The following is a 57,671-nucleotide window of genomic DNA, read 5'->3' as shown; positions in this document are numbered from 1 at the left end:
GGCAAAGAGGTCCACCCCGTCGTAGCCCCAGTTGCGCACGCCCGGGAAGCTGGCCAGCGGCATCAGCTCCAGCGTGGTGACGCCCAGCGCCTTGAAGGAGCGCAGCCGGGGGATGAGCGCCTCGAAGGTGCCCTCGGGCGTGGCCGTGCCCACGTGCACCTCATAGATGACCTGGGCCTCCGGGTCCGGCCCCTTCCACCCGGCATCCGTCCAGGCAAAGTCCGGCACCACCACCTCGGAGGGGCCGTGAACACCGTCCGGCTGTGAACGGCTCCACGGGTCCGGGAAGGGCCCCTCGCCGTCCACCCGCAGCTTGTAGCGCACGCCCGCACCCGCTCCGGCGAGGGTCGCGAAGAAGAAACCGCCTCCCTCGTCGGTCATGGGCAGCGAGGCGCCCGGCTGGCCGTCCCTTCCATACAGCACCACCTCCACCCGCCGGTGCTGGGGAGCCCAGACGCGCCACCGCACGCCCGCTCCCGGCTCCACCCAGGCACCCAGGCGAGGCACCTGCCCTCGCGACACCGCTGCTCGTTCCATGTCCACCTACTTATCCACCCTCGCGCCAAGGGGGATGCATCACGTGGGTCAAGGGGATTGAGAGATGTTCACTGGTGGCCCCCTTCGAGGCGTTGTACGCCCCCTCCGAGAGCGGGCGGGCACTGGCGCGAACAGCAGGCAACGCTTGTCCCGTGCCGTCCCGAACCGGAAAGATGACGTCCAACTTCATGAGCCTACGTCCCGACCACCTGCAGGCCCTCCCCTTCGAGCGCGGCGACTCCGTTCGCGAGCGCGTCGCCGCGTTGGAGGTGCTCTCCCCCCGTGAGATCGATCAACGCCTCTCCGAGCTGGGCTACAGGGGCCAGCAAGAGGCCCGGCGCGCGGCGTCGGTGCTCGCCTACCGCCACCTGCAGCGGCTGCGGCGCATCCACCTGGAGGGGCTCGCCCCCGAGCCAGGAACGCGCGAGAACTGCCTCTTCCTGGGGCCCACCGGCAGCGGGAAGACGTTCCTGGTGGAGCTGCTCTTCAAGGAGATTCTCGGGGTGCCCACCGTCATCGTGGACGCCACCCAGTTCTCCGAGACGGGCTACGTGGGCGACGACGTGACGACGATGCTCTCGCGCCTGTACGAGTCGGCGGGCGGAGACGTGGCGTGGGCGGCCTGTGGGGCCATCTGCATGGACGAGTTCGACAAGCTCGCCACCAGCCGCTCCGATGCCCGCTTCGCCGGACAGCAGACCACCAAGGACGTGAGCGGCTTTGGCGTACAGCGCAGCCTGCTCAACCTGCTGAGCGCGCCGAGGGCGGACTTCCCACCGGACTTCGGCTTCACCAGCCGCACGCCGCCCATGCCGCTGGAGCTGTCGGCGCTCACCTTCATCGCCTGCGGAGCCTTCAGCGGGCTGAAGAGCACGGCGGAGGAGCTGGGTGGCCACAAGGAGCGGATGGGCTTTGGGCGCGAGGCGGGCAAGCGCGAGACGGCCATCGCGGAGAAGGTGACGGACGAGCAGCTCGAGCAGACGACGGCCTTCGCGCGCTACGGCTTCATTCCGGAGCTGATTGGCCGCTTCAACCGCATCCTCTCCTTCGCGCCGCTGGACGCGAAGACGCTGGGCGACATCCTCGAGGACAACGTGCTGCGCGCCTACGAGCGCGAGTTCGCCCACGAGGGCTTGACGTTGGTGGTGGAGCCGGCGGTGCGCGAGTGGGTGGTGGCGAGGGCGCTCAAGCGCGAGACGGGAGCCCGCGGCCTGCGTGCCGCCCTGGTGCCACAGCTGGAGCGCGCCGCGTACGACCACTTCGGTGAGCCGCAGGTGTCCACCGTGCGCCTGGTGCTCGAGGGCGAGCAGGTGCGCGCCGTCACCGGCTGAGCACGGGCTCCAGGACTGCTCGAGGAAACTTCGCAGCCTGCGAAGCGGGCACCGGCGCAGGGGTCACCCATTCCGCCTATACTCCGCGCCCCCGCTTTCCAGGAGAAACCAGTGAAACGCCTTTCCGCAGTCTTCGCCGCCGCGAGCCTCGCACTCGGCGGCATGACCCCCGCGTTGGCCGCCGAGCCGCCTCCGGAGTTCGGTACCGATTGGGATGACCCCCGCACCGCGGCCCCCGCCGTGGAGAAGCCGGCGACGAGCTCGTGCACCGTGAAGATCGTCGACGAGAAGTTCGATGACTTCACGCCCTACACCAGCACCTTCACCCCGCCAGCGGACTGCCCCGGTCCCTGGAACAAGGTGGTGCTGCGCATGGAAGGCAAGGTCCAGGGCGTCCAGTACGACCGGCTCGGGCACCTGGAGGTGGGCGGTGTGACGATCTTCAAGACGTCCACGCCCGAGCCTTCCCGTGAGGGCATCGCCTGGTCGGTGGAGAAAGACGTCACTGCCTACGCGCCGCTGCTGAGCCGGCCGCAGCCCGTCTGGATGCTGATTGGCAACGTGGTCAACGACACCTACACCGGTGTGCTGGACGTGCAGGTCTACCTGACCTTCTACAAGGCGGAGGGCCGGTACAAGCCGGCCGACACCGCCAGCGACGTGATTCCCCTGGCCAACCCGCGCCGCGAGGGCAGCGCGCTCCTGGGAGAGGTGACGGTCCCCCGGAACACCGAGCGGCTCATGGCAGAGGTGTACGCGACCGGCTCGGGCGGTGGCTGCGAGGAGTTCTGGTACTTCACCGTCCCGGCGACGGTGCCCTACTCCTGCCCCGCAGACGCGGGCCCGTACCGCGAGGTGCAGATCGAAGTGGACGGCAAGGTGGCCGGCATCGCCATGCCCTTCCCGCATGTCTACACGGGCGGCTGGGCCAACCCGTTCCTGTGGTACGTGCTGCCGGCGCCGCGCGCCTTCGACATCCGCCCCATCCGCTTTGACCTCACCCCGTTCGCCGGTCTGCTGACCGACGGCAAGCCGCACCAGCTCGCGGTGCGGGTGCTGGGTGTCCCCGAGGGACGCCCGGGTTGGGAGCTGCCGACCCAGGTGTTCGCCTGGAGGGATCCGCACGGCTCGCGAGTCCTGGGCGGTCTGATCGAGCACCGGATCGGAACCCTGGCCAATGACTCGACAGTCGCGCTGGTGGATGGCTGGAACCAACTGGATACGCAGGGCAGCCATCACCTGAGGATCTCCGGCGCGCTGTGGACCTCGCACGGGTGGGTGGTGACGACCGTCGAGCAGTCGGTGTCCAACTCGAGCATGCACCGCTGGATGGGAGACGCGGAGAACCCGGATGGAATCACCGCGACCTGGAAGGACACCAGCACCGTGACGGTTGGCGGGCTCGGTCACTTCCCGACCGTGAGCCGCTCCGAGAAGCGCTTCACGCTCGATGGGCTCATCAGCGTATCGCCGCAGAACCGGCTCACCACGACCATCACCCTCCACGACGAGGCGGATGAGCGCACCACCCGGGGTCCGCGCACGCTGGAGCACCGGGAGCTCAGCGACCTCTACACCGGCGAGGCCGCCTATACATTGGGCGTACCGCGCGCGCAGCGCAACGCGGTGGGAACCTCCACCCAGCGCTACCAGCTGACCGGGGACCATCACACCTGCTACGACCGCGCCATCTCCACCCGTAACGGGTTCGTCATCGAGGACACCCAGCGCTGCGACTGAGCAGAGGCGGTGGAGCCGCCGTGGCGAGTCCTGGGCGCCGCACGGCCCCTCGCCACGGCCGACGCGCTCTTCGCGTCCTGGTCTACGTGGAGTCGGCCGCGGCGAAATGAGCGATCTGGTCGGCGTGGGCCTTCACGAACGCGGGCCGCGCCGTCGCGCGCTTCAGGTAGTCACGCGTCGCGGGATGCGCCGCGAGCCCTTCGAAGCGATCGACGAGGCGCAGCACGTCCGCCATGAGGATGTCGGAGACGGAGAAGGAGCCCGCGAGCCACTCGCGCTTCGCGACCACCGGCTCGAGGCGATCGAGGCGCAGCTTCAGGAAGTCGTCGAAGCGCTTCTCGCTCTGCCCCGAGAACTTGAAGAGCGACCACGGGAGGCTCGCCATCTCGACGGAGTTGAGCGCGGCGAAGAGCCACTCGATCACCTCCGCGCGCCCCTTCGGATCGCGAGGCATCAGCGCCTCGCTTCGCTCGCCGAGGTGCAGCAGGATCGCACCGCTCTCGAAGATCGAGATGTCGCCGTCCGTCAGCCACGGCACCTGCCCGAACGGCTGGTGCGCAAGGTGCTCGGGGCCGCGTTCCTTGAACGACACGCTCTCGACGCGATACGGGAGCTTCGCCTCCTCCAATGCCCAGCGCACGCGGATGTCCCGCACGAACCCGCGCGGCGGCGGAGGAACCCAATCGTAGGTGGTGAGAACGAGATCGCCCATGCGTCGCGTCTACCAAGCCTGACCGACGCTTGCCAACGCCGCCGACGACGCGAGCGTCAATCGTCGACACTGAAGTCCATCCGCGCGACCTCGCTCTGTCACTGGCTGAGCACGAACCCCGATGACCTACTTGAGGAAGCGGCGCCACCAACGCTGAACTTCTTCCTGCGTGTAGCCCTTCCAAGAGTTGGCATAGGCGGGTGAGAACCCGTCCAGCCAGTACTCCAGCACTCGTGCGAGCTCACGATAGGCAGGGAGATCGCGGCCCTGTGCCAGATCTCCGGCCTCCGGCCACTGCCCCAGCGTCACCACGACACGCTCGGTACCCATCTCCTGCACTGTGGTCTCAGGAAAGTGCAACCGGGCGCGCAGGCTCGCCGCGCCGCCCAGCGCGTCCAGCACGGGTTGGCCCAGGAAGTTGAGCCAATGCACGCCGTCCACTCGCGTGCCCACGTGCGAGCGAAGCCCCCCGCGCGGAACGTCCAGTCCCGGGTAACGAAAGATCTCCTCACGGAGCTTGGGCAGGAGGCGGCTGCGCTCCCTCAGGAAATCGAGGGCGAGGCCGGCATGGCCGGTGGAGATGCGCAGATGCGAGGCCATTTCCATAGCCAACTCCCGTACCCTTCCCGGGCCATGCTCTTCGAGAAACTCCGTGGGCAGGGTGGCACTCAACACGCTCACGCTGCCATCCGGGGGCGAACGCCACGGCAGGCGAGCACAATACGTAAGGCCGTATCCGGCCGGTCTGGCGGGAGCCCCAGTGAGATGGATGAAGACGTCGCATCCGCTCTTGGTCTTGCTGCGGAAGAACTCCGTCTCTTCTCCGAGGTCATCAAGGAAGTAACGGGGCTCACGTGGACGCAGCCAGTCCCGCACAACTCGCCAGCCCTCCTCATCAAGGAGGGACTGGGGGGTCTCGTCATCGCCGAACCACGCCTGACAGAGGGTTTCAGCTCCTCCACCTACGGCACGGTGATACGCCTCGATGGCTCGCTCCACCCCCACGAGCAGGTCAAAGTGGTCGTACGGCATGAAGAAGGCGATGCGCACCACCTCCCGGAGCAGCAGTCTCTCTCCCTGCGGAGTGGGTCCGTCGCGGCGAATCCGGGGGTAGTGCTCACTCATGGCTGATTCCCAGCTGGGGCGTCACGATGCCCGATGGGCAATTGCCTCCCAGGCCGTCGTACTCCAAGAGTTGCTGACGTGCTTTGGAGCCGTCCGGACCGAGCGGGTTGCTCTTACTCGCGGACGTACAGGGAAACTTGAAGTCGTAGACGCATTGAACCTTGGTGGGATTGCGCGCGAAGTGCAGAACGATGTCGGGCCGGAGGGAGCCTGTCCAGCGGTTGGTCAACACGTACTGCCCTGATACAGGTCCAGGGGCGTAACGCGGTTCCACGGAGACGTTGTCCGGAAACTCCGTGAAAAGCCTGCGCTGGACACACGCGAAGGCGAGCTCATGCTTCATGTTTCCGAGCTCGATGGCTCGCTTCACTTCATTCCCCTCCTTGTCGCGGACCAGTCTGTCGCACTCCGCGTCATCCGGGTACTTGCCGGGACCGTACTCCCTCTCGTTGACCAGGAAGTCCGCCTCCTTGGCGCACTCGACAAGAATCGTCTCGATACGGCGCACCTCGGCCTCGTCGAGAAACTCCTTGAGGGTAACGAGGGTCCGAGCCGTTTGGAGGGCACGCGACAGCCAGGGAATGGTTGCCTCGTCGCCCGGCATGGAGGCAACACACGCAGGGTTGCGCAGGCAGCCATCCACTGCCGAGTTCATGCTCTGCGCGTAATGGGCCGGCGCAGGTGCAACCGTGGAGCATGCGGTCGGGAACAGCAGCAGTGACAGCACCATCACAGACCAAGGGCCAACACCGACAAGACGTGTGGACACACTGCCTCCCGCAAAGAAAAACGCGGTGCCGGTGTGGGTACCGGCACCGCGCGTCCATCCAGGTCCCGGGGAGCCTCCTCGAGTGCCCCCCTGGCTCGGCACGGCTCCGCTCAGCCGCGGTACTGGTGGATGGACATAATGGGGTAGTTCATCTGCGTCATCGAGATGCGCTGCGAGCCATCCGCGTTCACAAACTCAGAGAAATTCTCGGGATCAGGGAGGGGAAAGTTGCGTCTACCGGCCTAGAATTCTCGCCAGCACCTCCACCCCGCGCAGCACCACCTCGGGCGGCGAGCAGGTGAAGCACAGCCGGATGTGGTGGGGGAAAGGCCCAAAGCTAGGTCCCGGGGCCACCAGCAGGTTGTGCTCGACGCACCGCTCCAAGAGCCCTGCCAGGCCCCCCGCGTCCAGGTGCGCGGAGACGTCCAGGAAGAGGAAGGTGCTGCCCTCTGGAGGCGGAACGCCCAGGCGCGCGGCTGCCTTCGTCCCCGTGTCGCGGTACTGCGCGGAGGCCATGGCCACCCAGGCATCCCCCGGGCCCCGGAGCACGCGCTCCCCGGCCAGCTGCGCGGCGGTAGGGGCACTATAAAAGGAGTGCGTGCTCACCTTGCGCAGCTGCGCCACCGCCTCCTCGGGCCCCACCACGTAGCCGCACCGGTTGCCCGCCATGCCGTAGGCCTTGCTGAAGGAGTACGAGGAGAGCGTCCGCTCCGGCGCCAGCGCACGCGCATAGGTGTGCTCGCCCTCGTACACATAGTCCTCGTACACCTCGTCCGAGAGCAGCCACAGCCCCTCGCGGCGCGCCAGCTCCGCCAGCGCCTCCACCCAGGAGCGCGGGAGCACCCGCCCCGACGGGTTGTTGGGCGTATTGAGGTAGAGCGCCACGCTGCGCTCCGTGAGGCGCTCGCGCACCGCCTCCACCAGCGCCTCCGGGCCATCGCAGTCCAGGAAGGGCACTGGCACCGGCTTGCCATGGAACGCGGTGACGATGCCCGCGATGAGCGGCCAGTAGGGCGCGAGGATGAGCACCTCCTCACCCGGCGACACCAGCCCTCCGATGATCGCCCCCAGCGCCCCCGTGGCTCCCGTCGTCACCAGCACCTGGGAGCGCTCCGTGGGCACACCCGTCTTCGCGCGCACCCGCTCCACCACGGCGCCCAGCAGCCCCGGCATCCCCTGCACCGGCGCGTAGCGATGCATCCCGGGGTACTCCGCCACCCGGAAGTCCTCCATGCGGCAGCCCTCGGGCGGCTCCATCCACGTGTCCCCCACGTGCAGCGGGTACACCTCACCGGCTCTGCTCGCGAGCCGCTCCGCGAGCGCCGAGTACAGCGAGCTCGACATCCCCGAGACCGAAGGGGCGTAGCTGGGATGGCGTGGCATGGAGGCTCCTCATTTCATGAGAAATTCTTGAAGTTCAATCATTCCGTGTGATACCTGGAAAACAGGTTCTTCACACCATGCAACGAACTTCCACCAAGGTCGCCGTTCTCTTCGGCGCACTGTTACTCATTGTCCTCGGGGCGGCGCTGCTGTCACGCCGCTCTGATCTGGCCGGAGAGGGGTCCTCGGACTCCACGGCCTCCGCGGAAGGCTCGACCGGGAAGGCCCGGGGCACCACGGGGTCCTCCAACGCCGCGGGCTCCGCCCAACCCGAGGAGGCCACGCCGAAGGAGGACGTGCTGCCCATGCCGGGGTGCTGGGAGGGCATCGCGGCGTTCGACAAGGACACCTCGCTGGACAAGTTCCGCCAGGCCCTGTCCGCCGCCGTGGGCGCGGGAGACCGGGAGCTGGCGCAGTACCTCCAGGAGCGGCTCACGGAGCTCGTCGGAGGGGACGCCAGCCGCGCGCTCCAGGTGCTCGAGTGGGCGGAGAAGTCCGGCCAGCCGGAGCTGGGCGTGTACATGGAGGCGCTCAAGGACGCCGCCGCCGTGCATGATCCCAAGGTGGTGGAGCGCCTGCTGAAGATGGGCGAGGACAAGGGCGCGCAGATCGTCAACCGGGCCGCGGCCTTCGACACGCTCGAGTCCCAGAAGCGCCTCTCCGCGGCCAACATGCAGCGGCTGAAGGCCGTGGCGATGGACCTGTCGTCGGACTCGGCGGGCTGGGTGGCCACGCGCACCCTGGGCCGGGTGATGAAGGAGGACTACGAGCGCACCGGCAACTTCGCTCCCTATTGGAAGGAGCTGATGGACATCGGCGAGAAGTCCGAGGACATGGCCGTGCGCCTGCTCGCGCTGGAGATGCCGTCCTACTCCAACCCCATCATCGGCGAGGACTCCATCGAGCGGCTCAGCGCCATCATGCGCAACGACAAGGAGCGCGACGTGCGCGAGATGGCGGCCTTCCGGCTGGCCGTCACCGAGACGCCGGAGAAGGCCCTGGAGGCCTACCGCACTGCCTTCCCAGCCGAGCAGGACGAGTGCGTGCGTTGGGCCATCTTCCGCTTCGCCGTGCGTGCCGGCGGGGCCCAGGCGCTGCCGCTGCTGGCGCAGATGGCGGCGCAGGATCCGCGCTTCCTGCAGGACTACCAGGACTTCCAGAAGCTCTACGCCGAGGGCACGGTGGACTTCGCCCGCATCTGGCTGGGCAAGGAAGAGCGCCACCAGTGCCTCGTCGAGGAAGGAGCGCCGCACTGATGAGCCCCCACTCCTTCGAAGGAATGAGTCGCATGAACCGCTCTCCCCGCTGGCGTGTGGCGCTGCTCGCCTCGGCGGCCTGGCTGCTGCCCGCCACCGCCTCCGCCGCCGGGAGCAACGAGCCTCCCCTCCAGCAGACGACGTGCTCCTTCAGCGGCATGGTGGACGAGCTGCGCGCGGCGCTGAAGACGGGCTCGCCCGCCTACCGCAAATACGTGAAGGAGCGACTGAAGATGGCCGCCCGCCTGATGCCGGCCGACCAGCTGCTCGCGGCCGTGCACCAGGAGAGAGACCCGGACGTGCTGGAGGCGCTGGGCGGGGCGCTGGCAGGCAAGGCCAGCTTCAGCGAGGACACCTCCCTCATCCAGCCACTGCTCACACGTGCGGCGAGCGACGCGGACCCGGCCCTGCGCGCCGCGGCGGTGCGCGGGCTGAAGGGGACGGGCTCGGTGGACGCCATGGGAAAGAACGGCAACGTGGTGACGTACGAGCAGCTCATCCGCGACAGCGCGCCCGAGGTGCGCCAGGCGGTGGTGGAGAACCTCGTCCACGAGAGCGCCAAGGTGTACTTCGGCCACGACAAGACGGTGTCCGAGACGGCTGTGGCCACGGCCCTGGCCTCCAAGGACCCCGAGGCGGCCGCGAAGCTGCTCTCCGAGGTCTCCATGGAGCGGGTGGGCCACGACACGGTGGAGCGGCTGCGTGGAAACCTGCGCACGGACCACCCGGGCCTGCGTGCAGCGTCGGCGACGGCGCTCGGTGGGGTGCCGGGGGCCGAGGCCACGAGCACGCGCCAGTCGCTCGTCGAGCTCTACCGCAACGAGAAGGACCCGGCCGTGCGCAAGGCCGCGCTGCAGGGCATCGCCCGGCTGGGCATGGGCAGCGCGCGGGCCACGCTCGAGTCGCTGCGCGGCGTGGCACCGGGGTTGGACCCGGAGATCGACGCCTGGCAGTCCGCGCTCGGCCTGGGCTTGCAGGAGTGGCACCTGCTGCTCCGCGAGAAGGAGCGCATCCGCAAGTAACGGGGGGAAGGCAGTTCCTCACGCAGTGAAGCACTCGGAGTGACGCACTCAGGAGGAAGTATGAACGCGAAGAAGATGATGTACGCCGCCGCGGCGCTCGTGGCGGGCTGGGCCGGGGTGGCCGTTTCCGCGACCGCCAAGGGCCCCATCTGTGACACCGCCGCGTACGTGAACTCGACCACGTACTACAGCTGCTCGGGCAGCAGCCACACCGCGCTCGATATCGGCAACGGCTCGTGCAACGAGTGGAACCACCGCGGCATGCTGGCCGGCAGCTACTACTACCAGTACTTCGGTGGCTGTGCGGGCGCCTGCTACGGCTCCACCTGTAACGGCGGCGCGGGCAACTACTACGTCGTCACCGGCGCCAACGGCTGGGACTTCCGCCAGCTCCACTTCTACGCCAACGTCAGCTCCGGCTCGAAGACGTGCGACGGCTGTGCGCTCGGCCTCGTGGGCGGCACCGGCCAGGCCACCGGCCCGCACGTGCACGCGGACAACCGCCAGTACGCCACCCGCAAGTCGGCCTGGTACACCAGCAAGGGCACCACCTGCGGCACCAACGCCTACTGCGGCAACATCATCGGCGCCCCCACGCTGTAATCCGCCGCCCCCACTGCCCCGCCCCTTCACCGGGCGGGGTGGTTCCCCGGGACGTGGTCCGCCCTCCTCACGAGGGCTCGAGGCCCGCCCGTGCGCCTGCCTCCCTGACAGGTGGGAAACCCGACTCTTCGCCCGCTTCCCCCGTGGCCGCGCCCGCTCCGGCTGCCCACCTTGGAACCAGTGCGGAGGGCGTCATGCATCACACGCGAGAGATTCCCCGTGAGGGGTGGGCCGACTACCTCCTCCTGCTGAGCACCATCGAGCGCGACCAGCAGGTCCGCATCCAGGCCGGCGGTCCGGAGCTCGGCGAGCAGACGGTGGCTCGGGACCTACCGCTGGTGGAGATCTCCATCGAAGAGAAGGGCAGCGACCAGGGCGCCATCGAGGTGACGGTGGGCCGGCCCGGCGAGGAGCTCACCCATCGGATTCTGCACCCGGAGCACGTCTGGGCCGAGGAGAGCGACAGTGGGGAGCTCGAGTGCCTCGACATCGAGGACACGGACCACGTGAAGACGCTCATCTACTTCGAGTCGCAGGAGGTGCACGAGGAGGCCTCGCCACCCCCGGCGTGAAAAACGACGAGGCCGGAGACGCCCCGCCCCACGTGGAGGCGTGCATCCCCGGCCCTGTCAGCTCAGACGAGCGGACGGATTACGGGTACAGCGCGCGGGCGCCCTGCTTGTCCAGGGTGGTCAGCACGAGGTCGCCCGTCTGGGTGCCGTTGCACTGGGGGTAGTGCATGACGGAGGAGCGGTCGTAGGTGGTGGTCAGCGCGCGCCACTGGCTGTCCTCGTAGCAACCCGAGGCGCTGGAGCGGGTGTGCTCGTGGCGGAAGCCGAGCACGTGGCCCAGCTCGTGGCGCAGGATGCCCGTCAGGGTCCAGGGCGAGATGCTGCCGAAGGAGCTGCTGTCCACGAGGACGTTGCGGGCCGAGCGGCTGGAGTTCGGGAAGAACGCGCGAGCCAGGTAGCTCTGGCCGCTCACCATGCGCACGTCGAAGAGCACGCCCGCCTGGGACGCGGTGCAGTTCGAGTCGTAGGTGGTGGAGTGGACAAAGTTCACGCTGGCCGTGGCCTCCCAGGCCGCGGTGGCGCTGTTCATCGCGCTCACCATGGTGCTGTAGCGGGTGCCGAAGGAGGAGGAGCTGATGCAGTAGGTGAGGTTCATCTTCTGCGTGCTGCTCCACTTGATGTCGCCGCCGATGTAGTACACGGCCAGGCCATCCTGGGTGGCGCCCACGTCGCCGTTGGCGACGAAGTTGTCGTAGTACGCCTGCAGGCCCTCGACGCCCTCAACGGCCTCGTCGCCGTTGACGACGTACACGTTGCCCTCGTCGTTGATGGCCGAGGCCTTGAACTCCTCGAACGAGGGGATACGGGTCTCGGAGGCCTCGGGGCCACCGCAACCAACGAGAGCAACACCGGCCAGCAGGGCCATGGAAAGCTTACGCATGGGGGTTTCTTCTTTCGGGGAACGACGTGGGGTTGGACGTGGCCGCCTGGGGTACCAGCCGCGACCTCGCGCCCCTTCCCTTGAGCAACCCCCGGGCCAACAGCCGGGCTCACCGGAAATCGAGGGCTTAGCGGAAATAACGCGAATAGCTGTGGAGTGTGGTCACTCCAGACCCTCCGTGCTTCCGCGTAAAGTGCTCTGACATTCCCGCCGGAAATCCCCTGTTATTCCAAGGGATTGGGCCAATAACATTTTGATCGTCCGGGAATCAGACGCCGCTGTTGCTGAATCGGACAGTGGGCACACGGCTCCCGTACCGGGTAGACCCTCCGGAAACGAGAGTGGCCACACACCTGCCCAACTACAGCTACAGCATCGAGTTACAGCCCTGCCGAGCCGGCAAAGCTCCCAGACAGCGCCATACTTTACCCTCAAACTTTATTGCCTTCAACATTTTGAAGGCAAACCACACACCCGGGAATCAGCCAGCGGGTGTCTTGGGGCCAGTCCTGGAGTGGGAGGCCCGCCCGACGCGGGGCGGCGCTCAGCCGTTGGCGGCCTCGGGCAGCTTGATGGGTGGAGAGGCGTCCTCGCCCTGGGCGAAGTAGATGCGCTCGAGCAGCTTGCGGTGATGGATGAGGGGCTTGTCGTACTTGCCCAGCCGCATGCCCTTCATGCTGTAGGGGGTGTGGGCCACCAGGGGGATGAAGCGGGCGTCGTCGCGGACCTCGTACCAGGCCAGGGCGAGCGCGGCCCGACGCACCACGGGCATCAGCGGGCGCAGGCGCTCGTCGTGGAGCAGGCCGAAGGAGAAGACGTGCAGGCGCGTAGTGGCCGCCGTCTCCGGCACGAAGAAGATGATGGCGCGGTTGGTGAAGGGGCGCTGCTCACCGGCGGGGCCCGTCCAGGTGATGGTGTAGTCGGTGCGCACGGGATCGAAGCGCGTCACCCAGTGGTTGTGGAAGAAGTCGCCGTTGCGCAGCAGCAGCAGGGGAATCAGGAAGGAGCGCCGCTGGGGAGCGCGGTAGCGAACCTCGGTGCGATCCTCGAAGTTGTGAGCCTCGAAGTCGATGTCCTTCGCCTGGAAGCGGTCCCACCCCAAGCGGGTGTGGACGAAGGGGGTGTGCTCGTCCTCGCTGAAGTTGTCGAGCGCCACGTGCAAGGGCGCGCGGAAGAGCATGGAGAACGAGCCGTTGAAGTCGTAGCCCTGGGGGGCGAAGTCGGGGAAGGCGGACAAGGGCGTGTCGCGTGCGGAGAGCCACAGGTAGCCGAAGCGCTCGACGAGCTGGAAGGAGCGCGCGTCACACTTCTTGAGGTCGGGCTGGCTGGGGCTGCGGCCGCGGCCATCGGCGTCGAAGAGCCAGCCATGGTAGGGGCACTCGAGCTGGCCCTCGCGGGTGATGCGGCCGGCGGACAGCGGGGCCATGCGGTGGGGGCAGGCGTCTGCGAGCGCGGCGGGGCGGCCCTGCGCGTCCCGGAAGAGAGCATAGGCGCGGCCGGCGAGCTCCACCCGCACCGGCTTGTCCTTCAGCTCGCGGGCGGAGAGGACGGGGTGGAAGAAGCGGGTGACGTCGGGCATGGGCGCGTTGGGCGGAAGCTCCATGGGGGAGCAGTATACGCCCTACCTCCAGAGTGGCTCTGAAGGATGCTGGACGGGGCCCCCTCCCCTGCCCGCTCCCGGGCCAGGAGCGTGCACATATTGTCTCCCGAGCCCGGCGAGTGGACCGGGTGGAGGGAGGATGAGGCTGGAATCGCTGTTCCTGGAGGTCTGGCCCCACGTGGCGGCGGCGCTCACGGTGGTGGCCAACCTGCTGGCCACTGGGCACGCGGTGCTGCGCAAGCGAGACGTACGCGCGGCGGTGGCCTGGGTGGGACTGGTGTGGTTGGTTCCGCTGGTGGGGGTGGTGCTGTACCTGCTGCTGGGCATCAACCGCATCCGCCGCCGAGCCCGCTCGCTGACGCTGCGCCAGGAGCACGGCCAGTTCCCCCCGAAGTCGGCCGTGGCCGCATGCACTCCGGAGCAACTGGCGGCGACAGTGCCTCCGGCAGCACACCTGGCCTCGCTGGCTCGCCTGGTGGACGAGGTAGTGCGCCACCGCCCCCTGCTGCCGGGCAACCAACTGGTGCCCCTGGAGGCCGGCACGGGCGCCTACCCGGCCATGTTGGAGGCCATCGACGCGGCGCGCACCTCCATCTCCCTGTGCAGCTACATCTTCGACAACGACGAGGCGGGCCGGCGCTTCGTGGATGCACTCCGGCGGGCGGTGGAGCGGGGGGTGCAGGTGCGGGTGCTCATCGATGCGCTGGGCGTGCGCTACGACTGGCCGCCCATCACCGGCCGCCTGCGCCGCGCCGGGGTGAAGGTGGCGCGCTTCCTGCCCACGCTGATGCCAGCGCGCCTGCCCTTCATGAACCTGCGCAACCACCGCAAGCTGCTGGTGGTGGACGGGCGAGTGGGCTTCACCGGGGGGATGAACATCCGCGAGCACTTCCTGCCCGGCCACGGCGACGCGAGGGACTTGCACTTCCGCGTGGAGGGCCCGGTGGTGGGGCAGCTGCAAGAGACCTTCGCCGAGGACTGGGCCTTCACCACGAAGGAGCGCCTGCACGGGGAGGCCTGGTTCCCCCCGCTGGAGCCCGCGGGGCCGGTGATGGCGCGAGGGATTCCAGATGGCCCGGACGAAGACTTCGAGACGCTGCGCCTGACGCTGCTGGGAGCGCTGGCCTGCGCGCGGAGCACGGTGCGCATCGTCACGCCGTACTTCATCCCGGACTCGGCGCTCGTCACCGCGCTGAACGTGGCGGCGCTGCGGGGCGTGCGGGTGGATCTGGTGCTGCCCGAGAAGCTCAACCTCCCGGTGGTGCAGTGGGCTTCTGTCGCGCAGCTCTGGCAGGTGATGCGTCCCAACAGCCGCGTCTTCCTCTCCGCGCCACCGTTCGACCACACCAAGCTGATGGTGGTGGACAGGGTGTGGTCGCTGGTGGGCTCGGCGAATTGGGATCCGCGCTCGCTGCGGCTCAACTTCGAGTTCGACGTGGAGTGCTACGACGCGCAGCTCGCCCAGCACCTGGACGCCCTCATCGAAGAGAGGCTGTCGCGCTCACGGCTGCTCACGCTGGAGGAGCTCAATGACCGGCCGCTGCCCATCCTCCTGCGGGACGGAGTCGCCCGACTGCTGTCGCCGTACCTGTAGGCCCGAGCCGCCTCAACCATTGACGACCTGGGCCTCGCGCCAGCGGATGTCGAAGGTGCAGGAGGTGCCATCGTAGGAGGCCACGTCCACGTGCACGTTGCGAGCACCGGAGAGCTGCTGGGCCCGGAGAATGAAGCCCGCCGCGAAGGAGGGCACGTCATCGAGGACGTCATTCATCCACAGCTCGAAGCGACGCGGGGAGTGCCCTACCAGGCTCACCTCGCTGAAGTTGTTGCCGCTGCGCAGGTCCTGCCCGATGCGCTCCAACATGCGCCGAGGGCCGAGCGCCGGCGCCAGCTCCGCCACCACGCGCCCCGTGAAGGTCTGCAGGTAGCCCTCCATGTAGTGGATGCCCATCCACCAGTGCGCCTCGACGGGAGACAGGTGCGGGTAGATGGCCTGGGAAGCGACATGCACGAACGTCTTCCACTCGTCCAACGGGTAGGAGACCTCGAGCGGCCTCTCCAGGTCCAACCCTGCCTCGCGCAGCCGTCTCCGGTCGAGGTCCGACAAGCTCGCCCCCAACTCGCGGACGAACAAGGCCTCGACGGCCGTGCCAAACACCACTTTCTCCGGCGACATGACGATCCCTTCGGCACCTCATCGGCGCGCTGCCAGGAAAGCGTTTCCGGCGGCAAGGCGCTGCCCTCGCCGGAAGACAGTGCTCACTTTCTCATAAAGAAAAATGCCTTCGCCACTCCCCTCTTGAATGGGATTCGCGGAGGTGCTGTAGGCCTCAGGACGACATGCGACCAACGAGCGAGAGGATGGCCTCCCCGTAGCGCTCGGCCAGCTTGGGGCCGACGCCGTGGATGCGCTGCAGAGCCGAGCCATCCCGAGGGCACGCGGTGGCAATGGCCCCGAGCACCTTGTCGGTGAGGATGCGGAAAGCGGGGACGCGCCGGCGGCGGGCCTCGGTGAGCCGCCAGGCCTTCAGCGCCTCCACGAGTTGGGGAGAGGGAGTGCCCACGCCCAAGGTGGCTCCACTGCGCCTGGAGCGATCCAGAGCTCGCGCCAAGGCCTCCCGGCCCCGCGGAGTCGCACTCGTCTCGTCCTGCGCCTCGTCGTACTCGTAGGCGACCTCGGCCGGCTCGGGAGCCTGGCGCTTCCTCCTACCCCCGGAGGCGGCCTGCTTTCGGCGCGAGGCCTTCTTACGGCTCCCCCCTGCCGAAGCACCCTTGGTCCGAGAACCGCGCCGCTTGCGTGCGGGGGCCTCCTCCGGACGCCCCGGCAACTGCACCTGCCCGGGAGAGGGCTCGCGCGTGCGCCGGCCCTCGGGCGTGAGCGTCACGCGCTGGAAGGTGATGCTCTGGCCGTCCTTCTCGAAGGCGTCCTCGGACAGATGCACGAGCCCGGCGCGCACCAACCCCCCGAGGAGCCGCTCGAAGTCGCGGCGGGGCAGCGCCTCGCCGAACAGCTCTCGGTGGAGCCGACCAGTGGCCTGGCCATCGCGCTCGTGGAGCGCCTCGAGAATGCGCCCGAGCGCGTGGAGCTCGGTGGAGGTGGGCTCGACGAAGCGCAGGGTGGCGCAGGAATCGGGGGCGCAGACGTCGCACAGGCCGCAGGGAGCGCCGGTGTCCTGCACGTCGCCGAAGTGCGCCACCAGGTGCCGCATCCGGCACCCGTGTGCCTCGGCGTAGCGGGCCATGTGCTCGAGCTGGGACTGCTTGTGCTCGCGCTGCGCCGCGTACGAGGCCGCCCAGCCCGTCCGCCCGCGACGCACCGACTCGTCCGGGCTCACCTCCACGCCACCGTGAATCCACAGCTGTTCGAGCGCCTTGTCGAAGGAGTCCACTGACACGCGTGCTCGGGCCGCTAGCGACTCCTTGGGCTCCGACTCGTCGCGAGCGGCGCGGTAGATGCGCTCGAGGACGGAGGGCTCGGGGTAGTCGCGCTCGTGGAAGAACTCGTGCGTGCGCCGGTCGATGAAGGAGTGCAGCAGCACCGCGCGCGAGGGCTTCCCATCCCGGCCCGCGCGGCCCAGCTCCTGGTAGTAGCCCTCCACGCTCGCCGGCAGCGCGGAATGCACCACGGTGCGCACGTCCGCCTTGTCGATGCCCATGCCGAAGGCCGTCGTCGCGACGATGACCTCCAGCCGGCCCCCGAGGAACGAGGACTGCACTTCGTCGCGCTCCGAGGCGCTCATGCCCGCGTGGTAGGTGCCCGCGCGGAAGTCCATGCCGAGCTCCTCCGCGTACCGCTCCGCATGCTTGCGCGTGGACGCATAGACGATGGCCGGACGGTTCGAGGGATCGGCGAGCAGCTCGCGGATGGCATCGGAGCGCTGGCTCGGGTTGAGCTCGCGCACCTCGATGGCGATATTGGTGCGCCGGAAGCCGTGGATGAAGGTACGCGCGGGAGCGCTTCCCGCGCCCTCGAGCCCGAGCTGCTGAACGATGTCACGCTGCACATCCGGGGTTGCGGTGGCGGTGAGCGCGATGACGGGCGAGGGACGCAGCATCGGCAGCCGGGCCCCCAGCAGCCGGTAGTCCGGACGGAAGTCGTGCCCCCACTGGGAGATGCAGTGGGCCTCGTCCACCGCCACCAGCGCGGGCGTGCGCCGGGCCAGCAGCTCCACGAAGCCCGGCACCCCGAGACGCTCGGGCGCGATGAAGAGGAAGTCCAGCCGCCCCTCCAAGTAGTCCGCGCACACCTGGCGGGAGGTGGCCCTGTCCCGCCCCGAGTGGATGCGCTCCGCCGCCAGCCCGAGCGACTGGAGCCGCGCCACCTGGTCCTCCATCAGCGCGATGAGTGGGCTGATGACCAGCGTCGTCCCCGCCCGCGCGAGCCCGGGAAGCTGGTAGCACAGCGACTTGCCCGCTCCCGTCGGCATCACCAGCAGCAGATCCTTGCCTTCCGTCGCCGCGCGGCACACCGCCTCCTGGTACGGCCGGAAGTCCGCGAAGCCGAAGACCTCCTTCAGTAGCCCGCGCAGCTCGGACGGCCTCGTGGGCTGGCGCGAAGTGCGCTCGGGCCTCACCGTGTTCGGGCTTGGGATTGAGCTCGGAGAGGTGAGGGTGAGCGCGGGACGCGCGGTGTTCTTGGGAGATGCGAGGGGCTCGGCGGATACCTGGTTGCGCCTCGGCTGGGACAGACCCTCACCCTGACCCTCTCCCAGAGGGAGAGGGGATTCACGCGGGGGCAACCTGGGACCCGTCGCACCCTCACCCCGTCCCTCTCCCGGTGGGCGAGGGGTATTTGGGGTATTTGTCTCTCTTGGGTGGGTGGGCGCTCTGGAAGTGGCTGCGCCTGTGGCCACATGGGGCATGAGGAGGTTGGGCGGCACCTTGCCCACCACTTCGATGATGTAGGCCTCGATTCCTCTCAGGAAGGACTCCAGGTCCCCACTTCCCTGCTCGATGCGCTGCAGCCATGCCTCCCACTGCCCCGTCATCGCTGGGCTCTTCACGTCCGGATGCACCACCCGGATGAGCCCGATTCCCTTCTCCGTCGCCTCGAAGGACTTGCCCCGCCTCACCAGGTAGCCGCGATCCAGCAGCGTCTCGATGATCGCCGCGCGCGTGGCCGGTGTGCCCAGCCCCGACTCTCGCATCGCGTCCGCCAGCTCCTTGTCGTCCAGCGCCCGCCCCGCCGACTCCATCGCCGTCAGCAGGCTCGCATCCGTGAGCCGAGGCGGCGGCCGCGTCCGCTTCGTCACCGGCTTCACGTCCCGCACCGCGCGCGCCTGCCCCTTCGCCAGCCCCGGTGGCAGCTCCTGCTCGTCCTCCGGCTCCTCCGCCTCGGCCTCGCTCCCCTTCTTCCCCGCCTCGCGTGGCTTCGGGGCCTTCTGCCCTCCTCCCACGTCCAGCACCTTCCAGCCCTCGCGCACCACCATCGTGCCCGCGCTGTGGAAGCGGTCCACCTCCGGCACGCCTTCGCCCACCACGGGCGAGGTGACGGCGGTGATGACGGTCGTCACCGACCAGACGAACTCCTCGTGCCAGGCCGCCAGCAGCCGCCGACAGACGAGCTCATAGATATGCCGCTCGTCTTGGGACAGCCTCGCGCTCTCCGGCGAGGTCGTCGTGGGGATGATGGCGTGGTGGTCCGTCACCTTCGCGTCGTCCACGAAGCGGCGCCCCAGCGGGCGGTCCCCGGTCCCTGGCGCGAGCAACGCCTCCCACGGCCCGCGGATGGCGCGCACCACGTCCGGCAGCGTCTCTGAGATTTGCTTGGAGAGGTGCCGGCTGGAGGTGCGCGGGTAGCTCAGCAGCTTGTGCTTCTCGTACAGCGCTTGCGCCAGCTCCAGGGTGCGCTGGGCGCTGAAGCCATACAACCGGTTGGCGTGGCGCTGCAGCTCCGTCAAATCATAGAGCAGCGGCGGCGCCATCCGCTTCGTCTCGGAGGTGACGGACTCCACGGCGGCGCGGCCCGCCTTCACGCGCTCGACGATGCGCCCGGCCTCTTTGCCATCCGCCGGCAGACGCCGCGCCTCGCGCGCGTCCCACTCCTTCTCCTTGCCCGGCTCCGCGGGACGGAACCAGGTCCCCTGGTAGCTCCCCGGCGGCCCCTCGCGACCCGCCGGACCGAAGGTGGCCAGAATCTCCAGGTAGTCCTTCGGGACGAAGTCGCGAATGGCCAGCTCTCGCTCCACCACCATGGCCAGCGTGGGCGTCTGCACCCGCCCCACCGACAGCATGTCCCCGCCGCACGCCAGCGTGTACAGGCGCGTCAGGTTCATCCCCACCAGCCAGTCCGCCCGGCTGCGCCCCTTCGCTGCGTCCGCCAGCGGCTCGTAGTCGCGCCCCGGCCGCAGCAACCGGAAGCCATCGCGGATGGCCCCCTCCGTCAGCGACGACACCCACAGCCGCTTCACCGGCTTGCGGCACCCGGCGGCCTCGTAGATGTAGCGGAAGATGAGCTCGCCCTCGCGCCCGGCGTCCGTGGCGCACACCACGATGTCCACCTCGGGCGCGTTCATCACCCGGCGCACCACCTTGAACTGGCTCGCCGTCTTCTCCTCCACCACCAGTGGCCAGTCCCCCGGCAGCATGGGCAACCGCTCCCGCTGCCAGCGCTTCCACTCGGGCCGCATCTCGTGCGGCTGGGCCAGGCCCACCAGGTGGCCAATCGCCCAGGTCACCACGTAGCCATTGCCGCGGTAGCACCCCTCGCCCTGCTCGCGAGCGCCCAGCGCTCGAGCGATGTCGCGCGCCATAGACGGCTTCTCCGCCACCACGGCCAGCACGCCCCGTCCTCCGTCACCCATGTTCATCCCACCTCATCGCATCCTCCCCTCCTCCATACCGCGCCGTCCCCACCCACCTGCAAGGCCGTTCAGCCCGACGCCTGCCTGCTCGGAGTGCGGGCGGGCTGGCACGGAGTGTCAGTCCGATCGCCCCACGGCCCTCCCGGGAGGCGCCTCGCGCATGGCTTGGCGCGCTTACGCAAGCGGTTGGCGTCTGCGAGGAAAACTCCTGAGCGCACTTTGGCCAATATCCCGCCTGTCACCGATCGCGCTCACGGGCGTGCCACGGGGGGAGCAGCCCATGCAACGCGAGCTGGAGAACAGCATGAAGGCGACGCGTCATCAGGTCCACGGAATGCGGCGGGGCGAAGGGAAGGCGGTCATGGTGCTGCACGTGGGGGGGGAGCAGAACGCGCCGGTGATGAAGACTCTGGCCCGGCCATCCAAGGCGGTCGGGCAGTTCGAGCGCGATGGGGGCAACCGGCTGGTGGTACCCCGACTGGCGTCTTTCGCGGGGGCGAACCGGACCCAGTTGGCGGTGCTATCAGAGGCCGGGGTGACGGATGGATTGCGCGAGGTAGTCACGGGGGTGACGTACCTCGCATCGGTCCGACCGATGTCTCCCCGGCTGGCGGTAGCCCCCATCGTGCTCGTCAGAGAGCAGGACTTCAGTCCGGGCCGTACCGCCCGCGGCGAGCTGATGGAACCGGCCCGCAGCCACGACCTCGACCTGGGCGTGGACGTGGGGGGCATCTACAGCTGGTAGGACTTTTGCATTAAGCCCCCCTGGTGCACCGGGGGGCCAGCCAGGGAGTCCCGCGGGGGTGGGACTCCGGGGCTGACGGCTCGGCGACTCCTGCCTGTCAGAGGGGGAAGGCAAAGAGGTCGCGGTCGGAGTGATGGGGGAGGCCTCGCATGAAACGAGGCGTCCCCCATATTTTTTGCCCTCGCTCTTGCCCTCGTCATGCCCTCAAGGGGCGCTGGCGGAACCGGCCTGCTGCTGGTGCCAGGCGGCGAGCACCTCGCGCTCGCGCTCCGGGGTGATGCCGCCGCGCTTCTGCAGCTCCGCCTGCCGCTCCGGGGGCAGCCCGTTGAACCAGGTGAGGGTGTCGCGCGCGGTGTCCACCGTGGGGCGGAACTTCAGTCCACGCGCCACCGCCCGGGCATTGCTGGCGGAAGTCATACCCGCCAACTCGCCCGTGGGCGTCACCCACACGGGCAGGTCCACCCAGGCCTTCACGTTGTGCTTCTCCAGGAAGGCGGTGTCGGCCCAGATGAAGGTGGCGTCGCTGTTGCTGGCCTGTTTGCAGGCCTCCAGCAGCTCCTTCATGGTGAGCTGCCTGGCCGGGCCGGTGGCGTTGAAGGTGCCGATGTCCCGGTTCTCGATGGTGAGAATCGTCCACTCGGCCAGGTCGCGCACGTCGATGAACTGCGCCAGGTCCGAGCCATTGCCAGGAGCGAGCACCTCGCCCCCCCGGGCCACGCGCACCGGCCAGTAGGTGAAGCGCTGGGTGGGGTCATCCGGGCCCACGATGAGACCGGGGCGGATGTTGGTGGTGCGCCCGGGGAAGGCCGCCTCGGCCGCCTTCTCACAGAGCGCCTTGAGGGCGCCGTAGTTCTCGCGGACGTTCTCGTTGGTGGGGTCCTCCACCGTGGCCAGCGGCGTGTCCTCGTCCATGCCCGGCCGGGGCATCTCCTTGTAGACGGAGATGGTGGAGATGAAGACGTAGTGGCCCACGTTGGGCGCCAGCAGCTCCGCCGAGGCGCGCACCACGCGGGGCACGTAGCCGGAGGTGTCGATGACGGCATCCCAGCTGCGGCCCTCGAGCACCTTCAGGCCATCGCCATTCTTCGGGTCTCTGTCCCCCTGCAGCTTCTCCACGTCCGGGAAGAGGTGGGGCCGCGTCTTGCCGCGGTTGAAGAGCGTGACGGTGTGGCCACGCGCACGAGCCGCCTCTACCAGCTGGGGCCCGAGGAAGCCCGTGCCTCCGAGGATGAGAATGCGCTTGCCGCCCCCCTTCGGCGCGGACGCCTTCGCCGCCTCACCGCCCTCCAGCTTGGTGGAGGCACACCCCGTGGCCCAGAGCGAACCCAGCGCGGTGGCCCCCTGCAACACTCGTCTGCGAGACAGCTTCATGCGAACTACCCCCTCCTTGAGTGAAACGGATGAACTCGTGCCGAGTCGCACACCGCGGTCAGCGGGTCGCGTCCGCGGTGCGAGCCAGCGGTGGAGGCTCGGCGGGAGCGGCGGGGCGCTGGTGCCGGGCGAGCCACACGGACACGGCAATCCACAGCGCCGCCATGGGCACCGCAGCCAGAGACAGCCCCACCATGCCCAGCCCCAGGCCCGCGAGCCCCGTGTTGAGCCAGGAGCTCACCGTGTCACTGGCGCGGTACACCACCGTGTCGATGAAGCTCTTGGACTTGTACTTGGCCTCGCGGTCCAGGCTGGTGAAGAGCACCTCGCGTCCGGGCCGCTCGAAGGCGTAGTGCGAAGCGCCCCGCAGCGCCTTGAAGCCGATGAGCACCCCGAGCGTGGGCAGCGCCGCCAGGCCCAGGAAGCCGAGCACGGTGAGCACCGGCACGATGGACAGCGTCGCCGCCAGCCCGAGCCGCGGCATGAGCCGCCCCGTCACGACCGTCTGCAATCCGAGCGTGAGGAGCTGCACCCACAAGTCGATGCGAGCGGAGATGGCGGTGTACTCGCTGAGACCATTGGCCGTGGCCTCTATCAGGCGGAGCTGCTGGAAATAGAGGAACGTGGAGGTGAGGGTATAGAGGACCGTCTGCAGCCCCAGGAGCAGCAGGAAGGGCGAGGTGGCCAGCAGCCGTAGCCCGGCGAAGATGCTGCCCCCCACTGGGGCCTCACCTGCCGCCGCCTGGGGTTGCACGACCGCGGCCCGACGGGAGAGCAGCCACACGCACCAGGCGCTGCCCTCCAGCAGCGCCACGGAGAGGAGCATCAGGTTGACGGGACCCAGCGGCCCCACCAGCGTGGTGGCCAGCAGGGGTCCGACGATCATCCCCGCCGTGCCTCCCGCGGCGATGAAGCCAAAAAGACGTCGGCCCTGCTCGGTCGAGAACAGGTCCGCCATGAAGCTCCAGAAGATGGAGACGACGAAGAGGTTGTAGACCCCCACCCAGACGAAGAAGGCCCGCGCCACCCACTCGCGCTCCACCACGCCCAGCTTCAGCAGCACGAAGAAGCCCAGGAGGTTGAACAAGAAGAAACGGTAGACGAGCGGAATGACGCGCCGCCTCGGCCAGCGAGACACCAGCGCGGAGAAGACCGGAACCGCGAGCAACATCACCCCGAAGCCGGCGGTGATGAGCCAGGGAACCTTCTTCACGCCCCCCTCAATGGCCATCGCATCTCGCAGCGGCTTGAGGATGGCGTAGCCGCACATCAGCGTGAAGAAGTAGAGGAAGGAGAGCAGGACCGACCCCACCTCCTCGTCCTTCACGTTCACGAATCTCTTGAGCATGGGTGCCGGTGCTGTCTGGGGGCTCTCGGGAAGGGGTTGGCCCCCCTCCGAGCGTGCCGCCTCCAACTACGGCACACAGGCACTATTCCCGAGCCTCCAGGCACATACCAGCCAAGACACAGGAACAGGGGCCCGGCGCGCTACCTGCCCACCACCTCGCGCAGCACCGCTTCCACCCTCGGTAGCGCTGCCTGGATCTCCTCCATGGACACGGCGCCCACCGACAGCCGGAACCAGCCCGTGTCCGTCTTCAACCCGAAGGCCTGGAAGGGCACCAGCGCGAAGCCCGCCTTGTCCAGCAGCAGCTTGCGGATGTCGTCGTTCGTCCGCAGCCCCGCCTTGCCAATGAGATCGAACTGCGCCGACAGATAGATGGCCCCCTGCGGCGCGATGGAGCGCACCGGCAACCCCGCCGCCTTCATCGCCGAGAAGCCCTGGTGCAGCGCCACCAGCCGCTCGTCCACCCGCCGCTTCATCGTCTCCAGGTAGCCCGTCACCGCCGGCACATCATCCAGGAAACGCGCCACCGCCACCTGCTCGGCCTTGGGCGCCCACGCCCCCACGTGCCCCAGCACATCCTTCATCCGCGAGATGATGGACGGCGGCCCCAGCGACCAGCCCACGCGCACGCCCGTGGCCGCGAACGCCTTCGAGATTCCATCCACGAACACCGTGTACGGCGCCAGCTCCGGCACCAGCTCCAGCGGCGTCACGTGCTTCGCCTGCCCGAACGTCAGCGTCCAGTAAATATGGTCGTACATCACGATGAGCGGCTTGCGCCCCTGCGCCTCGCGCTTGCGATTCTCCTCCACCACGCGCTGGCCAATGTCCCGCAGGGCCTCGGGGGAGATCATCGTTCCCGTGGGGTTGAGCGGGCTGCACAGGCATAGCAGCCGAGCCTCCGGCAGGTGCGGCGCAAGTTGCTCCACCGTGGGCATGAAGCCGTGCTCGGGGCTCGTCACCACCTCCACGGCCTTCGCCCCCACCATGTATGAGTAGTGGTTGTTGTTCCACGAGGGCACCGGGTAGATGACCGTCTCGCCCGGATCCACCACCGCGCGGAAGATGGCGTAGATGACTGGCCGCGCGCCGCCGGCGATGAGCACGCTCTCCAGCGGATACTTCAGGCCCAGCGCGCGCTCATAGAAGCGCACCACCGCCTGCCGCAGCGACAGCACACCGTCCGAGGGAGGGTAGTTCGTCTCGCCCGCATTCAGTGCCGTGGCGATGGCCTCGCCCAACGCGGCGGGAATGGGGAACTCGCGGGGGCTGAAGTCTCCCACGGTGAGATTGCACACCTGTTTCCCCTGTGACACCAGTTCGCGGATCTCCCCCGCGATGCGGAGGATTTCGCTGCCGATGAGGCCACGCACCATCGTACCGACGGTGTCGTCCCGTCGAGGGCCAAGCAGGGAAGAGAGATCGAGAGCCATGGCTGCATCACTCCGAGGGGGCTACGCGTCCGGCCGCACGATACACGCGGCAGGGTCCCTCGCCCCAAACAGTCGGTGGGATTTTCCGCGCCCCCTGTAAGAACAACCCCTGGCGCCTCCCCATCCTTGCAAGACCAAGAAACAAGGCCCCGGCAAGGAGGGGCCTGGACATAGAGTGCACGGTACCGGGCACTTCACTTCCTCCCTGGAGCAATCGTGGCGGGGAAGTCCTTTAGACATGTTGCCCGGCCGCTGGGCTCCAGGCCCACCCCGGGCCCCCATGAGCCCTGGCGGACAGACAGGAGACACTGATGCACATGCGTGACACGAAGCGCTGGGCGGTGTTGGCAGTCCTCGGAGCCGGGCTGCTGGGGATGACCGGCTGTGGAAAATCGTCCGTGTCCACCACCACGCTCAAGGGAGAGAACGAGGTCCCCCCGGTGACGACCACCGCGAGCGGCACGGCCAACGCCACGCTCGATGGAGATGAGCTCTCCGTCAACGGCACCTTCAGCGGGCTGTCGAGCGCCCTGCACGAGGTGTCCGGCAGCTCGGCCCATGTCCACAACGAAGCCGTGGGCGCGAACGGCCCCATCGTCTTCAACCTCACCGTCAACGCCAGCAACGGGAGCTTCAGCGGCACCAAGAAGCTCACCGACTCGGAGAAGGACGCCTTCGAGGCCGGGCGCTTCTACGTGAACATCCACACCATGAACCACAACGAAGGGGAGATCCGCGGCCAGTTCTCCTCCATCCTCGACGAGTAGTGACCCTTGGCCGGGCGGAGCCGGGCGCGTCGCGGCTCCGTCCTCCTTCATCACCGCCAATCGTGCTGGCACTCCGGCGCCGCTCGTGCCACATGGGGCGCCGCCCGGTCCGGACCCTCGGGCCGCCAGGAGGACGATGATGAAGGTGCTTGGACGCTGGATGCCGACGCTGGGGCTCGCCGCCTGTCTCACGATGGTGGGATGCAAGAAGGAGGAGGCAACCCCTCCCCCACCCGCGGAGCCTGCCGTGCCCGCGCAGCAGACTCCCGACACGCCCACCCCGCAGACCAATCCCACGCCTCCAGACTCGCAGGCTGGCTCGCAGACCGCCCAGCCCGAGGACCCGAAGACCCACGAGTGGGCCGCCGGAGTCGTGGAGGTCAAGCGCTCCACCCTCAAGCCGGTGACGCTGCGCGAGGTGCGCACGGCCCGCAACGAGGGCTTTGATCGCCTCGTGCTCCAGTTCGACGGCGACCAGGTGCCCGGCTACCACGTCGAGTACGTCGACAAGCCCGTCATCAAGTGCGGCTCCGGTGACCCGACGGAGCTCGCCGGCCAGGGCTGGCTGCAGGTGCGCGTCCAACCCGCCCAGGCCCACGAGGGCGCCCAGGTCACCGTGGCCGAGCGCAAGCGCAAGCCTGCCCTTCCCGTCTTCCAGGAGATGGAGCTCACCTGCGACTTCGAGGGCGAGGTCACCTGGGTGCTCGGCGTGAAGCACCCCAACAAGTACCGGGTGATGGAGCTGAAGGAGCCCACCCGCCTCGTGGTGGACGTGCAGCACTGAGCACGCCCCTCACCCCCGCTGCAGCTCCGCGGCCAGCCGCTCCAGCGCCGCGATGAGCTGCCCGTGCCGCGCGCGAGCCGCCTCTCCGCCCGCGCGCAGCGCCAGGGCCAGCGCCTTCGGCAGGTTGAGCGCCCCATCGCTCCCCAGCTTCTCCCCGTACTCTCGCCGGTAGCCGTTGGGCACGCGCAGGCTCCAGTTCTCCTCGCTCACCGTGCCGGGCGCGTTGTACGTCTCCTTCATCCCCAGCAGGTCCGCGAAGAACACCATCACGTTCTCCGCCCGGCTGGCGAAGAGGTCCGCGAACTTCGCCTGCACCAGCATCCCCGGCTCCTCCAGCAGCCGCCGCGTGAAGTCCTCGCGCCCCTCCTCCTCCGGGTGCAGCCGCCACGCCAGGTAGTCCGCGTGCGCCCGCGCCTCGCCCTCCTTCCGCCAGCGCTCCGCCAGGGCCCAGATGGGTTTGGTGTCGTGGTTGCCCACCATGATCCAATCCTGGGGCACGGCATTCTCGCTCCGGTACACGTCCCGCGGATTCGTCAGGTCCGCCTTCTGCGTCACGCGGAAGCGCCCCAGCCCGTACTGCTCCATCACCCGCTGCAGCGGATGGGGCATGGTGCTCAACACCTCGCACAGCAGGTCCGACACCTTGCGCCCATGCGCGTTCGCCGCGGCGATGATGGCATCGAAGAGCGCGCTGTAGCGGCGTACCTGCGCCTGGCTCAGCTCTCGCACCCAGCCATCCGCGTAGCGCGGCACCGAGCGCTCCAACTGCTCCGGCGCCACGATGGCCCAGCGCGCCAGCTCCGGATGTTCCGGCAGATCCGGCGAGGAGAACAGCCTCGCCCCACTCTGCACCGCGCGCAGCGCGTTCAGCTCTCCTGACCGGTACACCCATGGGCACACCAGGCCGTGCGGATGGTCGATGCGCAGCCCGTCGTACTCGGACAGCATCTTGTTCACCCGCGAGCTCATGAACCACAGCGCTGGCCCCGGCTGCCGCACTCCCGGGTACGGACCCGCGGCATCGGGTGGCCCGTGGTACTGCGCCGGGTCCAGCACCGGGTAGTTCCACGGCTGGCCCTCGGGGTTGGTGCGGCTGGGCGGTGCCCCCATCAGGTACGAGCCCAGGAACAGCCCCTGGTACGTCCACGCATCCCGCGGCGAATACCCAATCTGCAGATCTCCAAACAGCTTCAACCCCCACGCCGCCGTCCGCTCCCGCAGCGCCGCGTGCTGCGAGTGCACGAGGAACTGTCGGAAGGCATACGCCTCCACCTGCCCCGCGTACTTCGTCAGCAGCACCTGCCGACGCTTGGTGAACGCCGCTTCCTCCCCGGAGCGTGGGCTCCACAGCCGCCGGTCCCACTCGCTCGGCCACTCCTTCCAATAGGGGCGGCCATGCTCCGTGCAGAGCACGTCGTAGAGCGCGTCCCGCTCCATCCATTCCTGGTGCTCGCGCCGGAAGGTGTCGAAGTGCTCGGAGAGCCACGCGACGGCGCTCCCCGGCGCCGCTTGGAGCCGCTTGTACTGGAAGGCCTCCCACGCATCCTCCAGCGCCTCGTTCTGGGCACGGAAGGCGTAGCGGTGCTTCACCCTCCCTTCCCCGCCCGGCCGGGCCGAGACGAGGGCCTGCACCCGCTCGAGCCGCAGCAGCCCGCCCCAGGACTCCTCGTGCGTGAGCGACGCGAGCGCCACGTTCAGCACGTTGCGCGAAAAAAGCGTCCCATCATACGGCGAGGCGTTGTCCTCCGACGTCTGCCCCTGCGGGCCGAGCTGGATGCCGTTGAAGCCCAGCTCCCGCGCGAACTCGAGGAAGCCCATGCCCCCTTCCGAGTAGGGCGAGCCCCGGCCCAGGTCCTCTCCCGGAGCACTGGGGAAGCTTGGGTCGTGAATGCTCAGCACCAGATTGCGCACGTTCAACGCGGCCAGGGCCGCCGTCACGTGTCGCCGGTAGTCGTCGGGCAGGCTTCCTCGGGGCATCGGCACCAGTGGGGCGAGACTCCCACCCTAGGAGATAGCAGCGGGACCGTGAACCCCTTCCCGCCCGGCACGCCCGGCTCGTGCGCAGGTGCTGACAGAATGACAGCCGGACATGGGGCATCGCGGACAGGCTGGGCACGGACGCGAGAGACAGGCTCCTGAGAAGGAGCGCCTGCTTCGGGCGGGCGGGCGGTACGCGGTTTGAAAGGGCTCTGGCCACCATGACTCCCGCGCCGCCCGAACCTCATCCCAAGCTCACCTGGAAGGCCTTCCTGCGCGACTTCGGCCTCACCATCGCGACCTCCGTGGGGGCCGTCGTGGCCGGGGCGTCCGTGCTGTTCACCCTGCTCATGACCATCGGCAACGTGCACTTCGCCGCGGAGAGTCATGAGCAGGCATTGCTCGACCTCCAGAACCTCCAGTACGCCCTGAAACACTTCCACGCGAAGCACCAGCGCTATCCCTCCACCGAGGAGGGCCTCCAGATGCTCGTCGACAGCCGGTACCTGGAGCAGCTTCCACTGGACCCCTGGGGACAACACTATGGGTATGAGCTTCGGGAGGGACTACCCGTGCTGTGGAGCTACGGCGCCGATGGCGCACCCGGTGGCGAAGGCCCCGATGCGGACATCTTCAGCCGTACCAAGGGCGCACAAGCCGCCGGCGTCTGCGCCCCCGGCTCCCACCAGTGAACACTGGCCGGGCATGTGGATGGACGTTCCCGCGTTCCATTGGGAGCTTTCGGCTCCCACAGGGAGACGTCTTCTTCGACCTGGAGTTCGTGATGAGCATGGTGGCCCCTCCTCCCTCGCACCCTTCCCTACCGACGGTCCGTACCGGAGAGGGACTGGCGGCGGAGATGCTGGCTCAGCTCTTCGAGCACGCACGCCCGCTGGTGGATGCGCTCTTCGCGCAGGTGAACGAAGGTGTCACCGTGCAGGCCCAGGACTTGTCGCTGTGCTTCGCCAACCCCGCGGCGGCGCGCATCATGGGTGCCACCTCCCCGGAGGAATTGCTGAAAACGGGCGGCGCCAGGGTGTTCGAGCGCTACGAGATGTTCGATGTCTCGGGCCACCCGTTGAGACCTGAACAGCTTCCCGGCCGGCAGGTGATCGCCGGCGAGAGCGTCCCCGAGATGGTGCTGCGCTTCCGGGACAGGCGCACGGGCGAGGAGCGCTGGAACCGGGTGTCCGCGGCCCCCGTGCGCGACGCGCGGGGCCAGGTGGTGTACGCCGTCAACGTCTTCCGAGACGTCACCGAGATGATGCGCACCCAGGAGCGGCTGAGCCTGCTGGCCGAGGCCGGAGAGCTGCTCTCCGCCTCGCTCGACCTGGAGAGCACGTTGGCCGCCACCGCGCGCCTGCTGGTACCCCGGCTGGCGGACTGGTGCGCGGTACACCTGGCGTACGACACCACCCTTTCGCGGCAGGTGGCCTTCATCCACAGGGATCCGGCCAAGGAGGAGCTGGCGCGGCGGATAAGCGAGCTCTACCCGACGGACCCCCAGTCCCCACACGGCATCCACCACGTGCTGCGCACGGGCCTGCCGCAGCTGGCCTCCGACATCACCGACACGATGCTGGCGGCCGTCACGCAGAACGAGGAACACCTGCGCCTGCTGCGCGAGCTGGGCCTGTGCTCCCTCATGGTGGTGCCCCTCAACGCCCGGGGACGGACGCTGGGCACGCTCACCCTGGCCACCGCGGAGTCCTTCCGGAGGCTGGGGCCGGAGGAACTGCGACTGGTGGAGGAGCTGGCTCGCCGGGCCGCGCTCGCGGTGGACAACGCACGCCTCTACGCGGAGGCGAAGCGCGCCCAGGCCCGGCACGAGGTGGCGCTCGACGCTGGCCGCATGGGTGCCTGGGAATGGGACATCCAGGCCGAGCGCGTGACCTGGGCACCCGCGCTGGAACGCATCCATGGCATCCCCGAGGGCAGCTTCGGCGGCAGCTTCGAGGACTACCAGAGCGACATGCACCCCGAAGACAGCGAGCGCGTGCTCGCCAGCATCCAGAGCGTGGTGGACGAGCTCCAACCGGAGCACCACGTGCAGTACCGCATCGTCCTGCCAGACGGGCGGGTGCGTTGGCTGGAAGCACATGGGCGGCTCACGCTGGACGAGCAGGGCCGGCCCTCGCGGCTGACGGGCGTGTGCACCGATGTCACCGAGCGGCTCGCCCTGGAGGAGGATGCGCGCCGGCTGGTGCGCGAACAGGCAGCGCGCGCCGAGGCAGAGCGGGCCCGCCAGCACACCGCCGAGCTCCTGGCGAGCCTCGAGAAGGCCCAGGCAGAGCTCGCCCAGCGCGCCCAGGAGTTGTCGCGCTCCAACGCGGACCTGGAGCAGTTCGCCTACGTGGCCTCGCATGATCTCCAGGAGCCGCTGCGCATGGTGGCCAGCTACGTGCAACTCCTGTCGCGGCGCTACAAGGGCAAGCTGGACGCGGACGCCGACGAGTTCATCCGCTACGCGGTGGACGGCGCCACCCGCATGCAGGCACTCATCAATGACCTGCTGGCCTTCTCGCGCGTGGGCACACGGGGCAAGGAGCTGGTACCGGTGCCCTTGGAGCGCAGCGTGGAGCGCGCCCTCTCACACCTGCGCCTGGCCCTGCAGGAGTCCGGCGCGGAGGTGAAGGTGGAGCCGCTGCCGTGGGTGATGGGAGACGAGACGCAGCTCGCGCAGCTCCTACAGAACCTGGTGGGCAACGCGGTGAAGTTCCGCGGCGAACAGCCCCCGCGCATCCGCGTGTCCGCCACTCGCGAGGACGACACCATCACCGTGGCCGTGGAGGACAACGGCATCGGCATCGAGCCCCAGTACTACGAGCGCATCTTCGCCATCTTCCAGCGGCTGCACGGCAAGGAGGAGTACCCGGGCACGGGCATCGGCCTGTCCATCTGCAAGAAGATCGTCGAGCGCCACGGCGGACGCATCTGGGTGGAGTCCACCCCGGGGCAGGGCAGCACGTTCCGCTTCACGCTCGGCGAGGCTGCCACCTCCCAGGCCTGAGCAGCCTCAGGCGAGCTGTTGCTCGCGGCTGCGCACGTTCCACGACTCGCGCAGCGCCTCGGGGATGCGGAAGGGCGGGCGCTCGTGGCCCCGGCTCACCCAGACGATTCCCTCCAGCAGCTTGCGGCCGAACAGCTCGCTGAGCTTCGCGTTCACCACGTTCGCCTCGTCGCCCTCGTCCATCACCCAGCCCAGAATCTGCAGCGGCTTGATGAGCGCACGCGTCCAGTCGGCGGGAGGCACGGCGATCAGATCCGCCGTCTCGTCACTGATGAGGTGGCGGATGAGCGTGCTGCAGAACCCATCGAAGAGGTTGCCGGGGATGATGTGCTCCACCTGCTCGATGAGGGCGCGCGTCATCGCCTTGCCTTCCTCGCAGGAGCGGAACACGCGCGCGAAGATGGCGTCCGCCAGGCGCCCCCCCTCTTCGTACGTCTCCGGCAACAGCCGCTCGTCCACCCCCATCAGGTACCCCACCACCCGCCACGCGTGGTAGTAGGCCTGCTCCTCGCGCGGCTCCAGCGTGTAGCCCAGCTTCACCAGCGAGCGAATCGTCACCACCGAGAACGTCACCAGCGTGCCGGCCATGTCCTCCTGGTTGATGGGCTGGCCCCACTCGGCGTCCCACCGGCCACGCTGGCGGATGAGGTGGCGCACCGCCGCGTGCATCAGCCGCACCTTCTGCGCGTCCTTCAGGCCCCAGCCGTCCGGCTCCAGGCCTCCCGGGGACATGACGTCCACCACCATCTGCGCCGTCTCGATGATGCGGCGCTTGGTGTCCGTCTGCAGCCGCGCCGTCATGTGCAGCACCTGCACGCCCTCGGCTCCCGCGTAGCACGTGGGCAGCGACGCGCACACCAGCGCCACCACCGACAACGAGCCACAGCGGCTGAACGCCGCCTGCCCCTCGCGGATGAGCTCCTTGTCCGCCCACGAGGGCAGCTTCGCGCTCTGCTCGAAGTAGCCGCGCAGCGGCTCGGGAAGCTGCTCCGCCGTCACCGTCTCGTGGGCCACCAGCTGCTTCATCAGCTCATTGGCGGAGCCCACCAGCCCCTGCGCGAAGAGGCTCTGCACGGCCTCGTCCGCCGGCGGATCACACACCTCGCGCATGGAATCCAAGAACTCGTTCGTCCAGCGCACGTCCGTCATGGGAAGTACCCCCGAAAAGTCTTCGCCCTCCGCATTCACGCGAAGAGCGGGGCGCCAGTCTGGCACAGGCCCAAGGACTGTTCGATAAAGGATGCTCGCCCGCCTGCTCAGTGCACGGGGGGCTCGGGAGCCCGCTCCCGCTCCCGTTCGGACTTGGGGGCGAGCCGGGGCAGGGTGAAAGAGAAGGTGCTTCCCTGCCCCTGCTCGCTCTCCACCTCCAGGGAGCCCCCATGGGCCATCACGATGCCCCGGCTGATAGTGAGGCCCAGCCCCGTGCCCTTCTTGCCCGTCCCTTCTACCTGCCAGAAGGGCTCGAAAAGGTGGGGCAGCGCCTCGGCGGGGATGCCCGGGCCGGTGTCTCGCACCGAGAAGCGCATGAAGCCCTCCCCCGCCGCGCCCTCCACCGTCACCGACCCACCCTCGGGGGTGAACTTCAAGGCATTGCCCACCAGGTTGGACAGCACCTGGAAGAAGCGGTCCCGGTCGCACTCCACCCAGTAGCGCTCCCAGGGCAGATGCGTGCGCAGCGCCACCCGCTTCTCGATGGCCAGGGGCTCGAGCAGCACCAGGCCGTCGCGCACCAGGTCGTCCACCGCGTAGCGCCTCAGGTCCAGCTTGAGCTGGCCAGCCTGAATGCTGACCATGTCGAGCAGATCCCGAATGAGCCGGTCCATCCGCTCCACGGAGCGCTCGATGGTATGGGCATGCTTGCGGATCCGCTCGCCCTCTTCGCCCGCGGGGAGAAGCCGCCGCATCAACTGGGTGCTCAATGCGATGGAGCCCAGCGGGTTCTTCAGGTCATGGCTCACGATGGCCAGCACTTCCTCGCGGGTGCGGACGGCGCGCTGAGCCTCGCGCTCGGCGGCCTCGGCCCGAGAGCGCTCGCGCTGCTGGGCGGCGGCTTCGGCGCGCGCGGCTTGCTCCCGAGCCTCGAGCCGCACCCGCTCCTCCTCAACCCGCAGGCGCCGGGCCTCCACCCGGTCCAACGCGAAAGCGGCCACCCACACCAGCAAGGCGAAAGCGATGACATTGCCCGCGGCGATGAGCGCCAGCGCAAAGGGCAGCGCGTAGGCTCCGGCCCTGTAGCCCGCGAACACCAACCCTCCCAGGAGGATGGGCAGAACGAGCGCCGGCGGCAGCAACCAGCGCGCGAGCACACCGCCCAGTCCCGAGTGGGTGACGACCCGCATGAAACCGCGGTCCGGGCGGACGAAGAAGAGGCCGATGCCCATCAGCAAGAAGCACACCGTGGTGTGCACCGCCATCTGCGCGTAGCGGCTGATACCGGGAAACTCGGCCTGTCCGTACAGGTAGCCCACGAAGCCCACCAGCGCGATGATGGTCGCGAACGTGGCGAGGATCTGCGAGGGCCAGCCGATGATGCGCGTCTCCGTCTCGATACACAGGAGCGCGGCCCCGAGCAGGACGAAGCAGAGGGCCGTGTTGGGAGCCATGCGCCCCGGGTAGCCGAGCTCCAACCCCCGCGCAGTGTCCTTCACGAGGAGATGATCCACGCCAAGGTCCACGCCGAAGAGGTACTGGGCGAACGTCAGGACGCTGATAAGGATGACGAGCCCCGAGCACACCTGCGCAGCCCGCCGTATCAGGGAGCTGAAGTGGGGAAGGCCCTCCAGCACCAGCGTGGCGCCGCAGAGCATGAAGCACAGGGCCGTGTTGGCCTTCATCGTCGGCAGGCCCGGCCGCAAGCCCTTGAGGGAATCGATGCCGGCTAACCAGGCGACGAAGACCACCAGACCCACCACGAGGACGAGGCCGCCCTGAAGGATGGCGAGCCGCCGCAGGTCCCGGCAGAAACGCGTATGAGCCGTTACCTGGGCCAACCTCGTCCTCCCTCACGTTCCCGGGCGTGGCCGAGGTGGACCGTGCACCGGCTCCCGGTCCCCACGCCCCTTGGTGCGCCGCAGCTTACCCAGCATCCACGTGCGCCCGTCGTGGAGAATCTCGTACACGGTCGGAATCACCAGCAGTGTGAGCAGCGTGGAAGTGATGACGCCGCCGATGACGGCCCGCCCCAGCGGTGCGCGGAAGTCGCCACCCTCGCCCACGCCCAGCGCGACCGGCACCATGCCCGCGATGATGGCGAGCGTCGTCATCATGATGGGCCGCAGGCGGATGCGCCCCGCCTCGATGAGGGCCTCGCGCATCGGCTTGCCCCGCGTGTGCGCCCACTTGGCGAAGTCGATGAGCAGAATGGCGTTCTTGGCGACGATGCCCATCAGCAGGATGACGCCGATGAGGCTCATGATGTTGAGCGTGTCGCCCGTCACCAGCAGCGCCAGCACCACGCCGATGAGTGACAGCGGCAGCGAGATGAGGATGGCCAGGGGATCCAAGAACGAGCCGAACTGGATGACCAGGATGAGGTACATCAGCAGCAGCGCCACCCCGAGTGCGAGGAAGACGCGACCAAACACCTCGGCCTGGTCTCTCGCCTCGCCACCCTCCCCCAGCACATAGCCCGGAGGCAGCCGCACCTGCTCCAGCCTCGCCCGGATGTCCGTCATCACCTCGGACAGCGAGCGCCCCTGCACGTTGGCCTGGATGTTGATGACCTTCTCGCGGTTGAGGTGGTTGATTTGAGCGGGACCCACCGTCTCGCGGATGCGGGCCACCTGTCCCAGGGGCACCAGCGCCGGAGTCCCTCCCGGCGTCGCGCCTGCCACCAGCGGCAACTGCTGCAGGTCACCCGGGCGCACACGGGCCTCGGGCACCAACCGCACCACCACGTCGCGCGTCTCGCCCGAGGGGTCCACCCAGTCTCCCGAGTCCACGCCCGCGAAGGCCGCGCGCAGCGACTGCGCCACCTGGGCCACCGTCACGTTGAGCCGGCCCGCCATGGTGCGGTCCACCTCTACCTCCACCTCCGGCTTCTCCCCGCGCGTGGACAGTCCTACGTCCACCGCGCCCGGCACCTGCTCCACCTCCTGGCGCAGCTTCTCGGCCAGCCGTGTCAGCTCCCGCGCGTCCGGCCCGCGCAGCTCCAACTGGATGGACTTGAAGGCGCCACCGAAGCCGCTGGTGAAGACAGACACATCCGCCCCGGCCACGCGCGACACCTCTCGGCGCAGCTCGACGCCGATCTCCTCCTGGCTCACCTCGCGATCGTGCTTGGGCGTCAGCTTCACGTACACCAGCGCCTGGTCCACGCCCGGCGAGCGCAGCGGCAACGGCGTGCCGATGGTGGTGAAGGTGTAGCGCACCTCGCCGTGAGCGCGCGCGATGCGCGTCACTTCATCCACCTTGCGCTTCGTGTACTCGAGGCTGGAGCCCGCGGGCGTCTCCACCAGCATCTCCACCTCGGAGCGGTCGCTCACCGGAACGAAGCCCGCGCCGCCGAAGGCGCCTTGCAGCACCAGCGCTCCCACCAGTGAGGCCACCGCCACCGTCACCATGGCCAGCCGGTGGTCCAACGCCCAGGCAATGACGCCCTTGTAGTTATCCGCCTGCCGGTCGAACCAGTGGTTGAAGCGAGACAGCACCCGGGAGATGGGTCCCTTGCGCGCCCCCTTCTCCACCGCGGGGTCCGGCCAGTACGCCGAGAGCATCGGGTCCAGCGAGAAACTCACGAAGAGCGACACCAGCACCGAGCACGCAATGGTGAGGGCGAACGGCTTGAACCACTGCCCCGCCACTCCGTACATGAAGGCCACCGGCACGAATACCGCCACGATGGAGAACGTCGTCGCCGCCACCGCGAGACCAATCTCACTCGTGCCATCGCGTGAGGCCGTGTAGTGGTCCTTCCCCATCTCGATGTGGCGGACGATGTTCTCGCGCACCACGATGGCGTCGTCGATGAGGATACCGATGGCCAGCGAGAGGCCCATCAGCGACATGGTGTTGAGCGTGAAGCCGAACGCCCACACGCTGATGAAGGACGCGAGCACACTCACCGGCAGCGCCAGACCGGTAATCACCGTGGAGCGCCAGGAGTTGAGGAAGAGGAACACCACCAGCACGGTGAGCAGCGCACCCTCCACGAGCGCGGACTGCACGTTCTCCACCGCGTTCTCCACCTGGACGCCCGAGTCGCGGACGATCTCCATCTTCACGCCCTGGGGCAGCGTGGGCTGGAGGGCGTGAATGCGCTCGCGGACGGCGTCGGCCACCTCGGTGGTGCTGTAGCCCTTGGCCTTGAGGATGTCGATGCCCACCGCCTCGCGCTCGTTGAAGAGGGCCAGGGTGCGCGGATCCTCGGTGCCATCCACCACGTTGGCTACCTCGCCGAGCCGGATGAGCCGACCACCGCGCTCGGCGATGACGACACGCGCGAAGTCCTCGGTCGTCTCCAACCGGCCCTTGAGGCGAATGGTCGTCTCCTCCAGCGGCTCGTCCAGTCGGCCCACCGGAGCAGCGAGGTTCTGCGTCTGCAGCGCCTGCACCACCTGCGAGATGCTCAACCCCGCGGCCTGCAGCGCCTGCGGGCGAACGAACACCGTCATCTCCCGCTCGATGCCACCCACCACCGAGGCCTGGGCCACACCAGGAATGGAGCGCAGCTCGCCCACGATGCCTGGGTCCACCAGCCGGGTGAGCGCCGTGGCCGGCATCGTGTCCGAGGTGATGGCCAGCGAGACGATGGGCATGTCCGCCGGGTCGAACCGGGTGAGGACGGGCTCCTCCATCTCCAACGGCAGGTCGGCGCGCTTGCTGGAGATGGCGTCGCGCACGTCCTGCGAGGCCTGCTGCAGGTCCTTTTCGTAGTTGAAGAAGATGGTGAACTGCGCGAGGCCGTCGATAGCGCTGGAGGTGGACTGCGCGGCATCCACCCCGCTGATGCTGAAGAGGGCGTCCTCGATGGGCTCTACCAGCTCGCGCTCGACCACGTCCGGTGAGGCACCCGGGTAGACGATGGTGACGTTGATGATGGGCTGCTGGATGTCCGGGAACTCGTCCGTCTGCAGCGATATCAGCGCCACCACGCCGAACACCACCAGCGCCAGCATGGCGGTGATGGTGACGATGGGCTTCTTGATGGCGAAATCAGAGATGAACACGGGAAGGCTCTCCCTCAGTAAGGGTGCGCGCGAAGCTCAGCGAGGCTTGGGCTGCTCGGGCGGGGGCTCGGCCTGTGGAGTGCCACCACCGCCCACGCCCGGCTCGGGCTCCTGGGGGCTCTCAGACAGTCGCAGCTCCACGGGAGCGCCTTCGCCGATGTCGCCCGCCGGGGCCCGCAGCAACACGTCCCCCGGCTGCACGCCGGAGCGCAGCTCCACCAGTCGCGCCAGCTCGTCCTTCATGCCGAGCGTCACCGGCACCCGCTCCACCCGACCATCCTTCACGCGCAACACCGAGGGCGGATCGGACCGGACATCCACCGCCGACACGGGCACGGCGGGCACCTCGCGCCGCATCGACGCCACTCGTCCCTCGGCGGAGAGCCCGGTGAGCAGCGTCTGCTCGGTGTTGGGCAGGGTGACGTAGAGGCGCACCTGGCCGGTCCCCGGGTCCACCGCGGGGTTGATCTGCTCGATGCGGCCCTTGAAGGAGCGGTCCCCATAGCCGCCCACCTTGAAGTCCACCGCGACGCCGGGCTTGAGCGTGCTGAGCTGCGTGGCCGGCACGGAGGCCTCCAGCCGCAAGCTGGTGGGGTCCACGACGGTGTAGAGCGCCGCGCCCGGCTGGACGATGTCCCCGGCGCTGGCGTGACGCTCACTCACCACACCGGCGAAGGGAGCGCGAACGCGGGTGCGGCCCACCTCCTGTTGCGCGAGCGCGAGCCGAGCCTCGGCATCGGAGACCTGCGCCTGGGCCTGGAAGCGCGCAAGCACGGCCCGCTCCAGGTCCCTTCGTGTGATGACCCCCGCGCTGGACAGCTTGCGATTACGCTCCTCTTCGGCACGGGCCACCTGCAGAGCATTGCGTGCCACCCGCACCGAGGTGCGTGCGGCGATGAGCTGGTCCTGCAACGAGGAGTCCTCGATGCGCGCGAGCAACTGGCCCTTCTTCACCTGCTGGCCCTGCTCGACCACCATTTCCAGCACGGCGCCCTGGACCTCGGCCCGCATGGTGGCAGCGCGCCGAGCCTGGAGCGTGCCGGAAAGGACGGGCCCACTGCGCAGCTCCTGCGGCTCCACCCGGACCACGTCCGTTGGCCCGAGCACCACCGGTGCCTGCGCCTGAGGCTGCTGCGCCTCCGAGTCGCCTCGCTTGCAGCCCGAGAGCACCCCCAGGCCCAGCAAGACGAGAACTCCCCACGCCGCGCCCCGGCGTCCCGTGCTCACGCTCACGCCTCTCCACCTCCTGACACGCCGCGTAGAGATGTGCACACGCTGGTCCGGCCGCATCCTGTCTCCCACCCAGACGGCGCCGCCGACCGCGCCCTTCCGCCTGCCTGCCTGGTGGCTCACCGTCCTCGGAGTGACACGCGCAAGGCCCGGTAGGGTCACGTTGGCCCGTGGCACCACCCGGGCGGCAGCACGGCTGGATGGGATACGCTCCGCGCCCCGTGCGTTCCCCCCTCTCGTTCCGCGGCCCGCTCCTCGCTTGCTTACTCGCCTGTGCTTCCGCCCTCGCGGCTGACCCGCTGGTGCTGGAGGGAGAGGTGCCGACCGAGGGTGGCTTCTTCTCCGTCCCCTTCGAGGTACCGCCGGGCACGGTGGAGCTGGAGGTCCGCCATGACGACCTCGCCAGCGAGAACATCCTCGACTGGGGACTGGAGGACCCGGAGGGCTTCCGCGGCTATGGCGGTGGCAACGAGGAGCCCGCCATCGTGGGCGAGAAGGCAGCCTCGCGCTCGTACCTCGCTGGCCCGCTGCGCCCGGGCACCTGGAAGGTGACGGTGGGCAAGGCGAAGATCCGCAAGACGCCCGCGCACTACCGGATTGAAGTGCACCTGCACACCGCGGCCAGGCTCGCGCCCCAGCCCGAGCGCCAACCCTACCACCCCGTCGACGCACTCTCCTCGCAGCCGCGCTGGTACGCCGGCGACTTCCATGTCCACTCGCTCGAGAGCGGTGATGCGAAGGCCTCGCTGGATGAGATCGCCCGCTACGCGCGAGGCCACGGGCTGGACTTCGTCGTCCTCACCGAGCACAACACCACGTCCACGCTCGACTTCCTCGTGGACGCCCAGTCGCGCTCCCCCGATGTGCTGCTGGTGCCAGGTGTCGAGTACACCACCTACTCGGGCCACGCGAACGCCATCGGCGCCACCCGCTACGTGCCGCCGCGCGTGAACGAGGACATCACCCTGGAGGAGGCCATCGACGCCTTCCACCGCCAGGGCGCGCTCTTCTCCATCAACCACCCCGTCTACGACGTGGGAGACCTGTGCATCGGCTGCGCGTGGCAGCTCACCGTGCCCTCGGGCAGCGTGGACGCCATTGAGGTCGCCAACGGTGGCTGGGAGAAGTTGGGGCGCTTCTTCTCCGAGGGCGCCATCAGCTACTGGGATTGGCTGCTCTCCCAGGGGCAGCACACCGCGGCGCTCGGCGGCAGTGATGATCATCGCGCCGGGGTGGACCTGGACTTCACCCAGAGCGCCATCGGCAACCCCACCACGCTGGTGTACGCGCGTGAGCTGAGCGTGGCCGCGCTGCTCGAGGGCATTCGCAACAACCGCACCGTGGTGAAGCTCCAGGGGCCGGAGGATCCCATGGTGGACCTGACGAGCAGCGTGGCCCCCACCGGGGACACCGTGCTCGCACAGAGCGCCAGGCTGAGCGCCCGCGTCACCGGCGCGCAGGGTCATCAGGTGCGCTTCGTCCACAACGGCGTGCGCCTGCCGCTCGTGGAGGTGACCTCAGAGGACTTCGTGGTGGAGCAGGACATCACCGCGCCCGAGCACGGCGAGGATCGCTTCCGCGCGGAGGTGTGGATCAACGACCACCCGCGCACTGTCACCAGCCACCTGTGGATTGCGCGTACCGCGGACATGCGAGGGATTCCCGGACCGGTGCCCCAGGTCATGGAGCCGGGGGCCTGTGGTTGTGGCTCGGCACCCGGCTGGAGCGCGGGCGTGCTCGCGTTGACCGTGCTGGTGCTCGGGCGGAGGCGACGGAGCTGAGAGGGCCCCTCCTGGCCCAAACGCACTTCCGCTTTACCAGCATTCACGGGTTGTCATGGTTTCATGTTTTACTCCGCTGACGGCATTCCGCCGCCCGTGGAGGAGAAACCCTCGATGCGCAATCGGTTGCTTGCAGCCTGTCTGTCGTTGTCGCTCGCGGCCTGTGGTGGAACGGAGGCGTCCGGCCCGGCCCCGGACGAGAGCGCCCGTCCCACTGGCTCTATCGCAGACGTCCAGTCCGCCCTCTCCGCGCTGCCCTCCGCGCAGCTCATCGGCGCGCATGATGACGGCGTCCCCTACATGATTCGTGGTGACCTCGGCTCGGCGAGCGGTCCCGTGAAGGGGCTCGCGGCCCGCGAGGCGCACGAGCGAGTGGGTCGGGCGCTCGACGCCATCGCCCCGGTGTTCCGCCTGCGCGCCGCGGACCTCGTAGTACAGCGGCTCTCGCGAGATGAGCAGGGCCATACGCACATCCGCTTTGCCCAGACACGCAACGGCCTGCCAGTGTTCGGCCATGAGCTCGTCGTGCATGTGGATGAGTCCGGTCGAATCTACGCGGCCAACGGCTCGGCACGTGACGGTGAGTCCGTGCCCACTCCTGGCCGGGCGAAGGTGTCCTCCCAGGCGGTCCAGCGCGCCGCGCTTGAGTCCACTCCGGGCGGAGTGCGCGTCGAGGGCGAGCCCCGGCTGCTGTATGCCCGCTCGACCGTGGACCAGCGCTTGAAGCTGGCCTTCGAGGTGGTGGTGACGGGCGAGTCTCAGGGCACGCCCGTCCGGGAGCATGTCTTCCTAGACGCGCTCGACGGTTCCATCGTCCAGCGCACCTCGGACATCCACCACGTGCGCAACCGCTCCGTCTACACGGCCAACAACACCACCACGCTCCCAGGCACCCTGGTGCGGACCGAGACGGGTGCGGCGTCGAGCGACCCGGTCGTGGAGACCGCCTTCCGCAACCTCGGCGTCACCTATGACTGTTACTCCAATGTCTTCGGTCGCGACTCGGTTGACAACGCGGGCACGCAGCTGAAAGCGACCGTCCACTATGGCATCAACGTCAACAACGCCTTCTGGAATGGCACCTTGATGGTGTGTGGCGATGGCGACGGAACCCTGTTCTCTCCGCTGTGCAATGACATGGATGTCATCACCCATGAGCTCACCCACGCGGTGATCGCCTCCGAGTCCAACCTCGTCTACTCGGGCGAGTCCGGCGGCCTCAACGAGAGCCTGTCCGACGTCTTCTCCGCCGTCTGTGAGAGCTGGAGCACTGCCTGGTCCACGGGCGCGGACGTCTGGAAGATCGGCGAGGATGTGTATACGCCAGCGACCACGGGCGATGCGATCCGCTACCTGGATGACCCGGCCCTAACTGGCCTGCGGGACTACTACACGCTGCCCCTGCCGACCACCGCGTATGAGATTTCGGGCATCAGTAGCCTGGCCTTCACGCTGCTGTCCAAGGGAGGCCTGCACCCGCGCGGCAAGAGCACCATCAACGTCGCCGGCATCGGCGTCGAGAAGGCCGGGCGCATCTTCTACAAGGCCAATACGGACTTCTTCACAGCCTCCACCAACCTCGCCCAGGCGAAGACCTATACCGAAGCAGCCGCGGATCTCCTCTACGGCGCGGTGGTGAAGGGCTCCGTCACGCAGGCGTGGCAGGCGGTCGGCGTGGGGCTGCCCCCTCCCGTATGTGCTCCGCTGGCCAACGGCACCATCCTCACCGCTCTCTCCGGCGCCGCCAACTCCACGAGCTGCGCGTACCCCATCGCTGTCCCCGTGGGCGCCACCAACCTGAAGGTGGAGATCCTCGCCAGTTCGGGTGACGCGGACCTGTACGTGAAGTCCGGCACGATTCCGACCACCGCCTCGTATGACTGCCGGCCGTACATCACCGGCAGCACCGAGACGTGCACCTTCCCCACACCCGTTGCGGGCGTCTATTACATCGTGCTGCGGGGCTACAGCGCCTACTCGGGCCTCACCCTCAAGACCTCGTTCACTCCTGCGGCGGGGGCGTACGTGTTCCCCAATCTCTCGGGGGCCGCCAACTCCACCCAGCAGCTCTGGGCGTACAACGCGGCGGCCGGGGAGACGGTGACCATCAAAATCTCGCCCAACGCGGGAGGCAGCACGGGTGACGCGGACTTGCACGTCAAGTTCGGCACGCCGGCGTCCCCCACCGTGTACGACTGCCGGCCGTACATCAGTGGCAGCACCGAGCAGTGCGTCCTCACCAACGCCGCCGCGGGCACGTACTACGTCATGCTCAAGGGGTACACGGCCTACACGGGCGTCGACCTGAGATTGCCCGTGCCGTAGTCCGGCCCACGTCCCGCCCTCCGCCCCGTCATGTGTCGCCGGGGCGGAGGCGTGCGAGCGGCAGGCTCGCGGCCGGGCGGTGCCGTGCTCGCTCGGGCGCTACGTCCGCTCCGCGAGCAGGCTTTCGCTCAATGCCGCATCTGGTCCGCGGGTGCCTCGATCGAAGGTGGGAAGGCGTGCGGGCGATACGTCCCGCTCTCCGTGAAGGAAGCGATCTTCCGCCACAGTGCCTCGAACTGGTCCAGGTCGAAATCCGAACCCGAGCAGAGCAGGTCGTATTGGTAGTAGCGCTGAGGCGTGTCCGGGGGCGGTTGGACGTAGTTGAAATGGCCGATGACGTCCGCGTGGTCCGCCTCCACCAGGAAGCTGGATTCCGCATCGGGCCACACCATGGAGACGCTGTTGACGATGCCGTCGTTGTCCGATGGCATCAGCCGTCTCGCGGCCTCATGCGGCTCCAGCAGCCATGGGATAGTCTGCGCCTGGCCCAGTTCCGGGGAGGGGCGGCGCGCGTTCAGCGCGTACACGAGCTTGTACAGCCCTCGTGCCTCCTTCTCCGCCGGGCGCTTCGCGACGGTCACGATGGAGCCATAGTGGATGTCCCACTTCATGAGGAAGTCCCGCTCCTCCTCCGCCGTCCTCCGGTGCGCCGGGCTCTCAGGCGCGCCCGGGGTCCTCACGGGATCCAGGTCGGAGATGGCGGCGATGTCAGTGGAGATATCGAGCAGCCAGCGGAGCGTCTCGAAGTACGAGGCCCGTGCGAGCGCTCGTTCGAGTTTGTCCTTCGAGGAGTCAAAGCCAACCATCGTCTGGATGACGGCATCAAGCCAGTCGGGCGACCCCTTGTTGGGAGGAAACACGCGCTGGAGGCGCCGGCCGACGAAACTCGCGCCCACCTCCCGGAACGCGCGGGTCGTCTCGAAGAGGATGCGCGGCAGCAACCGTGCGACGCGCGACGGAATCCTGAGTTTTCTCAAGCGGCGTGCCAGGTTCGTCCCACGCTGAGGTGTGGAGATGAACTGCACGGTGCGGATCTGCTCGAGCAGGCTCTCGCTGGCCCCCTTCGTGCCTTCCTCCTCCCGGAAGTCGATGAGGAGCTGCCGCAGGTCGAGTCCACCCGTCGAGTGGCCCACCAGGTGGATGTGGTCCCTGCGGGCAATCACTCCCCGCTCCTGCAGCTCGCCGAGCCATCGCCGCAACTGCCGTGCCCGCGTCTGCACGCTCGCCGTGGGGAGGTTGGGGAAGTAGTGCAAGACCAGAGGGGTGAACCCGAGCGCCTGGGTCACCCCGTGGTAGTAGCGCAACGAGCCGAGCGCTTGGAATCCGCCGAAGCCGGGGACGAGCACGAAATGGTCCTGCATGGCCAACCCCCGAGGGGCACGATGTGAGCTCGACCTGCCCCTCTCCTTCCCCATCATGCGCATGCGGGGGGTGGGCGGGGAGCGGCTGTCACCCTACGGGCTCGCGGCCGGGTAGCACCCCGCCTGCCGCGCACGCTCGCGCACGAGCGCCAGCACCAGCTCGCACGCGGGCATCGACTTCCCCACGAGCTGGCCGAGCTCGACCACCGCGCCCAGTAGCGCATCGATCTCCATCGGCCGGCCTCGCTCCAGGTCCTGCAGCATGGACGTCTTGTGCGCGCCGACCTCCGCCGCGCCCTGAATCCGCTTGTCCACGTCGATGGGGAAGCGCACCCCGAGGGCCTCGGCGACCGCCTGGGCCTCGACCATCATGCCGCGCGCCACCGCCCGGAGGTCTCCCCGCGTCGCAAGCGTATCGAGCGTTGCCCCCGTGAGCGCCGAGAGCGGATTGAAGGCGAGGTTGCCCCAGAGCTTCACCCAGAGCTCGTCACGGATGCGCGGCCGGACCGGTGCCTTCAGTCCCGCTCGAATCAACAGCTTCGACAGCGCCTCGACGCGGGGGCTCTTGCTGCCGTCGGGCTCGCCCAGGGTGACTCGGTCCCCATAGGTGTGCTCGATGACGCCCGGCTCCACCACCTCGGCAGCCGGATAGAGCACCGCGCCGATGGCGCGCGAGGGGTGCAGCGTCTCCCAGAGCTTCCCACCCGGGTCCACGCTCTCCACTGGCCGGTCCCGGTAGGGCCCCTCGAGGCCGTAGAAGTACCAGTAGGGCACGCCGTTGATGCCCGTAACGAGCGCCGTCTGGGGGCCCAGCAGCGGAAGCATCTGCGGCGCCGCCGATGGCAGCGAGTGTGCCTTCAGCGTGATGACCACGTAGTCCTGCGGCCCTGCCTCTGCTGGGTCATCGGTGCACAGCGGCCGGACGGTGACGCTCTCGCCACCGCTGCGCAGGGTGACGCCCTTTTCGCGCATCGCGGCGAGGTGGGAACCCCGTGCAATGAAGGTGACGTCCGCTCCGGCCTGGAGCAACCGGACGCCGAGGAATCCGCCAATCGCTCCCGCGCCGAAGATGGCGATCTTCATGACGTGAGCCCCAGCCGCTCGGCCAGGCCGATGCGCTGCAGCTTGCCCGTCGCCCCCTTGGGAATCTCCGCGAGGAAGACGATCTTCCGCGGCACCTTGAAGTCAGCCAGCCGGACAGAGGCGAAGTCCTGAAGCTCCCGCTCTCCGACGCTCGCGCCCTCGCGCAGCACCACAGCGGCGGCGACCTCCTCGCCCAGCTTCGGGTGCGGCATGGCGAACGTCACCACCTGCTGCACCGCCGGGTGGTCCATCAACACCGTGTCCACCTCCAGCGGGCTGATCTTCTCGCCCCCGCGGTTGATGATCTCCTTGAGCCGCCCGGTGAGCCGCAGGTAACCCGCCTCGTCGAGCACCCCCTGGTCCCCTGTGCGGAACCAGCCATGCGTGAAGGACCTGGCGTTGGCCTCGGGGTTGTTCTCATAGCCGGCCGTGACGTTGCGGCCCCGAATGACCACCTCGCCGAGCGCACCGGGAGGCAGCAGGTCTCCACCCTCCCCCATGATGGCGACCTCGGGCCCCGCTGCGATGCCCACCGAGCCCGCGTAGCGTGGCCGCGGCGGCAGCGGGTTGGACGCCATCTGGTGCGAGGCCTCCGTCATCCCGTAGCTCTCAATGACCGGCACGCCGAACACCTGCTCCAGCTCCTCCATCACCTGCGGCGGCAGCGACGCGGAGGACGAGCGGATGAGGCGCAACCGCCCGGCCTTGATGACCTCCGTGTTGCGGCTGGCGCGGCCGAGGATTGCCTGGTGCATGGTGGGCACCGCCGTGTACCAGCTCGGCCGGACCTCCTCGAACCATCCGAAGAACTTGAGCGCGTTGAAGCCCGGCGTACACACCACCGCACCACCTGCCGCCAGGCTCGACAACACCGCCGCATGAGCCCGTGGATGTGAAAGAGCGGCATGATGTTCAGGCAGACCTCCTCGTGCCCGAGCGCCAGCGTCTGGCCAATGTGGTACGCGGAGGCCGTGATGTTCACGTGACGCAGGGGCACGATCTTCGGCCGCGCCGTCGTCCCGGAGGTGTGCAGCACGAGCGCCACGTCCTCGGCCTCGGCGAATCCCGCCCGCGCCGGTGTACCGGAGAGTGGCCGCTCCGGCTTCAACGTGAAGTGGCCCGCGGGCCCAGCCGCGCTGGGAACCAACTCGATGACCGGGATGCCTCGCGCAGCGGCCACGGCACGGGATGGGCTCTCCATGCCCTCGAGCAGGACGAGCGCTCGGGCGTTCAGGTCGGAGAGGTAGAAGTCGAACTCCTCCGCCCGGTAGGCCGGGTTGAGTGGCGCGGTGGTGGTGCCACAGGCGAAGGAGACGAAGGCCGCCGCCATCTCCGGCCCATTGGGCAGTACCAGGGCCACCCGGTCCCCGCGCCCCAGGCCCATGCCGTTCAACGCAGTGACGGTGCTCCGGGCCAGCTCCCGCAGGCCTCCATGCGTCAAGCCGGGCCGCCCCGGCGCTCCAATGGCAAGGTCCCCCTCGCGACCGTGCTCGATGAGGCCCACCACCGTGTCCGCGCGATACATGCCCGACCCTCCTGCGCTCCTGCTGGAGGCTCCCGGATATGCCCTCCCGTGGCCTCACGCAACAGATGGAGCGCCCACTCCGTCGACGAGCTTGCGCCCGGCGGGACTCGGACGGGAGGCAGGGGCAGTGGGCCCCTCCGGCTTGGGCCGTGGCTCTTCCGGCGTCTGGGGCGGCGCCGGAACGTCCACCACCTCCTCCCGGACGATCTGGGTCTTGTGCCAGCACCGGAGCTGCTCCACCCATTCCTCGTCCTTGATGGCGTCGAGCACCACCTGGAGCCGGGGAATGCCCCCGTTGGTTGCCGAGCCAGACAGGAGCTCGAGGAATTTGTCGTGGTCCCCACGCTTCTGGGCCTTCTCACTGGTCTCCAGGAGATCCGTGACCGTGCGGATGCCGTACCTGCGCAGGGTCGGGAGCAGCGGGTCGGGGCCTCCGCCCTCGGCCTGCCCGCCGATGTTGGCGTGCAGGTGGAGGATGGCCTGGTCCACCCAGTCCAGGAGTCGTGGCGCCGGGACACGCGTCTGGAGCAGCAGCTCGACCACGTCGTGGCGCGCCAGTGCCTGGACGTTCGTGACCCCTTCGTCCTGGAGGCGAGCCCGGTCGTAGATGTCGATTCCCTCCAAGCTGGTGAGGGGCTCATGCGGGTCGACGAGCTGGAGGCCTGGATCCTTCGCGGACCGCCTCAGCTTCCGCAGGGTGGTGCGCATCGTCTCGCCGATGAAGACCAGTCCGGTCTCGGGGATGATGCCCGTCAAGAAGGCGAGGATGTGCAAGGCGGGAGCCAGAGCCAGCCGGTCCACCTGGGAGCCAGGAACAATCAACCAGCTCTCCTCGAGCACCCAGGCCAGGACCATGACCGTGAAGACGCGGGTGGTGATGTGACTGTAGATCTTCGGTTGGAGATCCCTGCGGGCATAGCTGCGGAAGGTGGTGGCCAGCGCGTAGGAGTACGCGCCCAGGAAGCCGAAGGGGAGCGTGGACTTCTGGGGTTGGAAGAACGCCAGGAAGTCCACCGGTGAGTCGCTGCCAGGCCGCGGCGCCACGCTCAACATGGTGAAGGTCCAGCCGAGCGCGAGGACCAGCGTGGCGATGAGCAGCGGCGAGCGACGCACGGGCAGGATGCGGGTGACGTTGCCACCGCCCTCGGAGCCATACGCCTCGTCCATCTGCTTGCCGTAGCGCACCTGGACGTCCCGCCGGGTCTCCACGGTTGGATCAAACCGGAAGATATGGGCGACGAACAGCTCCCGGAGCGTGCTCTGGTGCTGCCGGTCAAAGGCGAAGAAGAGCACTGCCGGCAACAGCGACAGCAGGCTGATGAAGAGCAGCTGGAGGACGCGGCCAGCGACGAGGAGCCGGTCCGCGGGAAGCACGTCCGGAAGCACCTGGCCCCGGGTCTGCACCCACTCCGTCAGGGACTCCAGCACCTTCCGGAGATCGCCGATGAAGCCCTCCGACGCGAGGATGACGAGGCTTGGAATGCCAACCCCGATGAGCAGGAGCAGAAGCGGATAGACCTTGCTACGTGCCCAGCTCCTGAAGGAGGGCCTCGCCCCCGCCCTGCTCCCCAGCCGGGCAACCAACAACATCGCCACGAGCGAGAGCCCCAGGAAGCCCAGCGCGATGAGCAGGTACGTGCGAGAGCGGCGTCCCTCGAACAGGTCGATGAGGAAGAAATAGGCCGCGGCGATGAAGGACAGCAGCGACAGCTTGCCCGTGAGCGACTGGAGGAAGGCCAACCGGTACACCCATCGGCTCGGCTCGGGCTGAAGGGAGAGCGTCCCCCGCTGCTCCAAAGCCCGGAGGTTGAAGGCCTCGACCTCCTGTGCCGACACCCGCCTGGCGCACTCGAGGGGCGATAGGATGAGCACCGAGCCGTCGGGGCGGCGAATTTTCAACCGGCGGTTGGTCTGGTTCGACACCAGACAGGCCTTGGAGCGGGCGTAGCGGAGAAGGAATCGCGCCGCGCCCTTCGCCCCCGAGCTGATGCGTTGGCTCCACGAAGCACTGCCTTCGGGGCCGTTGCCCTTGCCCTCGTTGCCCGGATTCATGCGTGTACCCTCTCTCTCCCCTGAGTGGAGGGGAGCCCATTGGAGAGGAAGGGCTCGGAGGGGGTTGTGACGCACGGCCGTGGTGCCAAACCGGCGGCTCGCCTGCTCTTGGGGTTCAGGCACTGATAGATTGAGCCCTGCACACCTATGGGACACCCCAATCTCGAGAACGAGACGCCGTTCGCCTTCGAAATCATGGGCCTCGCGAACGAGGAGGGGCGGCCATTGCTCCTCCTCCTGGTGAAGGCCACCTATTCCATCGGAGACACCAAGCTGGAGCTCGCCCAGGAGCAGGTGCCCGTGAACTGGGGAGGGGAGCCCTTGGGGGTGCCAGGCGAGTCCAGCGACAAGTACGAGCCGGAGTGCGCCTTCATCAAGCCAGCCACGGACGTGGTGCTCATTGGCAATGCCTACGCGCCCAAGGGCACCACGGAGACGCTGGTGGCGATGCAGGTGGGCCCGCTGAAGAAGAGCGTCCGGGTGGTGGGCGAGCGCACATGGTTCCGGAGCATGGGCCGCGTGGCCATGACGAAGCCGCTGCCCTTCGAGAGCATGCCCCTCACCTGGGAGCGAGCCTTCGGGGGTTGGGACCGGAGCGATCCAGACCCCAAGAAGCACTCCTTCGAGCCACGCAACCCCGTGGGCACGGGCTTCCGGGTGAGCTCTCGCCATTTCGAGGAGGAGCTGCGGCTGCCCAACCTGGAGGATCCGGAGCATCCGCTGCGGGAGTTCGGCCAGAGGGTGCCGCCGACAGGCTTTGGCTTCACCTCGCCCCACTGGCAGCCGCGCGCGGCGTACGCGGGCACCTACGACGAGGCCTGGGACAAGACGCGCAAGCCGCTGCTGCCCAAGGACTTCGACCGGCGCTTCTTCAATGCCGCCCCCCCGGGCCTCATCGCCCCCGGGTACCTGAAGGGGGACGAGTCCGTCATCATCGCCAACGCCTCGCCGAGAGGACGGCTCGCCTTCCGGCTTCCTGGACAGCGAGCCCCCACCGTCACCGTGGAGCTCGCGAGCGCCGAGGACGCGACTCCCGAGATGCGCCTGGACACCGTCATCCTCGACACGGACACCCACCAGGTCCTGATGCTGTGGCGAGGACACCTGCTCCTGGACGAGGGGCTCCACGACGTGCGCAACATCCGCGTCACCGCGGAGGGGGTCTCGCGTCCGAAAGAGGCCTGACCGGTGCTGGCTCTCCAGAGGGGCCGGCTCGCTCCCCGGGCCACCGGTTCGGTAGACTGAGTCCACTCACACGAGGTGGACCCATGTCCGTCAATGTCGGTGTCAACAAGATGTCCGTGGTGACCAAGGACAGCAACGGTATCACCTCGGCATTCCCGGACGTGTGCAAGACGCCCAGTCCGGGTGGGCCCGTGCCCATCCCCTATCCCAACATCGCCCAGTCCTCCGACACCGCGAAGGGCACGAAGAAGGTGTCGGTGAAGGGCAATCCGGTGTGCGTGAAGGACTCGAACTTCAGCACCAGCACGGGCGACGAGGCGGGGACGGCGGGCGGCGGCGTGGCTTCCAGCAAGACGAAGGGCAAGGCCGAGTTCGTCAACTTCTCCTTCGACGTGAAGTTCGAGGGAAAGAACGTGGCGCGCGCCATGGACCTGATGCTGCACAACGACAAGAACACGCCGCCCTTCCCTCTCATTCAGGGGCCCGTCGTCGCCATGGCCGGCGATGACGAGGACCCCAAGTGTGGCATCTGCAACGAGAAGATGTAGCGGATGCTTCACTTCGCCGCGGATTCAAACGGAAGCGCCCAGTCGTTGTCGCACGCCATGGTCATCGCGACCCGTGCGAGCGGAGGACAGTAGAGGAAGGCCTCCTGGCTCTTCAGACCCGCGCGCTCGGCAAGACGCAGCAGCGCCAGCCCCTCGAACCAGATGAATCGGTAGGCCACGAACTTGTCGGGAGACGTGCCAAATCCCACGGCCTGGGCCTCCGTCTCGCGCTCGTGGCTCTGGAGCACCCGCTGGAAGGCAGCGAAGAAGCGGCTGCCGTCAGCGGCAAGCAGCGCCCGGAACAGTTCCAACCGGTCCGCCTGACTCTCCTCGAGCACGCTCGCATACCGGCTCAGCAGCACCTCGGGGAATGCGGCCCCCACCGGAAGCGCGATGAGTTCTTGCAGCAGGTGCGCCCACGCGAACTCGTCCTCGTATTCTTCCGCTCCTCGAACGGTCGCGGAGAGTCCACAGAGGGCGCGTGCGAGCCCCCATTGCTCCGCCGCGACCGCCCCAAGCAGCGGTGTGTTATCGGACGCGGGTGGCAGGGCCGCCCCTTGGCTGTGCAGATGGGTCAGCAGCCGGCGCCAGTTCTCCGCCGCGCAATACAGATTGTAGAAGAAATACTGCGGGCTCGCGTCGATGAGCAGGGTCGTCGTGGCCAGGGTGTGGAAGTGCGTGCAAACTTCGCGCACCAGCTCGACGAGGTCTTCTGCTGTTCCCTCCGACAGGGTCTCCGCGAACAGATCATCGAAGATGATGTCGATGGAGTTCGCGGCCTCTTCCCTCAGATCCTCGAGCTGGAATTGCACGGCTACTCCAGATTCATGTAGGAGCCGTTCCAGCCATCGGCTGCCAGCAATCGGAAACCCGTGACACCGCTCTTCTGGAGAGCCTCCGCCACCGTCTGGTCGACGACATAGTCTCGCATCAGCGGTTTGAGGCGGAAGAGGCGGGCGTTGGGGGAAATCTCCTCCTTCTTCAGGACGAGTTTACGGACCACATGGATCTGTTTTTCGTCAAATGGATCCTTGTCGTAGACCGATTTCTCCAAATCAACGCCGTCCTCACCTCCCAGGGGATGGACGATGAAGTAGTCAGGGCCCACGAGCTTATCCTTGTGGTCACGCACCCCAATGGGCATGTATTCGCAGCCTTCCACTCCAACCGCGTCGAGGAGGTCACGCACCTTCTTCGAGACGATCAGCAAGCTCAAGGTGTTGGCCACGAAGTCGAAGAGCTTGCGCTGCTTGGGAAAGTCCTCGGAGAACTTGACGGTTGCACCCGTGGGAAATTCCGAAACCAGGCTCTTCCCCTTGAAGAAGCGCCACTTGGATGGAGTGCCGGCTGGCACGGTCTCGATCACCGCTCCGGGATTGCTGACGGTGTCGAGAATCCAGAATGTCCGGTTGTCGGTCGACATCAGTTCATCGCTCCTTCAGGAAAGCGCTTGCGCCTCCCGCTGGCTCGACTCTTCCCCTTGGTGATGAATTTCACGAGGCTGCTCTTGGGCCGCTTGTCCTGTAGATACAGCTTGACGGAGGCCGTGCCGATCTCCTTCAGCTTGGCCCACAGGTCATCCTCCGTCTGGGTCAACATCTTGATCAACTGGGGATAAAAGGCCGCATGCGGCGCTCCGCTCTCCCTCGCCTCATCGATCTTGTCCCGGACTCGCTCCAACTGCCTCTTGGCATGCTTGATGTACTCCAGGTGGCTGCCGCTATGCGCCAGCAGGCAGTGGGGCGGTACGTCTTCCGTCGGTAGCGGCACGATGTTGTGGCCGTTGTTGACGTCGTACCCTGAGTCGCGGATCAACTTCTGCTGATCATCATTGAAAAAGGGTTTCTTGCTGCTGTCGAAAATCTCGATAGGGATGAGGTGGTGCGCCACCCATTTGTATGGCTTGGGTTTCGTGAAGAAGAAATAGTTTTCCGCGACATCCTTATGGGTGAGCTTCGCGGTGAGGAAGAAGAGCTTTCTCTTACCTGGAAAGCTTCCCGGTTCGGGAAACTTGAAGCACAGGTCCCATTTCGACTTCTCTTTGACGATGGCCCATGTCGGGCGCCTTTCCGCCAGTTTTTCCACCTTGTCGAGCATCATATTCTTCGTGGCGGGGTCACAGCCGTCGAAGAGGTAGTCGAAAGGCCATTGTTGGTACCGATCCCGGCCTCCGTGCTTATGGACGTAGGCCGGACCCCGGTACTGGTAATGCCCCTGGCGCCGGAGCGGATCGGGTGCATCCGCGTGATTGCTCTTCTGCTGCTGGTCCGCTGACTTCGCCTGAGCCTCCAGTTCCTGGATGAGTTGTTGGGGATAGTTGGGATCCTCCAGCTCTGGAAACTTCTCATTCTTGAATGAGTCCTGGCCGACTCCAGAGACATTGTAATTCTCGAAGATGCCTTTCTTGCCCCCACTCATGAGCGAGCTCCTGGCTGTAACTTATTGAGAAGAATGGCGGCTCGAGCCCCGTCCTCCGAGGTGCTGAGCACCAGAGCGGAACGAGCCCGGGCATAGCCGCGTTCGAGCCCTCGCGCCGAAACACAGCTCCCCACGGCACCCGAAGCCGCGCCGGTCTCGCCGAAACCAATTGCCGGGAACCAGGCATTCTCGAGCTTCCAATCCGGATGGGCCGCCTGGAGATGAACCAGGAGGCTGCCCCATTCGCTGGCCCGGCGCTGCTCGCCATTATGGTCGCTCACGAGCAGCGGTTCCTCCGGCGCAGGAGCGCCTTGCGGCTGGAGTACTCGTTCGACACAGAAAGCCAACGCCCGGCCTTCAGCCTGATTCGAAGCTGGCGGCTCCGACACGTGGACCTGCTGGATGAAGACCGATGATGCGGAGCCCTCTCTCCGAGAGCCGGCGGCGGGCCGCAGCAGCATCACCACCCCCACCTCTCCCGGGATGAAACCGACAGGAAAGTCGTCCGTCTTGACGCGTCTCTCCCTCACGAGACGGCTGAGCGTAGGAGGCGACAAGTAGCTGTCCACCGCCATCACGAGGCAGGCCCCCGCGCTTCGGGACTCGAGAACCGCCTGCGCGGCCTGTAGCGCACGTGCGAACGCTACCTGCCCCCCGATGAAGAACCGCCCCTTCATGCCCCGCCACTTCATCCCGAGGTTCTCGAAGGTCTGCCCCAAGACGAACTGGCCGAGTGCCTCGACGCGACGTGGAGGATCCTCCATCAGCGCGGCCCGCATCGGAAACTCACGTTCCAGGGGGTCGGGGAGCACGAGAAAGAGGGCAGTGTCGGTCCCGAGGTCCTCGGATTTCAAACGGCGCTGGAACTCTTCGAGGGTATCACCCAGGATGGCAACAAGCCTGCCCGCCGCGGAGAACCCGAACGTGCTCACGGGAATGGAGCATGTCTGCAGTGGCAGCGGAGCGTTATCCTCCTCTGGGAAATAGCGGAACTCGCGAGACGCGCGCACCCGGCTGATACCTGCGCGGAACGCGGCACAAGCGGTGGTGAGCGGCCCGAGGCAAGAACTCATCCCCATGGCGGCAATCTCCAGTTCCATGGAGGTGAGTTTAACACCAGGAAAGGCTGTCAGTAATGCGCTCGAAAGCCCAGAGAGGGGAGCGTCACGGGCGGTAGGCCAAAGGGCTTGCGCACCAGTTGGCCCTTCTCGGTCCCGTAGGTGTAGTGGAACGTCTCCTTCGTCAGCGAGAGGTTGAAGACGTCCAGCCACGCCTCCACCGCCAGCGGCCCCAGCGTGCCCGTCTTGGACACGCGGCCGTCCACCTGGAAGTAGCCCGGCAGGCGCGTCACCCGGTCCCGGTCCACCGGTACCCAGCGCGCCGTTCCCTTCACCGGGTCCACGCCCTCCTGCTGCGAGTACGAGAAGAGCAGGCCTCCCGCCTCGGGCGCCCCGGTGTTGTAGTGCAGCGTGGTGCCCACCGTGAGGCCCCACGGCAGCTTCACGGTGACGGCCGCGTTGAGCACGTGCATCTGCTCGAGCGCCGAGGCCAGCGGCACCACCTCCGTCCCCACCACCTGGCCTGCCCCGTCCCGCCGCTCCACGCGCGTGTTCAGCATTCTCCGCTGGAAGGTGTACGAGGCCAGCAGCGACCAGCGCTCCGACAGCGGGCGCCGCGCCATCAACTCCACGCCGTAGCCATAGCCCTCCGCCGTGCGCGCCCGCCCTCGCGCCACCGGGTCGTCCGCGAGCATGTCGAAGGACAGCACGTCCAGTTCCACCGTGCGCAGCATCGGGTGGACGAACACGTCCGCGCCAAAGGTGAAGCCCGCGGGCCCTCGCACATCCGCGCCCGCCTCCACCTGGAGGGCCCTCTGCAAGCCCAAGCGCAGCGCGGCTTCTTCCACTCCCGGCACGTCGAGCAGATGATTCGGTGCCTGGTGCATGAGCCCCGCCCCCAGGCGCAGCGCCACCGTCTCCGACAGCGCCGCCCGCGCATGCAGCCGGGGCTCAACGGCGACCTGGTTCAGCGCTGGTGCCAGCAGGTAGCCGTCCACGCGCAGGCCCGGGGTGAGCCGCCACATGCCCTGCGTCCACGTGGCCTGTGCGTAGGCCCCCGCAAGAGTGGCCCGCGCGAGGGGCTGTGGTCCTCCCGTGGTGACGGTGGGCCGGCTGGGGTCATCGCCCTCGCCAGGACGGAAGGTGGTGGACTGCTCCACGTCAGCGCTCCGGCGCTCCACGTCCGCGCCCGCCTCCACCGCGAGTCGCTGGGACAGTGCAGCCCGCCATGCCACCCGCGCCCCGAGCGTGCGCTCGGAGAGTCCCACCGTGACACGTGAGGCCGCTCCTCCCCCGGTGGCACCCAGCATGTCCTGGCCCCAGGTGACGGCGGCCTCGGCCTCGCCCACGCCCAGCGGGTGGGTGAGACGGAGATCCACGCGATGAAAGGCCGTGCCCAACCGGACCACATCCCCCGAGCCGCTCAGGCCCGCGTCATCCGAAGCCCCGAGAGCGAACAGACGCAGCGAGCCTCGGCCCACGGATTGGGTGACACGCGCCTGGTAGTCGAAGAGGCCGAGCACCAGGTCCGGACCCGGCGTGCCGCGCGTGCCGTTGATGACCGCCGCGGCGATCCACGGGGACCAGGCGAAGCGACCGGCGAGGGTGAACTCGGTGCCCGTGGAGACGATGGGCACCTGCGTGAGCACGCCCACGTTGAACAGATCGAGGGAGGCCGTTGCGCGCACGGCGTCGGTGCTCGGCGGGAGGAGCCGCGCGTTCACGGTGCCACCGAGCCCCCGGCTGAAGCGGGCCGGAGCGGGGCCTCGGTGGAAGTCGAGCCCGGAGACGAGCTCGGGGTGAAGCGTGGAGGGGCCGACCCACAGGTGATAGAGCCGCGGCAGGCGCACGCCATCCAGGTAGACGCCCGTGGAGGAGGGAGCTGCGCCGCGCACCACCGGAAGGCTCGCGCCGGAGACGACGTGGCTCACCCCGGGCATCACCATGAGGGAGCGGAAGGGCTCGCCCCACGTACCCGCGAGGTCTCGCAGCTCGGAGGACTCGAAGGAGAGGGGAGCACCGCTCTCCATGGGCAGCGACTCGGCCTGGGAAGCGGAGCCCACGAGGAGCGCAAGCAGGACACAAGACGTCGTACGCATCTCGGGTTCAGATCTCCCTCTCCCGTCGGGAGAGGGTGGGGGTGAGGGTATCGGAGTTATATCCGGGACCCCTTCGCATCCAGAACCCGGGGTCCGGATACCCTCACCCCGTCCCTCTCCCGGCGGGAGAGGGGATGTGTCCGCGTTCGCTGTGTTCTGTCCTCAGCGCCGCTACTTCTTTCAGCGCCGCTACTTCTTCTTCGCGGCGGGTTTGGCGGCCGGCACCGGAGCCTTCTTCGCCGAGGCGGCCACCACCGCGGACGGGGCCTGCTCGGCGGGGGCGAGGACGATCTCGATGCGCCGGTTCAGGCTGCGTCCATCAACCGTCTGGTTGGAGGCGATGGGCTGGTACTCGCCATAGCCCAGCGCGGAGAGCATCGTGGGCGGCACGCCCTGCTCCTGGAGGAGCTTCACGACGACGAGCGAGCGGGTGGTGGACAGCTCCCAGTTCGAGGCGAACTCCGTCTTCGCGTCCGTCGGCACCGGCACGTTGTCCGTGTGGCCCTCGACCCGGATGAGCTTCCCCTGCACGTCCTTCAGCGCCTGAGCCACCTTCTCCAGCGCCTCCTGGCCCTCCTTGTTGAGCTTCGTGCTGCCGGAAGAGAAGAGGATCTTGTCCTTCATCTTCACCACCATCCGCCCCTTCAGCTCGGACAGCTCGATCTTCCCGGTCTTGATCTCGTCCTTGAGGCTCTTGGCGAGGCTCTCGTACTCGGAGGACCTCTTCTCGAGCGCCTCCTTGGCCGCAGCGAGCTTCTCGGTGCTCCGGGACAGCTCCTGGTTGAGCTCCGACAGCTCGTCCACGCGCTTGCGCAGCGCGCGGCGCTCCGCGTCACTCTGGGCGAGCGAGGACTCCAGCTCCGTGTTCTCCTTCTGCGCCTTATCGGCAGCGGACTTCGTCTCGGCGAGCTTCTGCTCCATGGCCTTCATCTGCGCCTGTTGCTCGTCGTATTGCTGCTTGAGGTTTTGCGCCTCGAGCGACTTCGACTCGAACGCCTTCTGAGAGACACAGCCGACCAACGGAACCAACAGGAGGACACACCAGCGCATGCGCATTCGAGGCTCCTTGGG

At 68.1% G+C, this 57,671-nt stretch carries 43 protein-coding genes and 1 pseudogene (1 of these 44 only partly in view); 16 read left to right on the top strand and 28 right to left on the bottom strand.

What is annotated here, in order from left to right; genetic code table 11:
• Positions 1 to 537, bottom strand: the 5' end (the start) of a protein-coding gene (gene treZ, locus OV287_RS04415) for a malto-oligosyltrehalose trehalohydrolase (RefSeq protein ID WP_267532717.1). The gene continues 1,308 nt to the left of window position 1, outside the view; 537 of the gene's 1,845 nt are visible here — the first part of the coding sequence; the start codon lies at positions 535 to 537; its stop codon lies beyond the left edge, outside the window.
• 188 nt (positions 538 to 725) lie between these two features.
• On the opposite strand from treZ, the gene OV287_RS04410 reads away from it, so the two are divergent.
• Positions 726 to 1,868, top strand: a complete 1,143-nt coding sequence (locus tag OV287_RS04410; protein ID WP_267532716.1) for an AAA family ATPase — start codon at positions 726 to 728, stop codon at positions 1,866 to 1,868.
• Between the two features lie 111 nt (positions 1,869 to 1,979).
• Entirely contained in the window at positions 1,980 to 3,608 is a 1,629-nt protein-coding gene (locus tag OV287_RS04405) for a peptide-N4-asparagine amidase (protein ID WP_267532715.1), read from the top strand.
• 82 nt (positions 3,609 to 3,690) lie between these two features.
• On the opposite strand, the gene OV287_RS04400 is transcribed toward OV287_RS04405, so the two are convergent.
• The 4 genes from OV287_RS04400 to OV287_RS04385 all read right to left on the bottom strand — a co-directional run bounded on the left by OV287_RS04400 (position 3,691) and on the right by OV287_RS04385 (position 7,597).
• Entirely contained in the window at positions 3,691 to 4,320 is a 630-nt protein-coding gene (locus OV287_RS04400) for a glutathione S-transferase family protein (RefSeq protein WP_267532714.1), read from the bottom strand.
• A gap of 126 nt (positions 4,321 to 4,446) precedes the next feature.
• Positions 4,447 to 5,445 carry a type VI immunity family protein gene (locus OV287_RS04395; RefSeq protein ID WP_267532713.1) on the bottom strand — a complete coding sequence of 333 codons (999 nt, stop codon included), beginning with the start codon at positions 5,443 to 5,445 and terminating at the stop codon, positions 4,447 to 4,449.
• Positions 5,438 to 6,100 carry a hypothetical protein gene (locus tag OV287_RS04390; RefSeq protein WP_267532712.1) on the bottom strand — a complete coding sequence of 221 codons (663 nt, stop codon included), beginning with the start codon at positions 6,098 to 6,100 and terminating at the stop codon, positions 5,438 to 5,440. Before OV287_RS04390 ends, OV287_RS04395 begins: the two co-directional genes overlap by 8 nt.
• Positions 6,101 to 6,448: 348 nt before the next feature.
• A complete protein-coding gene (locus tag OV287_RS04385; protein WP_267532711.1) occupies positions 6,449 to 7,597 on the bottom strand; it encodes a pyridoxal phosphate-dependent aminotransferase in 1,149 nt (382 codons plus the stop codon).
• A gap of 77 nt (positions 7,598 to 7,674) precedes the next feature.
• Between OV287_RS04385 and OV287_RS04380 the strand changes: the two genes are divergently transcribed.
• From OV287_RS04380 to OV287_RS04365, 4 genes are all read left to right on the top strand, one after another.
• Positions 7,675 to 8,853, top strand: coding sequence for a HEAT repeat domain-containing protein (locus tag OV287_RS04380; protein WP_267532710.1), 1,179 nt, complete (start codon positions 7,675 to 7,677; stop codon positions 8,851 to 8,853).
• 32 nt (positions 8,854 to 8,885) lie between these two features.
• On the top strand, positions 8,886 to 9,875 hold the full coding sequence (locus tag OV287_RS04375) for a HEAT repeat domain-containing protein (protein WP_267532709.1): 990 nt from the start codon (positions 8,886 to 8,888) through the stop codon (positions 9,873 to 9,875).
• A 60-nt stretch (positions 9,876 to 9,935) separates the two neighbouring features.
• Entirely contained in the window at positions 9,936 to 10,478 is a 543-nt protein-coding gene (locus OV287_RS04370; RefSeq protein ID WP_267532708.1) for a peptidase M23, read from the top strand.
• 194 nt (positions 10,479 to 10,672) lie between these two features.
• Entirely contained in the window at positions 10,673 to 11,050 is a 378-nt protein-coding gene (locus OV287_RS04365; RefSeq protein WP_267532707.1) for a DUF5335 family protein, read from the top strand.
• 79 nt (positions 11,051 to 11,129) lie between these two features.
• On the opposite strand, the gene OV287_RS04360 is transcribed toward OV287_RS04365, so the two are convergent.
• Together OV287_RS04360 and OV287_RS04355 are read right to left on the bottom strand one after the other, a co-directional pair.
• Positions 11,130 to 11,930, bottom strand: coding sequence for a M57 family metalloprotease (locus OV287_RS04360; protein ID WP_267532706.1), 801 nt, complete (start codon positions 11,928 to 11,930; stop codon positions 11,130 to 11,132).
• Between the two features lie 544 nt (positions 11,931 to 12,474).
• Complete coding sequence (locus OV287_RS04355) at positions 12,475 to 13,533, bottom strand: Rieske 2Fe-2S domain-containing protein (RefSeq protein WP_267532705.1); 1,059 nt, start codon at positions 13,531 to 13,533, stop codon at positions 12,475 to 12,477.
• A gap of 136 nt (positions 13,534 to 13,669) precedes the next feature.
• Between OV287_RS04355 and OV287_RS04350 the strand changes: the two genes are divergently transcribed.
• Positions 13,670 to 15,124 (top strand): phospholipase D-like domain-containing protein, encoded by a 1,455-nt coding sequence (locus tag OV287_RS04350; RefSeq protein ID WP_267532704.1) that lies wholly within the window; start codon positions 13,670 to 13,672, stop codon positions 15,122 to 15,124.
• 12 nt (positions 15,125 to 15,136) lie between these two features.
• Here OV287_RS04350 and OV287_RS04345 read toward each other — a convergent pair whose 3' ends face one another.
• Together OV287_RS04345 and OV287_RS04340 are read right to left on the bottom strand one after the other, a co-directional pair.
• Positions 15,137 to 15,706, bottom strand: a complete 570-nt coding sequence (locus tag OV287_RS04345; protein ID WP_267532703.1) for a DUF2378 family protein — start codon at positions 15,704 to 15,706, stop codon at positions 15,137 to 15,139.
• A 154-nt stretch (positions 15,707 to 15,860) separates the two neighbouring features.
• The gene (locus tag OV287_RS04340) at positions 15,861 to 20,339 is read right to left on the bottom strand and encodes a DNA topoisomerase 3 (RefSeq protein ID WP_267532702.1); all 4,479 of its coding nucleotides are present in this window, start codon (positions 20,337 to 20,339) and stop codon (positions 15,861 to 15,863) included.
• Between the two features lie 274 nt (positions 20,340 to 20,613).
• On the opposite strand from OV287_RS04340, the gene OV287_RS04335 reads away from it, so the two are divergent.
• Entirely contained in the window at positions 20,614 to 21,078 is a 465-nt protein-coding gene (locus OV287_RS04335; RefSeq protein ID WP_267532701.1) for a hypothetical protein, read from the top strand.
• A 204-nt stretch (positions 21,079 to 21,282) separates the two neighbouring features.
• Here the strand turns inward: OV287_RS04335 and OV287_RS04330 are convergent, their stop codons facing one another.
• From OV287_RS04330 to OV287_RS04320, 3 genes are all read right to left on the bottom strand, one after another.
• The gene (locus OV287_RS04330) at positions 21,283 to 22,449 is read right to left on the bottom strand and encodes an SDR family oxidoreductase (RefSeq protein ID WP_267532700.1); all 1,167 of its coding nucleotides are present in this window, start codon (positions 22,447 to 22,449) and stop codon (positions 21,283 to 21,285) included.
• Between the two features lie 58 nt (positions 22,450 to 22,507).
• A complete protein-coding gene (locus OV287_RS04325) occupies positions 22,508 to 23,797 on the bottom strand; it encodes an NTP/NDP exchange transporter (RefSeq protein WP_267532699.1) in 1,290 nt (429 codons plus the stop codon).
• Positions 23,798 to 23,937: 140 nt separating this feature from the next.
• A complete protein-coding gene (locus OV287_RS04320) occupies positions 23,938 to 25,230 on the bottom strand; it encodes a pyridoxal phosphate-dependent aminotransferase (protein ID WP_267532698.1) in 1,293 nt (430 codons plus the stop codon).
• Between the two features lie 317 nt (positions 25,231 to 25,547).
• Here OV287_RS04320 and OV287_RS04315 point away from each other — a divergent pair, with 317 nt between their 5' ends.
• On the top strand, positions 25,548 to 25,997 hold the full coding sequence (locus OV287_RS04315; protein ID WP_267532697.1) for a CHRD domain-containing protein: 450 nt from the start codon (positions 25,548 to 25,550) through the stop codon (positions 25,995 to 25,997).
• 136 nt (positions 25,998 to 26,133) lie between these two features.
• Complete coding sequence (locus OV287_RS04310; RefSeq protein ID WP_267532696.1) at positions 26,134 to 26,781, top strand: AMIN-like domain-containing (lipo)protein; 648 nt, start codon at positions 26,134 to 26,136, stop codon at positions 26,779 to 26,781.
• Positions 26,782 to 26,790: 9 nt separating this feature from the next.
• On the opposite strand, the gene OV287_RS04305 is transcribed toward OV287_RS04310, so the two are convergent.
• On the bottom strand, positions 26,791 to 28,758 hold the full coding sequence (locus OV287_RS04305; protein WP_267542287.1) for a 4-alpha-glucanotransferase: 1,968 nt from the start codon (positions 28,756 to 28,758) through the stop codon (positions 26,791 to 26,793).
• A gap of 221 nt (positions 28,759 to 28,979) precedes the next feature.
• Here OV287_RS04305 and OV287_RS04300 point away from each other — a divergent pair, with 221 nt between their 5' ends.
• On the top strand, positions 28,980 to 29,450 hold the full coding sequence (locus OV287_RS04300; protein WP_267532695.1) for a type II secretion system protein GspG: 471 nt from the start codon (positions 28,980 to 28,982) through the stop codon (positions 29,448 to 29,450).
• Between the two features lie 92 nt (positions 29,451 to 29,542).
• Positions 29,543 to 31,768, top strand: coding sequence for a PAS domain-containing sensor histidine kinase (locus OV287_RS04295; protein WP_267532694.1), 2,226 nt, complete (start codon positions 29,543 to 29,545; stop codon positions 31,766 to 31,768).
• A gap of 6 nt (positions 31,769 to 31,774) precedes the next feature.
• On the opposite strand, the gene OV287_RS04290 is transcribed toward OV287_RS04295, so the two are convergent.
• The 4 genes from OV287_RS04290 to OV287_RS04275 all read right to left on the bottom strand — a co-directional run bounded on the left by OV287_RS04290 (position 31,775) and on the right by OV287_RS04275 (position 39,162).
• Positions 31,775 to 32,917 (bottom strand): oxygenase MpaB family protein, encoded by a 1,143-nt coding sequence (locus tag OV287_RS04290; protein ID WP_267532693.1) that lies wholly within the window; start codon positions 32,915 to 32,917, stop codon positions 31,775 to 31,777.
• A 107-nt stretch (positions 32,918 to 33,024) separates the two neighbouring features.
• On the bottom strand, positions 33,025 to 34,758 hold the full coding sequence (locus OV287_RS04285) for a sensor histidine kinase (protein ID WP_267532692.1): 1,734 nt from the start codon (positions 34,756 to 34,758) through the stop codon (positions 33,025 to 33,027).
• A gap of 12 nt (positions 34,759 to 34,770) precedes the next feature.
• Positions 34,771 to 37,935: an efflux RND transporter permease subunit gene (locus tag OV287_RS04280; RefSeq protein WP_267532691.1), complete on the bottom strand. Its 3,165-nt coding sequence runs from the start codon at positions 37,933 to 37,935 to the stop codon at positions 34,771 to 34,773.
• 36 nt (positions 37,936 to 37,971) lie between these two features.
• Entirely contained in the window at positions 37,972 to 39,162 is a 1,191-nt protein-coding gene (locus tag OV287_RS04275; protein ID WP_267532690.1) for an efflux RND transporter periplasmic adaptor subunit, read from the bottom strand.
• A gap of 320 nt (positions 39,163 to 39,482) precedes the next feature.
• Between OV287_RS04275 and OV287_RS04270 the strand changes: the two genes are divergently transcribed.
• A complete protein-coding gene (locus OV287_RS04270; protein WP_267532689.1) occupies positions 39,483 to 40,946 on the top strand; it encodes a CehA/McbA family metallohydrolase in 1,464 nt (487 codons plus the stop codon).
• Between the two features lie 114 nt (positions 40,947 to 41,060).
• Positions 41,061 to 43,271 carry a M4 family metallopeptidase gene (locus OV287_RS04265; RefSeq protein ID WP_267532688.1) on the top strand — a complete coding sequence of 737 codons (2,211 nt, stop codon included), beginning with the start codon at positions 41,061 to 41,063 and terminating at the stop codon, positions 43,269 to 43,271.
• A 128-nt stretch (positions 43,272 to 43,399) separates the two neighbouring features.
• On the opposite strand, the gene OV287_RS04260 is transcribed toward OV287_RS04265, so the two are convergent.
• The 5 genes and pseudogenes from OV287_RS04260 to OV287_RS04240 form a co-directional block, all read right to left on the bottom strand.
• Positions 43,400 to 44,632, bottom strand: a complete 1,233-nt coding sequence (locus OV287_RS04260) for an esterase/lipase family protein (protein ID WP_267532687.1) — start codon at positions 44,630 to 44,632, stop codon at positions 43,400 to 43,402.
• Between the two features lie 93 nt (positions 44,633 to 44,725).
• Complete coding sequence (locus OV287_RS04255; RefSeq protein ID WP_267532686.1) at positions 44,726 to 45,715, bottom strand: 2-dehydropantoate 2-reductase; 990 nt, start codon at positions 45,713 to 45,715, stop codon at positions 44,726 to 44,728.
• On the bottom strand, positions 45,712 to 46,587 hold the full coding sequence (locus tag OV287_RS04250) for an AMP-binding protein (protein WP_373371799.1): 876 nt from the start codon (positions 46,585 to 46,587) through the stop codon (positions 45,712 to 45,714). The genes OV287_RS04255 and OV287_RS04250 overlap by 4 nt, the downstream gene beginning before the upstream one ends.
• 95 nt (positions 46,588 to 46,682) lie before the next feature.
• Positions 46,683 to 47,099: pseudogene (locus OV287_RS04245) on the bottom strand (AMP-binding protein); the annotation flags it as partial.
• A gap of 195 nt (positions 47,100 to 47,294) precedes the next feature.
• Entirely contained in the window at positions 47,295 to 49,292 is a 1,998-nt protein-coding gene (locus OV287_RS04240; protein ID WP_267532684.1) for a hypothetical protein, read from the bottom strand.
• Positions 49,293 to 49,439: 147 nt separating this feature from the next.
• On the opposite strand from OV287_RS04240, the gene OV287_RS04235 reads away from it, so the two are divergent.
• Together OV287_RS04235 and OV287_RS04230 are read left to right on the top strand one after the other, a co-directional pair.
• The gene (locus OV287_RS04235; RefSeq protein WP_267532683.1) at positions 49,440 to 50,477 is read left to right on the top strand and encodes a DUF2169 family type VI secretion system accessory protein; all 1,038 of its coding nucleotides are present in this window, start codon (positions 49,440 to 49,442) and stop codon (positions 50,475 to 50,477) included.
• A gap of 83 nt (positions 50,478 to 50,560) precedes the next feature.
• Positions 50,561 to 51,025 carry a DUF4150 domain-containing protein gene (locus OV287_RS04230; RefSeq protein ID WP_267532682.1) on the top strand — a complete coding sequence of 155 codons (465 nt, stop codon included), beginning with the start codon at positions 50,561 to 50,563 and terminating at the stop codon, positions 51,023 to 51,025.
• An 8-nt stretch (positions 51,026 to 51,033) separates the two neighbouring features.
• Here the strand turns inward: OV287_RS04230 and OV287_RS04225 are convergent, their stop codons facing one another.
• The 6 genes from OV287_RS04225 to OV287_RS04200 form a co-directional block, all read right to left on the bottom strand.
• Complete coding sequence (locus OV287_RS04225; RefSeq protein WP_267532681.1) at positions 51,034 to 51,837, bottom strand: hypothetical protein; 804 nt, start codon at positions 51,835 to 51,837, stop codon at positions 51,034 to 51,036.
• Positions 51,838 to 51,839: 2 nt separating this feature from the next.
• Positions 51,840 to 52,448 carry an imm11 family protein gene (locus OV287_RS04220; RefSeq protein WP_267532680.1) on the bottom strand — a complete coding sequence of 203 codons (609 nt, stop codon included), beginning with the start codon at positions 52,446 to 52,448 and terminating at the stop codon, positions 51,840 to 51,842.
• Positions 52,448 to 53,443, bottom strand: coding sequence for an AHH domain-containing protein (locus tag OV287_RS04215; protein ID WP_267532679.1), 996 nt, complete (start codon positions 53,441 to 53,443; stop codon positions 52,448 to 52,450). The genes OV287_RS04220 and OV287_RS04215 overlap by 1 nt, the downstream gene beginning before the upstream one ends.
• Positions 53,440 to 54,516 (bottom strand): hypothetical protein, encoded by a 1,077-nt coding sequence (locus tag OV287_RS04210; protein WP_267532678.1) that lies wholly within the window; start codon positions 54,514 to 54,516, stop codon positions 53,440 to 53,442. The genes OV287_RS04215 and OV287_RS04210 overlap by 4 nt, the downstream gene beginning before the upstream one ends.
• A gap of 56 nt (positions 54,517 to 54,572) precedes the next feature.
• On the bottom strand, positions 54,573 to 56,600 hold the full coding sequence (locus OV287_RS04205; RefSeq protein WP_267532677.1) for a TonB-dependent receptor: 2,028 nt from the start codon (positions 56,598 to 56,600) through the stop codon (positions 54,573 to 54,575).
• Positions 56,601 to 56,789: 189 nt separating this feature from the next.
• Positions 56,790 to 57,650: an OmpA/MotB family protein gene (locus tag OV287_RS04200; RefSeq protein WP_373371903.1), complete on the bottom strand. Its 861-nt coding sequence runs from the start codon at positions 57,648 to 57,650 to the stop codon at positions 56,790 to 56,792.
• Positions 57,651 to 57,671: the final 21 nt, after the last annotated feature.

Origin of the sequence: Archangium lansingense (genome assembly GCF_026626635.1) — a bacterium.
GTDB classification, from domain to species: Bacteria; Myxococcota; Myxococcia; order Myxococcales; family Myxococcaceae; genus Archangium; species Archangium lansingense.
This window is presented reverse-complemented; position numbering and strand designations above follow the sequence as displayed.

What these genes read in the sequence shown, in the direction of transcription:
- OV287_RS04255 (WP_267532686.1), bottom strand. Translation starts at nt 45,715, where the DNA reads ATGAAGATCGCCATCTTCGGCGCGGGAGCGATTGGCGGATTCCTCGGC.
- OV287_RS04265 (WP_267532688.1), top strand. Translation starts at nt 41,061, where the DNA reads ATGCGCAATCGGTTGCTTGCAGCCTGTCTGTCGTTGTCGCTCGCGGCC.
- OV287_RS04360 (WP_267532706.1), bottom strand. Translation starts at nt 11,930, where the DNA reads ATGCGTAAGCTTTCCATGGCCCTGCTGGCCGGTGTTGCTCTCGTTGGT.
- OV287_RS04320 (WP_267532698.1), bottom strand. Translation starts at nt 25,230, where the DNA reads ATGGCTCTCGATCTCTCTTCCCTGCTTGGCCCTCGACGGGACGACACC.
- OV287_RS04200 (WP_373371903.1), bottom strand. Translation starts at nt 57,650, where the DNA reads ATGCGCTGGTGTGTCCTCCTGTTGGTTCCGTTGGTCGGCTGTGTCTCT.
- OV287_RS04385 (WP_267532711.1), bottom strand. Translation starts at nt 7,597, where the DNA reads ATGCCACGCCATCCCAGCTACGCCCCTTCGGTCTCGGGGATGTCGAGC.
- OV287_RS04380 (WP_267532710.1), top strand. Translation starts at nt 7,675, where the DNA reads ATGCAACGAACTTCCACCAAGGTCGCCGTTCTCTTCGGCGCACTGTTA.
- OV287_RS04240 (WP_267532684.1), bottom strand. Translation starts at nt 49,292, where the DNA reads ATGAATCCGGGCAACGAGGGCAAGGGCAACGGCCCCGAAGGCAGTGCT.
- OV287_RS04370 (WP_267532708.1), top strand. Translation starts at nt 9,936, where the DNA reads ATGAACGCGAAGAAGATGATGTACGCCGCCGCGGCGCTCGTGGCGGGC.
- OV287_RS04335 (WP_267532701.1), top strand. Translation starts at nt 20,614, where the DNA reads ATGCAACGCGAGCTGGAGAACAGCATGAAGGCGACGCGTCATCAGGTC.
- OV287_RS04220 (WP_267532680.1), bottom strand. Translation starts at nt 52,448, where the DNA reads ATGTCGACCGACAACCGGACATTCTGGATTCTCGACACCGTCAGCAAT.
- OV287_RS04260 (WP_267532687.1), bottom strand. Translation starts at nt 44,632, where the DNA reads ATGCAGGACCATTTCGTGCTCGTCCCCGGCTTCGGCGGATTCCAAGCG.
- OV287_RS04300 (WP_267532695.1), top strand. Translation starts at nt 28,980, where the DNA reads ATGACTCCCGCGCCGCCCGAACCTCATCCCAAGCTCACCTGGAAGGCC.
- OV287_RS04410 (WP_267532716.1), top strand. Translation starts at nt 726, where the DNA reads ATGAGCCTACGTCCCGACCACCTGCAGGCCCTCCCCTTCGAGCGCGGC.
- OV287_RS04365 (WP_267532707.1), top strand. Translation starts at nt 10,673, where the DNA reads ATGCATCACACGCGAGAGATTCCCCGTGAGGGGTGGGCCGACTACCTC.
- OV287_RS04290 (WP_267532693.1), bottom strand. Translation starts at nt 32,917, where the DNA reads ATGACGGACGTGCGCTGGACGAACGAGTTCTTGGATTCCATGCGCGAG.
- OV287_RS04345 (WP_267532703.1), bottom strand. Translation starts at nt 15,706, where the DNA reads ATGTCGCCGGAGAAAGTGGTGTTTGGCACGGCCGTCGAGGCCTTGTTC.
- OV287_RS04230 (WP_267532682.1), top strand. Translation starts at nt 50,561, where the DNA reads ATGTCCGTCAATGTCGGTGTCAACAAGATGTCCGTGGTGACCAAGGAC.
- OV287_RS04390 (WP_267532712.1), bottom strand. Translation starts at nt 6,100, where the DNA reads ATGAACTCGGCAGTGGATGGCTGCCTGCGCAACCCTGCGTGTGTTGCC.
- OV287_RS04350 (WP_267532704.1), top strand. Translation starts at nt 13,670, where the DNA reads ATGAGGCTGGAATCGCTGTTCCTGGAGGTCTGGCCCCACGTGGCGGCG.
- OV287_RS04215 (WP_267532679.1), bottom strand. Translation starts at nt 53,443, where the DNA reads ATGAGTGGGGGCAAGAAAGGCATCTTCGAGAATTACAATGTCTCTGGA.
- OV287_RS04400 (WP_267532714.1), bottom strand. Translation starts at nt 4,320, where the DNA reads ATGGGCGATCTCGTTCTCACCACCTACGATTGGGTTCCTCCGCCGCCG.
- OV287_RS04375 (WP_267532709.1), top strand. Translation starts at nt 8,886, where the DNA reads ATGAACCGCTCTCCCCGCTGGCGTGTGGCGCTGCTCGCCTCGGCGGCC.
- OV287_RS04210 (WP_267532678.1), bottom strand. Translation starts at nt 54,516, where the DNA reads ATGAGTTCTTGCCTCGGGCCGCTCACCACCGCTTGTGCCGCGTTCCGC.
- OV287_RS04310 (WP_267532696.1), top strand. Translation starts at nt 26,134, where the DNA reads ATGATGAAGGTGCTTGGACGCTGGATGCCGACGCTGGGGCTCGCCGCC.
- OV287_RS04235 (WP_267532683.1), top strand. Translation starts at nt 49,440, where the DNA reads ATGGGACACCCCAATCTCGAGAACGAGACGCCGTTCGCCTTCGAAATC.
- OV287_RS04295 (WP_267532694.1), top strand. Translation starts at nt 29,543, where the DNA reads ATGAGCATGGTGGCCCCTCCTCCCTCGCACCCTTCCCTACCGACGGTC.
- OV287_RS04305 (WP_267542287.1), bottom strand. Translation starts at nt 28,758, where the DNA reads ATGCCCCGAGGAAGCCTGCCCGACGACTACCGGCGACACGTGACGGCG.
- OV287_RS04355 (WP_267532705.1), bottom strand. Translation starts at nt 13,533, where the DNA reads ATGGAGCTTCCGCCCAACGCGCCCATGCCCGACGTCACCCGCTTCTTC.
- OV287_RS04340 (WP_267532702.1), bottom strand. Translation starts at nt 20,339, where the DNA reads ATGAACATGGGTGACGGAGGACGGGGCGTGCTGGCCGTGGTGGCGGAG.
- OV287_RS04395 (WP_267532713.1), bottom strand. Translation starts at nt 5,445, where the DNA reads ATGAGTGAGCACTACCCCCGGATTCGCCGCGACGGACCCACTCCGCAG.
- OV287_RS04205 (WP_267532677.1), bottom strand. Translation starts at nt 56,600, where the DNA reads ATGCGTACGACGTCTTGTGTCCTGCTTGCGCTCCTCGTGGGCTCCGCT.
- OV287_RS04330 (WP_267532700.1), bottom strand. Translation starts at nt 22,449, where the DNA reads ATGAAGCTGTCTCGCAGACGAGTGTTGCAGGGGGCCACCGCGCTGGGT.
- OV287_RS04315 (WP_267532697.1), top strand. Translation starts at nt 25,548, where the DNA reads ATGCGTGACACGAAGCGCTGGGCGGTGTTGGCAGTCCTCGGAGCCGGG.
- OV287_RS04325 (WP_267532699.1), bottom strand. Translation starts at nt 23,797, where the DNA reads ATGCTCAAGAGATTCGTGAACGTGAAGGACGAGGAGGTGGGGTCGGTC.